This is a genomic window from Limnothrix sp. CMB-01, assembly GCF_055193175.1.
The window spans coordinates 805668-863338 of the sequence record NZ_CM143720.1 but is presented as its reverse complement, the minus strand read 5'-3'; the positions used below and the strand labels follow the sequence as shown (position 1 = coordinate 863338).

The window sequence follows — 57671 nt, the reverse complement described above, 5'->3', positions numbered from 1 at the left end:
AGTTTTTGGCCTTGCGGGCGGCCGTCCGTTGGGCAATTAAGGCCTCAATTTCCGCATCACTGGGGCCGGCCGGGGTTTCCGTTGGAGTTTCCGCTGTGGCCACCAGGCCCAACACATCCGCCAAATGCACCAAGGTTCGCCACTGCTGGGCGATCGCGGCGGCATCTTGGGAAAATTGCCCCTCATGGACGCGCAGATTCTTTTCTCGGCGCAACTCCTTCGCCAGCTCAAACAGCAAGGCCAAGGCTTCCGGTGTGTTCAGATCGTCATCCATGGCCGCCCGGAATCGATCGAGCGCCGTGGGGTCATAGGTGGACGCACCGTTGAAATCCCCTAGCCCCTCGAACAACAGCCCCTCTTTGAGCGTGTTCCAAGCATTTTTGGCCGCCTCGATCGCCTCCCCCGTAAAGTCCATGGGCTTGCGGTAGTGACCTTGCAGCACAAACAACCGCAGGGCCATCGGGTGAGGCCCCTCCGGTGCATCCAACAGGGCGCGGATGGTTGTGAAGTTGCCCAAGGATTTCGACATCTTCTCGCCGCCCACGTTCACCATGCCGTTGTGCAACCAGAACCGGGCTAGGGAATGGCCCGTGGCCGCTTCCGATTGGGCAATTTCGTTTTCGTGATGCGGAAAAATTAAGTCACCGCCCCCCACGTGGATATCAATGCTTTCGCCCAACTCTTGGCGCACCATGGCGGAGCACTCAATGTGCCAGCCTGGCCGGCCGGGCCCCCAAGGGGACTCCCAGGCCGGTTCGTCGGGTTTGGCTCCTTTCCAAAGGGCAAAGTCGAAGGGATCTTGCTTTTTGGTGGCTTCGTCGTCCGTGCGGCCGCTGGCTCCGGCTTGCAGGTCGTCTAATTTGCGGCCGGAGAGCTTGCCGTAGTCCGCAAATTTACGCACTGCAAAATACACATCGCCCCCGGCCGCATAGGCCACGCCCTTGGCTTCCAATTCGGCAATCAAGCGCTGAATGCCGTTCAGGGTGTGGGTGGCGCGGGGATAGGCATCGGCTTCCCGAATGTTGAGCCGGGCCATGTCTTCAAAGTAGGTTTCGGTGTAGCGATCGGCGATCGCCTCCATGGAAACCCCTTCGTTTCTGGCGCGATTAAGAATTTTGTCGTCAATGTCGGTGAAGTTTTGCACATAGCGCACGTCATAGCCCCGCCATTGCAAAAAGCGCCGCAGGGTGTCCCAAACGATGTATGACCGGGCATGGCCCAAATGGCAGTGGTCATAGACTGTTACGCCACAGCAATACATCCGCACCCGACCCGGCTCGATCGGCTCGAAGGGTTCTTTGCGACGGGTGAGGGTGTTGTAAAGCTGGAGCGACATGGGGAATTGGAGGGGCGGTCTGACGGTCTAAGTGATCTAAACCAATGCTCGATCTCAAGGCTCAACCTCAAGGCTCGACCTCAAGGCTCGACCTCAAGGCTCGATCGGATGCCAATGTCGGGGATCGACCATGAATCAATCATGGTATCGATGTGGAGCAAGAGGGGCGATCGCGCTTATCCTATCCCAATCCTGAGGGCCCTAGCGCTTGTCGTTGGGGCGATCGATGCTGATTCAATTTTATGGGATTGCTTTCAAGGGATCCCTCATTTTCTCGCCTCGCCCGCCTTGGACTTTGCTCGCTAGTCTGCAACTTCAATGATTTTCTGGCGACCCGCTTGGCCAACTTTGATCGTGATTGCTGATTTGCTAACGCCTAAGTGGGTCGCGAGGAGTTGAATTAACTCGCGATTAGCCTTGCCATCGATCGGGGGAGATTTTAAGAAAATGGTTAGCCCCCCATCGGCTTCTTCAACAATTTTCTGTTGTTTGCTGTTGGGTTTGACTTTTACGGCCAGTTTCATCATTAATTTGAAGTCTAATTGTTCGCTTGAGGGCCATCAAAGCGCCAAAGCAGATCGGTGAATGAACCGTGAATTAGCCCTTGAGGCTGGGTTGATAGCTGCTGTGGATGCGACCGGCTCCTTTGTATTGGGAAAAATAAGCTTGGGCCACCCGATCGCCTTGATCAGACAAAAAATCAACGGCAATTCTTCCCCGCCCCTGTTCATAGCCGGAACTGTGAAGATAGCAATGTTGTCCGATGGTTTTGCCTAAATACAGCGCCACATGGTTGGTTTTGGTGGGCATTCCAAAAAAGAGCAAGTCGCCGGGTTGCAGGTTTTCTAGTTCAACCGGTTCGGTGAATTCCTGTTGTTGATATGAATTACGCGGCAACCAAACGCCCACACTCATAAAGGCCGCTTGAATGAGGCCAGAGCAGTCATAATCAGGGGCGATCGTGCCGCCCCAAAGGTAGCAATGGGGAACGGCCATAGCCGCTTGGGCAAAGGCGATCGCCTGGGGAATTCGATCGACAATGGCCGATCGCGACACGATCGGGGCCCGATAGGGGCCAATGGCCGGGGCCAGGTGAGCCAAAGCGGCCAGGGGCAACCAAGCGGCATAGTCATCCTCGCAAAGCACCACCTCGATCGCCCCTTGATTGAAATCCCCGTTGGCTCCTGAATTGGCTTCTAGATTGGCTCCCGAATTGGCTTCTGCACCAGTGTCCAAACCTGCTGCCAAATCCGCCGATAGTTGCCGAAACCACAGTTGTCGCCCGGGAGCCACCTGGGTGCTCAGTTCTTCCCCGTCGGGCCGGGTGAAGAGGTCTAGGGGTTCGGTGCAGCGATACTCCGGGCGATCGGGAATCGGTTGGCCCAAGTCAGCCAGCACGCGATCGAGGGCGATCGAGGTCATGGAAGGTCTCCGGTGCAAACAAGGACGATCGCCCCAAGCATAGGCGAGAATCGTTGGGTTCACGCCAAACACCGTAGGCATGATTTTTTACCAACAGGATGGGGAACTGGAGCGGTTGGGAAAACAACTGCTTGATCGGCTATGGATCCAATATCCGCTGTTAGCCCGCAACCAATTGGCCCTGACCTGGTGGGTTTACGATCCGCCCTACATGGTGAACACGGGTGGGGCCCTGGCTCCGGCGGATTTTTGGGCCCATCCGGTACGTGGGTTCAGCTATCGAGGTGTGGAGCGCATTTATCCGGCCAGCGTGGTCAAGCTGTTTTATGCGGTGGCCGTGCAGGAATGGTTGGAAAAGGGCATGATTTCGCCCACGGAAGAGGTCGATCGGGCCCTGCATGATGCGATCGTCAATTCCAGCAACGATGCCACGAGCTATTTGGTGGATGTGTTGTCGGGAACCACCAGCGGCCCGGAGTTGCCAGCGGGCCCCTTTGAAACCTGGCAACAGCAACGACAAATCGTGAATCGCTATTTGCAATCGTTTGGTTGGGAAGAGTTCCAAACCATTAATGTTTGCCAAAAAACTTGGGGTGATGGGCCCTATGGCCGCGAGCGAGTCTTTTTGGCGGCAGACTACAGCAATCGCAATTATTTAACGACGGATGCGGTGGCGCGGCTGCTCCACGCGATCGCGGGTGGGGTGGCGGTTTCGGCGGCGCGATCGCAAATGTTGATGAACCTCCTGGCGCGATCGCTCGATCCGGCCACCGTGGCCAGCTTGGATCCGGATTACAACCAAGTCACCGGTTTTTTGGGGGAAGGATTGCCCCCCACCACGCGCCTGTGGTCTAAGGCGGGGTGGATGAGCCGGGTGCGGTGGGATTGTGCCTATGTGGAGCCGGTGGATGGGCGGCCCTTTGGGCTGGTGGTGGCGATCGATGCGCCTTTGGGCGATCGCGATCGCAGTATTCTGCCCCAAATTGCTCACGGGGCCCTCGAAGCGGTGCGATCGCTCGGAAACCCGGAGCCATCGCGTTAGAATCCAAACTGCCCCTTTGAATCTGGCTGCGTTCCATCCCTTGAATCGTCCTGATCACGACCCTGCACAACCTGATAATCACCCTCACCCTTCCGCCGATTCCGACCAGTCCCATCAGCCCGCCCCCAGCTCTGCCCAGCACCTCGACTCCAATCCCGCTCCCAGCCCTGCTCACGGCCATAGTCATGGCCCGTCCCATAGCCACAGCCACGCCCACAACCCGGAAGCGATTCGCAAAATTGTGAATCGTCTGTCGCGAATTGAAGGCCATGTGCGCGGCATCAAGGCCATGGTGCAGGATGGGCGAGATTGTCCCGATGTGTTGATTCAGTTGGCGGCGGTGCGCGGTGCGATCGATCGGGTGGCGCGGGCCATTTTGGATGAGCACCTGAATGAGTGCATTGTGCGAGCAGCACGCGAGGGCAACATTGACGCGGAATTGGCGGAACTGAAAGCGGCGCTCGATCGCTTTTTAATCTAGGGGGAGGTTCGGCAGATGACGGCAACGCCTTCCCCAGCGCCGACCACCGTGGGCGAAGTCACAACAGTGCAGCCGGGAACCCTGTATTTGGTAGCCACCCCGATCGGGAATTTGGAAGATATCAGCTACCGAGCTTTGCGAATTTTGCAGGCCGTGGATGCGATCGCGGCGGAAGACACCCGGCACACGGGCAAGCTGCTGGCTCACTTCCAAATCAGCAAGCCCCAACTGAGCTATCACGAACACAACCAGACCAAACGGATTCCCGAAATTCTCGATCGACTGCGGGCGGGCCAGGCGATCGCCCTAGTCAGCGATGCAGGTACGCCGGGCATTTCCGATCCGGGCGTGCCATTGGTGGCGGCTTGCGGGGCGGCGGGGTTGTCCGTTGTGCCAGTGCCGGGAGCCTGCGCGGCGATCGCGGGGCTAATTGGCTCCGGCTTACCCACCGATCGCTTTTGTTTTGAAGGATTTTTACCCACCAAGGGCAAAGAACGGCGCGATCGACTGGCTCAACTGGCCCAAGAGGCCCGCACCGTGATTCTTTACGAAGCGCCCCACCGCCTGCGGGAAACCCTGCAAGACCTGGCCAACCATGGTGGCGACCAACGACCGATCGCAATCGCCCGGGAACTGACCAAGCGCTACGAACAGTTTTGGCGCGGTTCCCTCTCGGAGGCGATCGCCACTTGGATTCCCGAGAATCCCGCCTGTCCCATTAAGGGGGAATTTGTGCTCATTTTGGGTGGAGTCCTCCCGGTGGCCCACCAACCCACGGAAGCGGAGATTATCGCCGCTCTGGCCGATCGCATGACTCAAGGGATGAGCCGATCGGCCGCCAGCCGCGAGATTGCCGGCCAACTGAACCTGCCCAAGCGATCGGTCTACGAGCTGTCCCTCAAAATTCCCGATTAGGGCCCGGTCAAAGTTGCCCGATCGCCTTGTGGGTTTGTGGAATCACAATCACCTGCGGTAACCACTGTTTCAGGTGTTGTTGCCAGGCCAACACTTGTTCGGGCTGGGGTGGTTGCGGTGGTTGGCGATCGGGCTTAATCGGCGCGGGCAAGGGCGAAACGGGTTGCATCACGTAAACCAAATGGGGATCGATCGCCGCCACCAACTCAGCCGATCGAGTCAGATCCGCCAGCGTGGTTGCTTCAGAAACAATCGCTTTCACAAACACCCACTTCTGCGCTGCCACCGCCAACCGCAAAAACTCCCCATGGGCCTCCCAGTGGGTTTCGCCGCTGACACTGGGCAACTTCAAATCCATGCCAACCCAATCCAGCCAAGGCAACAGGGGTTCCAACTGTTGTGGCCGATGGCCTCCGGTTTCCAAATAAACCGGCAGGCTGGAAACGGTCTTCAAGGCTGGTAAGAAATCTTGCAAAAAACGACTGTGCAACAGGGGTTCACCCCCCGTGATGCTGATGCTGTCGTGTAGATGGGGGCGATCGAGCTGTTGCACCCAGTCCAGGAGCTGCGATTGGCTCACGGGGTTGGCAACAGTCACAAAATCCCGTAGGCCAGGGGTTTGCTCAATGTCGCAATGATCGGGAGCCACCCAGGTGCGATCGCTATCGCAATAGTCACAGCGCAAATCGCATTGGGCAAACCGGATGAACAGTTGCCGCGTGCCCACGATCGGCCCTTCACCCTGGATTGCTGAAAAAACTTCAATTAACCGTGCCGTCGCCACCCGATCGCTCATGATCTTCAGGCGCTGTTCGCCCGCAAAAAACCGCTAACTATCTTAGACAGCCAGCGGTCTGGATTTAATCAACTCGATTCAAGGAGAAGGCAAACTGCAATCTCCCCAGTCATTGCCCTCGCTGTGATTCAGGGCCGTGATCGGGGAATTTGGCAGGCTACGCACAGCTTCGCTTGCGATTTTTTGTTAAGCGTCGCTTTCGATATACAGGAACAGCAGGGCCATTGTTACAGCAGGAAATACCCAGCCAACAATCGGCACGAAAATCGAAGGAAGAAAAGAGGCTGCCATGGGAAAAGATCCTTATTCTTAATCGAATTCAGAGGATTTCCCATTAACTGTACGAGCTGGCCTCCGGTGTGGCGTGGGGTTGCTAAAGATTTTTAACAAACAAGCAAATCAACGCTTGAACCAACGCTTGAATCAACGCGGGGAGCCGATCGCCCCCAACATGCCCTGTGATTGGGTTTTGGATCCTTGACCGGAGGCTCAATTCCGCCCTAATCCCAACGGGAGGGCGACAGGGCCTCAAACAGGTTGTTGATCGCCAGTGGATCCAATGTGGGGCGATCGGGATGGGCCTCGGGGGGCAACACGGGGGCAACAATCACCGCCTTGCGGCTTTCGCGGTGGGTTGCCAACTCCATCACCACCGCCTCAATGCTCAGTTCCGCCACCAGGGCCGGCACGGTCAAGGTGACACGGGTTTCCAATTCCCCCAGGCCATTGGGGGGCAACTCCAACAGCCAGCGCGGTGGTTCCAAGATTTGGCGCGTCTGTCGATCGCTCGTCCAAACCTTAATGCAGAGTCGTGAGGGCACCTCCGTCACTCGCAACCGCAAGGTGGCCGTGGTTTCCGCCACCAGGGGATGGGTCAACAGCTCGATCGTGGGCTGTGGAATCGGCATCGTGGGCGGCAAGGTGGCATCGGCGGGCGGCGGCGGTGGTGGGCTAGTTTGGGCAGACCAACCATTGGATTCGTTTTGCAGCGGCAACAGGTCATCCACCAGCACTTCACCGGCCGTCCAGTCCGCATCGGGATCCGGTGGCTCCGGGGCGGGCGCAACTCCCTCTCCTCGGGCCCGCATCCAGGCCCGTAAATCTTGGTCATCGGCCAAGGCCGTGAGCCTTGACCAGAACCGGTGACCCTTGGGCAGCGCATCAAAGGGTGAAGGCTCACTGGGTAAGGGGTCGATCGCCCAAGGGGCCGGGCCGTTGGCGCTGGGAATTGGCGCAGCGGGTGGCAACCCTTGCAAAATGGCAGCTTCCGGCAACTCAACACCGGCAATCGGGGCGGGGGCAACCTCGGGCATCGACGGCGCGGAGTCCATGGACGGCGACATCGATGGCAACATGGGCGCTTTCGCCGGTTGCACAAAGTTCAGCAGCTTCAGATCCAAGCTCTTTTTGGCTGGGGCTTGGGCATTGGGCCGAAACGGCAGGGATTCGTGCGGCAACGCGGCCGGGGCCCGATCGTCCTCTGTGCAATCCTCTGGGCGAAAATCCGGCTCGATCGCCCGCAACAGGGCATCGGCATCGGCGGCCACCGCGAAGGCCTGGCTGGTAAGGGGTTCGGCGCTGGGCAAACTGTGGGGATACAAAGCCAGCTCGCCCAACATCAAAAAGGTGCTGGCTTCTAGGGGCAATTCCACGGTGCAGGTGAACTGACCCGGTAAGGGGCGATCGCTTGGCCGGCTCCAGCGCGACCCGGCGATCGGCTGGCGCAACCGCACCAACACCCGCTGACTGTTGGGATCGCGCAGGGTTACCCGCCATTCCAAGGTGGGCGGCAGTTGAGCCAGCATGGGGGCCTTGGTTGGTTCGGCCCAATCCAAGCTGCCTTGCAACACCAACTGATCGCCCCAAGCGGTGATGTAGGTGGTGCGATCGAGCCGTAAGTGCAAGGGAGGAAGCTGGCTGGCGGCCACCAGCGGGTCGATCGCTTCCATGGGATCCGGTTCCGCCGGTTCCACCATTTGCTGCAACAGGCGATCGGCGATGCGCAACAGGCGATCGTCTTCCACCTGAATCAACCGCTCGATCGGGGGCGTGAAGGGTTCCGTGGGCGGTAAGGCTGGCAGAGGAATCGATGGGGGCTTGGCCGAGGCTGGCTCTGGGGTAATTTCTGGAGTGTTTTTCGGGGTGCTCTCTGGGGTAATTTCTGGAGCAACTTCTGAAGCGATTTCTGAAGTAATAGGCTCCGGCTCCGTGGCCTGGGGAATTTTCGGGGCGATCGCATCGGCCAGCCCGTTCGCCGCGTTCGCTTCCGCTACTAGCTCCGGCATGACCTCTTCAACGGCCCCCTCAGCACCATTCGCGCCATGGGACGGGGAGAAGTCATCGGGCGATCGACTCGCCACTTCCGACCCGTTGGATTCCTGGGCCAGCGCATCAGCCGCCGGTTGCGGTTCCACATCCACCCAATCTTCCGCCTCCACGGCCAACACTTGCAGCGTCACCGCATAGCGCCAGGCGGGCCCCGTGGTTGTTGGATCCGCCTCCTCGCCCACCGATTGCCGACAGCTAAATTCCCAAAGCCCCGGCCGCAACACCGTGAACGGAATCACCACCACCAGCCCATTGACATTGGTTTGGGCCGATCGGGACTGGGTGCGTTGGCTAGTGCCCCCGATCGCCCCATCCGGCTGGTAGCCCACACGAATTTCCACTGCCGCATCGGGATAGCTCGATCGGGCAATCAGGCGATAGCGTCCTTCCAAAACTTCGACGCTGGGCGACTCCAGTGGCAACCAAGCCCGATCGCCCTCCTTTTGCAGCAAAAACTCGCAATACTCCATCGACAACGTGCCCCGCAGGGTGAAGATTTAGCGGCGCGCGCAACGCCCAAAGCCAGCACCGTTGACTGGAATTCCTGAATTCAACCCCAAGGTTAAATCCCCGGCCCATCCACAACGGCGCTCAGCGGAAAAAGTGCCCCTATCCTACTCCATTAACCAGGGAACCCTGGGCCACTCCGGGGCATTCTGTCCGTATGGCAATTGACGGAGCGGAGGGGCCTAACTCTCTACAATTCAAAGCTTCTTAGCCGGTGATCCGGGTTCAGGTGTTTTGCCAATAATCTAAGCTCCTTTTCAGACATTCTCTGAAATTTCTGTTGAGATTTCCCTGCGATTCCTATGACATTTATCGATAAATTACACCGGGCGACCCAATCGCGCGGGAGTTTGCTATGCCTCAGTTTGGATCCGAGTTCTGACTTTTTGGAAGCGGCTGTGGCCGACATTGCGGCCGGAGTCGATCGCCCCCTGACGGCCCTGGGAGACTGGCTGCGAACGATGGTGGCCCAAACGGCGGATTTGGTTTGTGCCTATAAGGTGGCGATCGATCCCTATTTGCTATTTGGGGCGGCGGGCTTGGCCCTATTAGAAGACCTGTTGCGGCACACGATTCCGGCAGAATTGCCCGTCATTTTGGATGCCAAACATGCGGACTGGATCAACAGCGGCCTGTTTGCCCGCACAGCGTTCGATCGCTGGCAGGTGGATGCCGTGACGATCGTGCCCTTTTCGGGCCAAGACCATGCCGCGCCCTTTTTGCTCCAAGCCGATCGCGCCCTGTTTGCCCTGTGTTACACCGAAAATCCCTCCGCCCGCGTTTTGCAAGACCCGGCCCCCGAGGCCGAACCCCGCTACCTCAGCTTGGCCCGCGAGGTGCAAACCTGGGGCATTCCCAGCCAAATGGGCTTGGAACTGGAAGCGGCGGATCCGGAAATCTTGCGGCGACTGCGGGCGGTGGCTCCAGAAGCGCCCATTTTGTTGCGGGGGGCTTGGTCAGGGGCGGGGCTGGCAACGGTGGACTATGGCCAAGACCTGGACGCGGCCACGGGCGATCGGCTGGATGCCAATCTGCGCCAAACCCTGCAAGCGGGCCTGGCGGCCGATGGTGATGGATTGATTGTGCTGGTGCCTCGGGCGGCCCTCAGCCACCCGGAACCCCGTCGCCAAATTACGCAACTGCGCGATCGACTCACCCAAGCTCAGACGGCCGTTTGCGGGCCGATCGCGGAAGCCTGCCCCCTTTGGTTGCCCGCTCCCGCCAGCACCAACACCAGCGCCCATCCCCACGCGGAATTGATTGTGCAGCTCTTCGACTTGGGTTGCATTTTGTTTGGTGATTATGTGCAGGCCTCCGGGGCCACCTTTCCCTATTACGTGGACTTGCGGCAAATCATCTCGAATCCCCAAGTCTTTCACAAAATTCTGTTGGCCTATGCCGATCGGGTGGCTCCCCTAACGTTCGATCGCCTGGCCGGCATTCCCTACGGTTCCTTGCCCACGGCCACCGGCTTGGCCTTGCACCTGAACCGCCCCATGATTTTTCCGCGCAAGGAAGTGAAGGCCCACGGCACTCAGCGGGTGGTGGAAGGAAATTTCACCCCTGGCGAAACGGCGGTGGTGGTGGATGACATTTTGATTTCCGGTAAAAGCGCGATCGAGGGAATTGGCAAGTTGGAATCGGTGGGGCTGCGGGTCACTGATTTGGTGGTGTTCATTGACCACAACACGGGAGCTAAGGAACGCTTGGCCGCCAAAGGCTATCGATCGCACGCGGTGCTCACCCTTGGCGAAATTGCCGACACCCTATTTGCAGCAAACAAAATTGCTGAACCCCAATACACCGCCCTCAAGGCGATCGACCATGCTTAGCGCAGGGGATGCGGGTTGGCATTCGACCAGGCTGAAATTGCATAAACTGGCGCAAGTTTACCGACGGATGATGAGTCGATTGATTCTGAGATTTTTGAGCGATGGCCGACTTTACTGCTCTGCCGGAATTTCCTGCTCGATCACCCGCGCCGCCGTCGGGTGCTGCCTTTGGCACAGCCCAGGTCTATCAAACCCAAGCCCGATCGCTGCTGATGCCCGCATCTGGCTTCATCGGAGCCTACGACTTTACGCTCAATCCCTACCAAGGCTGTCAGTACGCTTGTACCTACTGCTATGCGGCAGCTTTTAGCCCCACGGCTCGGTGGCGGGATGATTGGGGCAATTGGGTGGTGGTTAAAACCAACGCCGTGGCAGTGCTGGAAAAAGAGCTAGAACGCTGGTTTCGGCATCACGACCAACCGCCCAGCATCTATATGAGTACTAGCACTGATCCCTACCAGCCGATCGAGGCAAAAACCCAACTCACACGGGCCCTATTAGCAACCCTGCTTCCCTATCAACCGACACTCGTGATCCAAACTCGCAGCCCGGCGATCGTGCGTGATCTCGATCTGTTGCAGCGGTTCCAGCGGTTGCGAATCAACATGAGTATTCCCACCGGTTCCGAGACCGTGCGGCGGGTGTTTGAGGAGCGATCGCCCAGCATTAATTCTCGGTTTCAGGCGTTGCAGCGTTTTCGCTATGGCATTGCCCTATCACCTGATCACGACGTTTATATTCCCAAACTATCCGTCACCCTCACACCGCTGTTGCCCACGGAGCCGGCCGATTTGCCCAGATTGGTGCAGCGGTTGGCCATTGCCGATCGGGTGGTGTTGCAACCCTTCCATCCCGATCGGGGCAATCGGATGCGCCAGGCTTCTACCCGCCCCATCGCTACAGCCCTAAAACAGCGCTTTGCTTGGTGGTACGACTGTGAAGAAAAACATTATGAGCTGCTTAAAAATGATATTTTACGCTTAATTGCTGAAGGGCAATATGATCTAGAGCTTTGTGAACGTCAAGCGGGATTTGGCTATGATTGAAGTCCTGCGGCAATGGTGGAGCGATCGTCAATTGGCGGCGGCCCTCCAGCGGCGAGATTTTCGCCAGGTGCGACTGCTAATTGCACAACGGCAACAGCGCGGTTCAGTTCAGTCACCTTTGGCGCAGCTTTGTGTAGACTTTCTGCAACAGGAGCAGGATTTACGCGAAACGCGATCGCAGCTCAAAACCCTACAACAGGCCCAACGCGCCGCCGCCCAAACTTCCCCCTATTGCGAGCCAAATCCCGATTGCTGCCAAGACCTAAAACAACAACTGAAGCTACGGGCGATCGACCAGGGATTGTGGCAAACCACCGGGCTGCCGGAGGCGGTGTTTCACCCTCTGGAGATCATCCTAACGAAACACCTTGAGCAACGACTTCCTTCCCGGAAGACATCGGCTCAAAAGCAGGCTCTCAGGGATGCTTTAGGAGATTTACGATTGCTAAAAGGTGGAGCAAGTCCCACGTACTGCTTCCAATATTCTGCGGAAGCTTATTTATTAGAATATTTTCTAGAAAATACCCTCTGTCTCTTTATTAGTTGGCTACTGATTTATGAACGTCGACAATTACCAAGACAACCTCGAATTCTGGACTTAGCGGCGGGGCCAGGAACAACGCTGTTTGGGCTGTTGTTGTTGCGGGAATTGCTTGATCCAGAGGTACGATCGCCCGATCAGGTCTTGAACTATTGCTCTGTTGACTGTCAATCTGCCTTTCAAGATATTGGGCATCAACTGCTGAGGCAATGGTCTCTGGCAATGGGAATGAGTGACCAAAGTTATATCCAATTCAAAACGCTCAACCTTCAGGAAGATTCCCGATCACAGTTGCCACAGAAATTTTTTGATTGGATCACAATCGCCCATTGCTTCCCCTGGGATTCCGTGGAGCGTGTAATTTTTCTACAACAATATCAGCGCATCATTAGCCATGGCTTGAGCGATGCGGGCTATGTGTTATTCGTGATTCAAGATAAAAAGTTTCGATCCTTTCAAGGACTCAATAATCGATCGCTGACGGATACCCAAGAAAAAGCTGCCGTCATCACGTTTTTGCGAATGCTGAATCTTGATTTGGAGTGGTATTGCTATCTCAATTCCACCGGTCAGCGATCTCCCTTAGGCAAACAAGAGTTCAAACAATTTGCGATTAAAAATTTGCCTCCGCAGTCTAGGATTAGTCGTCTACGGCGGGATTATGCTGGTGCAACCTTTGATCTGAATTACGGTCTGGATGATTATGTGATTGTGGCGCGGCCGGTGCGGAACCGGTGACGGCTTCCCCAACTGGCATGAAATGACGATTGCCGAAGTGGGGGGATTTTGCTATGATATTTGGGCTTAAGCGGATATGGCGGAATTGGTAGACGCGCTAGATTTAGGTTCTAGTGCCGCAAGGCGTGTAGGTTCAAGTCCTATTATCCGCATGGGTTCAGCGCAGCATGTTGCGAATTGAACGGTTAACTAAATCCTATGACGATCGCCCGGTATTGCGAGGACTGAGTTTGTCCTTGCGACCGGGCGAAATTTATGGGCTGCTGGGCCCCAACGGTGCGGGCAAAAGCACGACGATTAATATCCTGGGTCGCCTGTTGGTGGCTGATGGGGGTGAGTTGTGGTTGGGCGATCGCCCCTTGGCCCAGGCTCCCCGCCACTGGTTGGGAATTGCCCCCCAGGACAACTTGCTCTACAAAAGCCTGACCTGTGCTGAGAATTTAGATTTTTTTGCCAGTTTGTATGGTTTGCGGCAATCGGAACGGCGATCGCGTTTGGCTCAGTGCTTGGCTTGGGTGGGCTTAACCGATCGCGCCGATAGTCCCGTGGAAACCCTCAGCGGCGGGATGCAGCGGCGGTTGAATGTGGCGATCGCCCTGGTGCATCGGCCCAAGTTGGTGATTTTGGATGAACCCACAGCGGGTTTGGATTTGGAAGCCCGTTATGACCTGTGGGCCATGATTCGGGATCTGAAAAAGCAGGGTTTGACGGTGCTGCTGACCACCCATTTGCTGGAGGAGGCGGAGCGCCTGTGCGATCGAATTGGAATTTTGAGCCAGGGGGCGATCGCGCTGGAGGGAACTTTGGCGGAACTGCGATCGACCATTCCCGCCGCTGAGTTGGTGCGGGTAACGACGGCCGATCGTGCCGGGACGATTGAACGGGTGGAGCAACTGGGCTGGCCTTGGCGGGAAGCTGGGGGGGAACTGGTGTTGTGGTTGCCGGAGTCCCTCAGTTTGCCGGAGTTGCTGGAGCGGCTGGCGGGCCTGCCGATCGATGGCTTGGCCCGTCAGCCCGTGGGTCTGGAGGCGGTGTATTTGGAAATCACGCGCCGTAGCCTGGCGGTTGGGGCGCGATCCAACTCGGCTTGATTAATCTGCCTGATCAACCTGCCCGATCTCGATCAGTTGACTGACTCACCATAACCGGCTCACCCGCCCGATCGATGGGTTTGATCCACTTGCAGGCCGATTAACCTTGGGTGAGCCGCTCCAGGGTGGGCACAAAGTCCGGATAGGAAATGGCCGCCGCCTCTGCCCGATCGATGGTGGTTGTTCCTTGGGCCACCAACGCCGCGATCGCCAGGCTCATGGCAATTCGGTGATCCGTGTGGCTGTCCACATCGGCCCCCCGCAATTGCACCGGGCCGGCAATTTCCAGCCCATCCGGCTGTTCCGTCACCTGGGCCCCCATTTTTTGCAGGGCCGCCGCCATCACCGCCAGGCGATCGCTCTCCTTCACGCGCAACTCTTCCGCATCGCGAATTACGGTTTTGCCTTGGGCCACGGTTGCCGCCACGGCCAAAATGGGGATTTCATCGACCAACCGAGGAATCAGGGCCCCGCTAATTTCGCAACCGTTGAGGGGCCCATAGCGCACCCGCAAATCTGCCACTGGTTCGCCCGCCGCGTCGCGCTCGTTTTCGAGGGTGATGTTGGCTCCCATCTGGTGCAGCACGTCGAGGATACCGGTGCGGGTGGGGTTAATGCCCACGTTCTCGATCGTCAGGTCAGAGCCGGGCACGATCGCCGCCGCCACCAGCCAAAAGGCCGCTGAACTGATATCCCCGGGCACGATTACCCGCTGGCCATGGAGCTTGGCCGGGCCGACCACCGTGGCGCTGATGGTGTCCGGATCCACGATCACTTCCGCCCCAAACGCCCGCAACATTCGCTCGCTGTGGTCGCGCGACAGGGCCGGTTCACTGACGGTGGTTTGTCCTTCGGTCATCAACCCTGCCAGCAAAATGCAGGATTTGACTTGGGCTGAGGCGATCGGGGATTGGTAATGAATGGGCTGGAGGGCCTGACCCCGCACAGCCAGGGGCGCGAGGGTGTTGTCACGGCGGCCCCAAATTTGTGCCCCCATCAGGGTCAGGGGCTTCACGACCCGACCCATGGGCCGCGATCGCAGGGAGTCATCGCCCGTAATTGTAAAGAAGCGATCGGGATGGGAAGCCAAAATGCCCAACATTAGCCGCAGGGTTGTGCCCGAGTTGCCCGCATCCAACACCCCGATCGGCTCCTGCAGATTGCCGATGCCAATGCCGCGCACGGTTACCCGATCGGTGTTCAGCTCGCTGATTTCGGCTCCCAAGGCTCGGAAGCAAGCGGCGGTACTGCGGGGATCTTCGCCTAACAGCAGGCCCTCAATGGTTGTTTCCCCTTCCGCCAAGGCCCCGAGCATCAGGGCCCGGTGGGAAATGGACTTGTCGCCGGGGATCCGCACGCGACCCACGAGGGGGCAGCCCTCGGCAGTGGGAGAAAGGATCAGCCGTTGGCGGGCGTTTACAAATTCGGATGTTACGATCGGGTGGAGCATCGGAAGATCGACAGGGTTCGGACTCGCGATCGCGCCGGGAGAATTGCCACAGGCAGAATTGCCCTAGGCAGTGATTGGCTTACCGGGCCCTAAAGGCTTGGCAAACCCATCGCCCAGGCTCGCCCGACAATCCTATCGCTTTCCGGGTTTTGCGCGTGATGCTTCTCCTGAGCCAACAAGGCCGCAACCTATGTCGCCGATTCGTCACCGCCGTCCGATTAGCCTGTCGCTGTTGTCGTTAGATTTACCAACGGCCGCCTCGATCGAAACTTCCGCCACGATTTACGAAAATGAGCGCGATCGCTTCCATATTCTGCTGGCGGAACCGGCAGTGAAGGCGATCGAACCGGTGCTGATGCCCGGTTATGCGGCCAATGCGGAACCCCAGGGAGATCGCAGCTTGTGGCTGGAACTTTCCCCCCAGCGGGCTGTGTTAACCATGCAAAGCGCCAGCGGTTTCCACTACCGCCACCTTTGGGAACGGGGGGTCTATGGCATCAGTCGCTATTGGCTCCAGGAAGCCACAGACCAGGGCTACGAACAAATTCGCCTCCGCAACTTCACCCGCAGCCTCACTCTGTCGGGCCGGCCGGTTCCCGATTGGGTGCGTTTGGAATATGAGCTTTGGGCCCAGAATTTGCCTTTAGGTCGCTATGTGTTGAACCTAGAGGTGTTTTAGGCATCTCAATTTGGGGCCTCAAACCCCCAGAAACCGTGCCAAATCTCAGCGGACAGGGGGCTTGAGGGTCTGTCGTCAAATCACCTGAAACCCTGATTCCACCGTTGGCAGATCGTGGGAGGCAAGAGGCTTAAGCCCCTTGTCCTGACATCTGGGATATGGGAAATCAATGTGCCCGCGACCTTTGAGGTTTAAGCGGCTTTAGCGGCTTCGTAGCGCTGGTTAATTACCGGCCAGTTCACCACATTCCACCACTGCTGGAGATACTGATCGCGTCGGTTGCGATAGTTCAAGTAGTAGGCATGTTCCCAAACGTCGTTGCCGAGCAGGGGAATTTGACCCTCCATTCGCGGGCTGTCTTGGTTGGCGGTGCTGGTGACGGTGAGTTTTCCTTGGCGATCGAGCACTAGCCAAGCCCAGCCACTGCCAAAGCGCTTGGCTCCCGCTTGGTTGAACGCGGTTTGCAGGGCTTCAAAGCTGCCAAAGGTGTCTGTAATTGCCCGGGCGATCGCCCCAGTGGGTTGGCCGCCCGCGTTGGGGCCCATGCTTTCCCAAAACAGGCTGTGGTTGTCGTGGCCGCCGCCATTGTTGCGAACGGCGGCGCGAATGTCGGCGGGCAGCGCGTCGAGATTGCTGATCAGATCTTCGATCGAGCGCTTGTGCAGTTCGGGGTAAGGCGCGATCGCGGTATTCAGGTTTTTGACGTAAGCGGCGTGGTGCTTGTCGTGGTGAAACTCCATGGTTTCCCGATCGATCGTCGGTTGCAGTGCGTCGTAGGCGTAGGGTAAGGGCGGTACTTTGAAAATTTCGGGTACGGTCGGGGTGGTTTGGGCGATTGGAGCGGCGATCGCCCCATCTTGTCCCCACAGCAACCAGTCCGCCAGGGTGAAGCCCGCAGCTGCAGCCAAGGATTGCCGAATTAGCGCACGACGAGAGAGAGCCATAGGTAAAACCCTCGAATTGTTTTTTCTGATTTTTTGAGGCCGGTTTGAATTTGGTCGCCTGCCCTAGTAGCGTGGCTGCCTTAATTTGCTGGGTTAAATTACATGGCTGTTATCGCCACCAAATCGTTAGGCAGCAAGGGGCTTAAGCCCCTTGTTACCACGACTGACTCCGCAACTTGACCCAACGAATTAAGGCTGTCGTGCGACTAAGCCGGGAAGATCCGCAGGCGGCGGTTGGGTTCCTCGCCAAAGCTAGTGGAGGTGAGTTTGTAATGCTCGATTAGCTCGTGCTGCATTTTGCGCACATGGGCCGATCGCGGCAACAACTCCACCGGTTGCCCCTTGGGAATCACGATGTTTTCCACCGCCAGCCGCGCTTCTTCGAGGGCTTCCAGCTCGTCATCGCTGGCATTGTCCGCAAACAACCGCAGATCCACCGGTTCCACCTCGCCGCCCTCGTCGTCCAGCTTCAGAATCCGGCGCAGGGTGCGGGCAATGTGGGCCGTGCTGTTGGACTTCAGGATATAGATCGGCAGTTGGCGGGTTTTGGCCAGGTGGCGCAACTTGGTGTGATTTTTCAAGTGGGTGCGCAACGCCAGCACCGCATCGGCCGTGTCCAGCTCCTTGGTCAAAACCACCGGCAAATTCAGCAACCGAATCGCCTGCTCGAGCTGGTGGCGGCTGACGGCGTAGGGGTAGACGTAGAGATAGCCGTTTTGCTTCAGGTCGTCCGTTTCATCGATCGCCCGGGGGCTGTAGTCGGTGCGATCGAGCAGTTGGGCGAATTCCTCGTGGGGCGTGGCGGCTCCCAAGGGCACGACGGCCCGGCGACTGGGCGGCACTGGGGTCATTTGCCCGCTCGATCGCCAGCCACGATCGCCCTTGCTGGGGCCGCCGTTGCGGCCCGCTGGGGCCAGGGAGCGATCGGTGCCCGCCGTCTCGGCTTCCGGCAGCTCGTGGGTAATCGTCACCTGGCCCGTGTCGCTGATGGTGCGCACCTGCCGCTCAGGGATCCGCCCACGCAACAGGGAATCCACCGTGGTCGCCACATCCTCATGCACCACCCAGCGGCTGCGTTCCTGCATTTCCACCGCCACCTCAAAGGTCGGCGGGGCCTTGCGTTCCAGGACGGTTTTTTGGGAGCCGCGCCGCCGGGCCTCTTCGTCGCCCAAGGTGACGGATTGGATGCCGCCGACCAAATCCGAGAGGGTCGGGTTTTTGATCAAGTTCGCCAACTGGTTGCCGTGGGCCGTACCCACCAGTTGCACGCCCCGCTCGGCGATCGTCCGAGCTGCCAAGGCTTCTAGCTCCGTGCCGATTTCGTCGATCACGATCACCTGCGGCATGTGGTTTTCCACCGCTTCGATCATCACCTTGTGTTGCAATTCCGGTTCGGCCACCTGCATTCGTCGGGCCCGCCCGATCGCCGGGTGCGGCACATCCCCATCGCCCGCAATTTCGTTGGAGGTGTCGATGATCACCACCCGCTTCTGGAGTTCATCGGCCAGCACGCGGGCAATTTCCCGCAGGGCCGTGGTTTTGCCCACGCCGGGCCGCCCCAACATCAAAATCGACTTGCCACTTTCCACCAGGTCGCGAATCGTGGCGATCGTTCCGAACACGGCCCGCCCCACGCGACAGGTGAGGCCAATCACGTCGCCCCGGCGGTTGCGGATGGCGCTGATCCGGTGCAGGGTTTGTTCGATGCCGGCGCGGTTGTCGCCGCCAAAATGCCCAACCCGAGCGGTGGCATAGTCCAAATCGTCGCGGGTGACGGGTTTGTCGCTGAGGCTTTCGGTGCGGGCACCGGGGAACCGGGCCTCGGGCAACCGCCCAAAGTCCATCACCACCTCCACCAACTGATTCAAATCCGTATGATTTTCTAAAACTTTCCGCAGGTGAGGCGGCAAAATACCCAGAAGTTGGCTCAGGTCATCGGTGCTGCGAGTGCGACCCAGATCGATCGCTTCGCTACCCACAGCCGGTGCGCCAGCGGAATCAGCCATTGCTGCCAAGTCAGTTCCTTCCTTAACTTGTTGGGCGGTTTGCAAAGTCACGGGACGATCGCCAGTATCGGGAAACATCACCATAAGAGCTAATTAACAGCAAGAGGGCGCGGCAAGTTGGACTCGGAGCAAAGCAACGCTACAAACCTAGCCACAGGCTAAGGCGGCAGCGCTGCCAGCGGAATCGGAGCGTGGGGAGCTTTCAGCGGAGCGAACAACGGTTGCGCCAAGGTCAGCGCCTCGGCCAGTAATTCCGGTTGGGTTTCGATCGGCACGGCTTGGCCCGCTGCCAGTTCCAGGGCCTCGAGCCGATCGGTCACGGGTTTCAGGTGCGATCGGGCATAGCTGCCATAGGCCACGCCGGCCAGGCGATCGGGCCCCAACAGATCTAAATCTCGCAGCTTGGGCACGGTGCGATCGTTCGTGCCCCCGGCCAACTGCACAAAACCGGGTAAGCCCAATTGCAAAACTTTTTGGCCCAGGGCGATCGCCGCGCGCGTGGCCCCTGCGCCAATGTCGCCACTCATGGGCCGCCCGTCCGTTTGCCAAATCAGGGCGCAACCGGCCGCTCGCAAGCCGGGTGCCATCAAGTCGTAGAGCGATCGCAAGTAATCTGCCAAATTCGGGCCATCGGGACAACTGACCGCCACCAACTGCAACCGATCGAGGTGGGGTTCCACCGATCGCCACAGCCGCGCAAAATCATCATAGCGACCCGGAACCGTGTGGATCTCGATCGCCTCCACGCCCAAGGGCAACACCACCGAGGCGATCGCGCTGGGGGTGGACACATACGATCGCGCCCCAATCAAATCCAGCGGGCAAATATGCAAACAGCGGCCACAGCCGTAGCAAAGGCTTTCGGTTACGCCGCCCGGGTCGATCGCCCCCGTTGGACAAACCCGCTCGCAGGGCCGAGAACAATCACTAGAGCACTGAGTTGGGTTAAACTGGGCTTTGCGAAAGTGGGGGTCTTCACCATCGTTCAGGCTAACCATTAGCCAGGGCGATCGACCCGATCGGGACTGGGCAACCTCCAAGCCCGATCGTGCTGCCGCAATCACCGCCGGATCAGCAGCCACATCCACACAGTCAGCCCCAGCTAGCCCATAGACCAGGGCCAGAGTCCGGATGGCCGGCAAATGCTGGAAACTCGCGCCACAAATCAGCTTGAACCAGCACCCCGACTTCAATGAAACCAGCGGCGAAGGAAAAACACTCACCCTTCCATGCTACGCCCCCCCGCCAACTTTGCGATCAGATTGACCTTGTCCTGATCCCATGAATGTAAGAGGAGGTTCCTTTGTCTAGCCTAAATCAACTTACCTATCGCTTAATCAATAAGCAGGCTTCCATCGCAGCAATTGGACTAGGATATGCAGGATTACCTTTGGCTTTAAGGCTTTCAGTTATTGGATACTCGGTGACTGGAATTGATGTTGATGCCGAAAAGGTAGCAAGTCTAAATGCTGGGGTAAGCTACATCAAGCATATTCTAGACAAGGATATTCAGCTTTCCTTGTCTCAAGGGTTTAAGGCAACCACGGATTTTGCAACGGTTTTGGACTCTGATGCAATCATTATCTGTGTCCCTACCCCTCTAGGCAGATATCGGGAACCCGACTTAAGCTACATCAGTGCAACAATTAACTCTGTATCCCCCTTTTTAAAGGCGGGTCAACTCATTTGCTTAGAGAGCACAACCTATCCAGGCACGACAGAAGATATTATTCAACCTGTCCTTGAACAAAAAGGCTTTGTAATTGGACAAAATATTTTTCTAGTGTACTCTCCTGAACGAGAGGATCCTGGTAATTTTATATTTGAAACTCAGACTATTCCCAAAGTTGTAGGTGGAGTAACACCTAACTGCCTCAAAGCAGGACTTGCCCTATATGAATCTGCGGTTGATCGCACCGTTCCCGTAAGTAGCGCGAAGACTGCAGAGATGACTAAGCTCCTAGAAAATATTCACCGTGCGGTGAATATTGGCTTGGTGAATGAAATGAAAATTGTTGCCGACAAAATGGGCATCGATATCTATGAGGTTATTCGCGCAGCCGCAACCAAGCCTTTTGGGTTTACGCCATACTACCCAGGTCCAGGACTGGGGGGGCATTGCATTCCGATTGACCCGTTCTACTTAACTTGGAAAGCACGGGAATATGGCTTAAATACTCGTTTTATTGAACTGGCTGGCGAGGTTAATCGCTCGATGCCAGAGTGGGTTGTTAGTAAAATTGCTGAAGCCCTGAATGATCGTGGTAAAGCCATCCGCAATAGCCGTATTCTTATCCTAGGCATTGCTTACAAAAAAGATATCGATGATGTGCGTGAGTCGGCCTCTATTCAAATCATGGAGCTGCTGCGAAACCGTCATGCCAATATTTGTTATAGCGATCCATACGTGCCAGCTTTCCCTAAAATGCGCGAACATCAGTTCGACTTGACAAGCGTTGATTTAGAAATGATCGACTGGTCAACTGTTGACTGCACAGTGATTGCAACCAACCACACAGTCTTTGATTATGCGACAATTGCTCGATTAGCTCCCTTGATTGTCGATACGCGCGGCGTTTACCTCGAACCTTCGGATCGGATTGTTCGAGCTTAAGTTGATGGGTGATGGACTCAATCCGGCTCGTAAAACGTGCGTTGTCACATACTAAATCTAAGCTATGGGTAAACAGGCTGGTTGCTCGGTGCGAGTCTTCATTCAGGCCCGTATGAGTTCCCAACGCTTTCCGGGCAAAGTGCTCGCGCCATTCCGTCAAGAGCCAATTGTGCGACAGGTTGTGCGGGCCGCCACCGCAGCAGCTGGGTCAGAGTCTGCCGTTGTGCTGACCAGTGATGAACCCAGTGACGACCCATTGGCAGCTTACTTGACCACAATCGGCACGCCGGTTTTTCGTGGATCTTTAAATAATGTGTTTGATCGGTTTCGGCAAGCCCTCGCCCACTGGCCCTGTGATCGCTTTGTGCGGATCTGCGCTGACAGTCCATTGCTGAGTGCTGACTTACTGCGGTCGGCGATCGCCCTGGCCCAAGACTGGCCAGTTGATTTAGTCAGTAACGTGTTCCCGCGTAGTTTTCCCAAGGGGCAGAGCCTAGAAATTGCCAACGCTGTTACCTTTCTGACGATCAACCCACAGGAGCTGACCGACCATGATCGCGAACATGTGATGCCGGTCTTTTACCGCAACCCCGATCGCTACAGTATTGTCAATTTATTTTCAGCCGACGCAGGATTGGCCGAGCAATCCATGACCATCGACACCCTTGATGACCTGTACCGTCTAGAACCCGATCAATCATTGGCAGCCCTGGACTTGCGAATTGATCGCGCTGAACCCGTCCTTCGCCCTTGCTCCTAGCGTCTTATGTCACAGCCATTGGTTGCTGCCACGATTGGGTTAGGAGTGGGCGAACAGCATGCCCGCACCTATGCTCGATTGCCTAATAGTCGTCTTAAGTGGGTCTTTGACCACGATCATGCCAAAGCGGCTGCGATCGCCACGGCGATCGGGCAGGGTCGTGTTGCCGATAGCTATGAGCAAATATTGGCTGATCCAGAGGTCAACGTCGTTTCGATCGCCACCTACGACGATGACCATGCTGACCAAACGATCGCTGCCCTCAAGGCCGGTAAGCACGTCTTTGTTGAAAAGCCCCTATGCCGAACCCTGGAGGAACTACAGGCAATCCATCGCACCTGGCAGCAGCACCCTGATTTGGCGATCGAGTCTAATTTAGTGCTGCGATCGGCTCCGCTCTATCGCTGGCTCTCAGATACAGTCCGTTTGGGACGCTTAGGACAAATCTATGCCATTGATGGGGACTATCTCTACGGTCGCCTGCACAAGATTACGGAGGGCTGGCGCAAGGATGTTAGCGACTACTCGGTTCTGGAAGGGGGCGGCATCCATCTCCTCGATTTGGCAATTGGGTTGTTAGGCGAGCGGCCGATCGCAGTCTCAAGCTGGGGCAATCGCATTTGTACCCAAGGAACGGCATTTGCCTACAATGATTTTGCCTGTGCGATGTTAACGTTTCCTTCTGGAGCGATCGGGCGAATCACCGCTAATTTTGGCTGTGTTCATCGACATCAACATGTTTTGCGTGTTTTCGGTACTGAAGGCACGGTGATCTATGACGATTGCGGGCCGCGTCTCCACGTCACGCGCGATCCGGCAGTGATGGCGGCTCCAATCGCCCTTAACCCGCTACCAGCCTCCAAAGGCGATTTACTGCCCCCCTGGCTGGATGCGATCGCGAAAGGCGATAGGATAGCTACTCAGCAAATCACGCGAAACAACCTTGACCTCATCAGCGTCTGCATAGCAGCGGAACAATCGCTGATTGAAGGCGCTACTGTCACGATCAATTACCTATGAATCCGCCCCCGTCGATCCCCTTTGGTCGTCCGTGGATTACCGCCGACGAGCGGCAAGCCGTGCTGGACGTTCTAGATAGCCCCATCCTGACCCACGGCCCCCAATGCAAGGCCTTTGAGGAGGAATTCGCGGCTTTTTTGGGAGAAGGGGCTTACTGCGTTAGTGTCAGTTCTTGCACCGCTGCCCTACACCTCGCTTATTTTTACTTTGGGTTGGGTGCAGGCGATGAAGTAATTGTGCCAGCCCAAACCCACACCGCCACAGCCCATGCCGTCGAACTGGTTGGTGCAAAAGCCGTTTTTGTCGATTGCATTCTAGAAACAGGCAACGTTGATCCAGCCGCGATTGAAGCAGCAATTACCGAACGAACCAAAGCAATTTCAATCGTTCATTTTCTAGGGATTGCCTGCCCGATGGATGAGATCGTCGCGATCGCCAATCGTCACAATCTCAAAGTGATTGAAGACTCAGCTCTCGCAGTCGGAACTTACTTTGACGGAAAGCATGCGGGTCTGCATGGCGATGTGGGGGCTTTCTCGTTCTACCCGGTCAAACACATTACAACGGCCGAAGGTGGGATGTTCGTAACGCGCCATCGTGAAATCGCGGATGCTGTGCGAAAACTCCGTGGATTTGGGGTTGATCGCACATTTTCTGAGCGCAAAGTGCCCGGCATGTACGACGTGTTGACCCTGGGCTTTAACTACCGCATGAGCGATGTTCAAGCGGCGATCGGTCGTCAACAAATCCATAAAATTCCCGACATTTTGGAACGTCGTGCTGCAAACTTCTGTCGTCTTCAGTCGCACCTAGCTGCTATTCCCAACACGCTGGTTATTGATAGTCAGAGTCCGCGCAGCACCAACAGCTTCTATTGTCTAACCCTCGTGCTTCGTGGTTCGATCGCCGATAGCCGCGATGCCGTTGTTGAGCAGTTAAATGCGCGTGGCATTGGTACTAGTATCTACTACCCACAGCCCGTGCCACGCATGACCTACTACCGCGAAAAGTACGGCTACGATGCCAGCCGCTACCCGAATGCCACGGCAATTAGTGATTGCTCGATCGCCCTTCCCGTCGGCCCACACATCGGCCTCGATGCAATGGACTATATCGGCAAAACTGTCCAACAAGTGATTCAGGAGATGACCCCATGAGCCAATCTTTTAGTCTCGATCGCTCCCTTGTAAATCGCCGTATCGCATTGATTGGTGGTGCAGGCTTTATTGGCCATAATCTAGCGCTGACCCTCAAGCAACTTGGGGCCCATGTCGAAATTATTGACAGTTTGCAGGTCAATAATTTGCTGGCCTATGCCCAGAAAATGCCTGATTTGTATCAGCGGGATCTTTACCTGAAGATTCTGCACCAGCGCCTCGATTTATTACACGAGGCTGGCATTCCCCTCCATATTCAGGATGCACGCGACTACCATGCAGTCGGTCACTTGATCGCAGAAATCAAGCCGCAAGTCGTGATTCACTTGGCAGCCGTTGCCCATGCCAATCGCTCCAATAAAGATCCCTACAGCACCTTTGACCACAGCTTGCGGACGCTCGAGAATGCCTTGGATGCTTCGCGGGTGAGCGTGGAGCAATTCATTTTCTTCTCCTCCAGCATGGTCTATGGCAACTTCCTCACGCCGGAAGTCACCGAAGAGTCACCGCTGAACCCACTCGGGATTTATGGGGCACTCAAGCTCTCTGGCGAAAAGATTGTGATTGCCTACAATCAAGTATTCGATTTGCCCTACACCATTATTCGGCCTTCAGCGCTCTATGGCCCTCGCTGTGTTAGTCGCCGCGTTGGTCAAATCTTTATCGAAAATGCCTTGAATGGGGCTAAGTTGCGCATTGATGGTGATGGTCAAGAGCGAATTGATTTCACATTCATTGATGATTTAGTGCAGGGCGTTTGTCGTACTATCGATCATCCCCAAGCAATCAACGAGACCTTCAATTTGACCTACGGTAGTTCGCGATCAATCCAAGACTTGGTGGAAATTGTGCGTCAGCATTTCCCGCAAGTGGATGTGGAAAGTGTTACCCGCGACAAATTGATTCCATTCCGGGGCACACTGAATATCGATAAGGCTAAAGATCTTTTGGGCTATGCACCAGCCAACCCGATTGAAATCGGCTTCCCGAAATATATCGATTGGTACAAGAGCCTGATGACCACCGAGCGTGAACCAGCGCTCTCGAGGGCTTAGCCTCTTGTGATCAGCTTGGACATTGCAGCCATGGATCTTGGTTGGACGATGACCCCTGACCAATGGTTAGGGGAGCGGCTGAGAAAACCCGCATTTCGCTTATCAGTTGCTGATGGGTGGGATGTAGACGCCCTGCGATCGCATCTTGTCCAGCCAGGGTTCTATGAGCTACGAGTACCTTGCGATCGAATTGACTGGATTCAAGATCTGGCTCGACTGGGTTTTGGAGTGGTTGACACCCACCTCCTATTGGAGTTGCCCGCATTGAAAGCCGGTCTTATGCCTCCAACTCAGCCTATTGACATGGCGATCGCGGCTGATCACCCTGGCATTATTGAGTTGGCGAAACAGGCCTTTCGCTATTCACGCTTTCATCTCGATCCGCAGGTGAGCAACACCATAGCAGGGCAGATCAAAGGCGATTGGATAGCCAATTGCTGTGATGGGCGGCGGGGCGATCGGGTACTTGTGGCTCGCAAAGCTAACCAGCCCATCGGTTTTTTGGCAGCCCTTCTAACCCAAGAACCTGAGTACTCAGTGGCGACGATTGATTTGATTGCGGTGGACGACCAAGCACGCGGCCAAGGTATTGGACAATCTCTGACCTGTGCTTTTATGCAAACTTACCGCGATCGGTGTAGCCTATTCCGAGTGGGTACGCAGGTTGCGAACTTGCCTGCCCTGCGCCTGTATCAATCCTTGGGCTTCTCAATTGTTCGTAGCCAATATCTGTTGCACTACCACGCTTAGCCATGAAAATTGGAACGCTAGACCTAACTGAGCGCGTCGCGATCGTGGCAGAAATTGGCAACAACCACGAAGGCAGCTTTGAGGTGGCTTGCGAGCTAGTCCGAGAAGCGGCTAAGTGCGGCGTTGATGCTGTCAAGTTCCAAACGTTTAAAACTGAGCAATTTATTAGTCCAACTGACGCAGCTCGCTTTGCTCGGCTACAGTCATTTGAATTAACCATTGAGCAGTTTGCTGAGCTAGCAAAACTAGCGCGTTCATTGGGTTTATTATTTCTGTCCACACCGCTCGACTTGGATAGCGCCGCAGGACTTAAACCCCTAGTTGATGCCTATAAAATTGCCTCCTGTGACGATACATTTTATCCATTACTAGAGCAAGTTGTCGCATTCGGAAAGCCCATCATTATCTCAACGGGAATTAGTGATTGGGAACAAGTTCAAAAAACCACCGATTATCTTTATCAATGCTGGCAACTTCAAGCAATTAAAGATCCACAATTAGCAGTCTTACATTGTGTAAGCAGTTACCCTGTGCCTCCCGAAGAAGCCAATTTAAATTCAATTACTTTCTTGTCGAATCACCTTAATTGTCCTATTGGCTATTCAGACCACACAATTGGGATTGAGGCAGCTGTCTTATCTGTAGCCATGGGTGCAAGGATCGTTGAAAAGCACTTCACCCTTGATAAACATTACTCCGACTTTCGAGACCATCAATTGTCAGCAGATCCAAAAGACCTAAAGCAGTTAGTGGAACGCATCCGACAGGCGGAGCTGCTACTAGGGACACTCAACAAGCAATTACAGCCCTGCGCAGCTATTTCAGCAACAGCAATTCGCCGATCCATCGCCGCAAAACATAATCTGAATCCTGGTCATCGGCTCGAAGCAACTGATCTAGTTTGGACTCGCCCTGGCTCCGGAATTGTACCGGGTCTGGAACCATCTTTGCTGGGCAAAACCCTACGGCGATCCGTTGCCTCAGGACAACAATTTGCTCTGGAAGACTTTCACGACTAGATCAAGCGACGATCAAGACATCTAGAGATATCTATGTGTGGTATTGCAGGCTATATCGGTACTCAGCTCCTTGAGCGAGATCGCATTGATCGTTGTCTACAGCGCATGGGACGGCGCGGCCCGGATGCCACAGGCGATCGCCACTGGACTCATCACGCCACAGGTCGCCACACGTACCTCCTGCACTCCCGCCTAAGCATCATTGATCTCGATCCTCGATCGAACCAGCCACTACAAGTAGGTTCCCAATGGATTGCCTTTAATGGTGAGCTTTATAACTACTTAGAAGTCAAGTCTGAGTTGCAGTCGCGTGGACGGAACTTTTCGACAACATCCGATACCGAAGTGTTGTTAACTGCGATCAATGAATTAGGGTGGAACGTACTCGATCGCTGCGAGGGAATGTGGGCTTTTGCGGTTTACCACGAAGCTGATGGCACTTTGGTGTTATGCCGCGATCGCTTTGGTGAAAAACCTCTCTATCTATATCAAGATGCCACTGGCCTTTACTTCGGTTCAGAAATTAAATTTCTCCAAGCCCTAGTCGGTCAAAGGTTTGAAATTAATGATGATCACCTCTGCCGCTATGTAATCAACGGCTACAAGGCGCTCTACAAACAATCCCACAGCTTTTTCAAAGGAGTTTCCGAAGTCCCAAGCGCCTCATGGTGTCGCGTCGATCAAGCTGGCAATCTCGAAACGGTTCGCTATTGGCAGCCCCAATTTACGCCTATCGAGACCATGACCTATGAAGAAGCAGTCGAAAGTGCGCGTGCGGCATTAATTGAAGCGGTCAAAATTCGCTTACGCGCTGATGTACCGATCGCATTTTGTATGAGTGGGGGTGTTGACTCTAATGCACTAATTTCGATCGCCAAGCGTATTTTCGATTATGACGTGCAAGGATTTACGATCGTTAACACCGATGCTCGTTATGAAGAGCAGGATTTGGTGGACTACGCCGTTGAAGAGTTGGGCTTACGGCACACGGCTATTCCTGTCAATCCTCAAGATTTTTTACCAAAGCTGCGATCACTGGTTCATTACCATGATGCGCCAGTGTATACAATTACCTATTACGCTCATTGGCTGTTGATGGAGAGTGTTGCAGCCCAAGGCTATCGAATTTCTGTCAGTGGCACGGCTGCTGATGAAATGTTTACAGGTTACTACGATCATCACTTGGCTTACCTGTATGAAGTTCGGCAGTATCCTGAACTTCATGCTCAATCGCTAAAGAATTGGTACACCCACATTTCACCAATCGTTCGTAATCGCTATCTCAAGAATCCCAATTTATTTATTGAAGATCCTAGTTTCCGCGGTCATATCTTTCTGGATGCCGATGAATTTGCAGACTATTTCATCAATCCCTGGCGAGAAGACTTTGCAGAAACCATATTCACCGACAGTCTACTGCGAAATCGCACGATGAATGAGCTGTTCCATGAAGCCACACCGGTAATTGTGCATGAGGATGACTTGAATGCCATGTATTTCTCGATCGAAAATCGATCTCCCTTCCTCGATCGCAACCTATTCGATATTTGCCATCGCATCCCCTGCCGTCACTTAATCCGTGATGGTAAAGCAAAGTCTGTGCTGCGGGATGCCATGCGCGGTATTGTGCCCGATCGCATCCTAGATAGCCGACGCAAGGTTGGCTTTAACGCGCCCATTTTTGATTTTTTGGATGTTCATGATCCAGAAGTCAAGGCTTACTTACTCGATGACAGTCCGATTTTTGATCGCATTCAGAAAGCGAAAATTGAACAATTACTAGCTAAGCCTGACTTGCCTAATAGTGAAAGTAAATTTCTGTTCTATTTCCTCAATAGCAAAATCTTTTTAGAGGAATTTGCCGCATGAAATACTGTCAGTCCTGTGTCTTACCAGACACCCGTCCCAACTTGAGATTGGGCAGTGATGGAATTTGCAATGCATGCCAATCCCACGATACCAAGCAAGTGATTGATTGGGAGGCAAGGGAGAAGGCTTTTCGAGCTGTGGTCGATCGCGCTAAGCGACATAGTAATGGCTATGATTGCCTGATTCCTGTCAGTGGGGGAAAGGACAGTACCTGGCAAACGGTTAAGTGCCTGGAATACGGACTCAACCCCTTAGCTGTCACCTGGAAAACACCAGCTCGCACACCCATTGGTCAGCAAAATCTAGATAACTTAGTCTCCCTAGGAGTTGACCATATTGACTATCAAGTAAATCCACAGGTTGAGCGCAAATTTCTCTATGAAAGCTTTAAGCGATGTGGGTCAACAGCCATTCCCATGCACATGGCGCTATTCAATATTCCCTTAAAAATCGCCGCCAAATTTGAAATTCCCTTAGTGGTTTGGGGTGAAAATTCCGCATTTGAATATGGCAGTCGTGATGAAGAGCACTTAGGGTTTCAGCTCGATGAACGTTGGCTCAAAACCTATGGGGTAACCCATGGCACAACAGCATCTGATTGGGTTAGTGATCGTCTTTCACGAGCAGAGCTAACACCCTACTTTGGCCCAACAGCCCAAGAGCTAGCTGACAAGAATGTGCTAGCTATTTTTCTGGGTTATTACTTTCCCTGGGATGTCGAAACCAGTCTACAGGTTGCCCTCGATCATGGTTTCCATCGCGGCAAAGCGTCTCGCACAGGCTACTATGATTACGCTGACATTGATGATGACTTTATCTCAATTCATCACTGGCTCAAGTGGTATAAGTTTGGATTTACACGAACGTTTGATAATTTGTCGCTGGAAATCCGGAATGGTCGCATGACTCGTGAGGCCGCTGTGCAATTCTTGCACGATCGCGGTGATGAAACTCCTCATGAAGACATTGAAGAATTTTGTCGGTTTTTAGATATTACTCCCCAGCATTTTTTCGAGATTGCTGAAACTTTTCGCAATCACAATATTTGGGCACAGATAGGTGATCGCTGGGAAATCCGTGATTTCTTGATTTCCGATTGGCAATGGTAATACCAATTGTGCTGGCTAGTGCTACAGATGCCAGCCTGGAACTCTTAGCTGGTCTGGATTGTTAGTACTGTTACTAGATGAAATAGGCATAAGCCGGCTAAGATCAATCCACCCAAGCAGTTCCTAATTAGGAGAGAAGCTATGCAATTTACGCCAATCGATCCGCCCAGAACCTACGATGTGGGGTTTGGTGAAACGGTCACCATTGCCGACTGTGGTCGCATCGCATTGGCTCCTGATGAGCAGGTCACCTTCACCACTGAGTCCGGCGCGGAATATGACATTACCCGAAAAGATTGGGGATTTTATGCAACGCCATCCCTCAATAACCGCTTGGCTGGGTTTGGATTGCGAGCAGTACTGGTGCGTAACCGGATTGATCGTTACTTTGTGCTGTTAATAGAGAAAGGTCAAGAAGCAGTGTTTGAGCGCTACCTAGCGGTAGAGTCTTTGGTTGTTATAGCATGGCTAGACAGCAGTGCTGAACTTGAGACTCTTGCAAGATCTTTAGATGACAAGGTATCAAGCAATGACTGAGCAAGTTACAACATGGTCACCTGAAACTTGCCCAATATGCGGCCATGAACTTCGCTGTGTTTGGGTTTACACAACACCACCAAACGGGGAAACACCATTCAATTTAGGTAGCGAGACTTACCATAGAGAAATTCATCAATGTCAGGCTTGTAGTCACTTTGTATCAATATGTGACTTCGATCTGTCGCGACTATACGAAGGGGCATATGTAGATGCAACTTATGGACTTAAAGGAATGCAACAGACTTTTGAACGCATTATTGCACTTTCTCCCGAAAAGTCGGATAATGCAGGGCGTGTAAAGCGAATTCTCGAGTTTGCAGATCAATCTTTGAAGTTACCTCGACTGGAAGGGCGCCCGCCTCGGCTCCTAGATGTTGGCTCAGGATTAGGGGTGTTTCCTTATCGAATGCGTCAAGAAGGCTGGCATGTGACAGCACTTGATCCTGATCCAAACGCTGCTGAACATATCCGAGCAGTCGGTCAACAAGTCGGCGGTATTGAGGTGGTCTGTGATGACTTCATGCAGACCGGACAACTGGGTAGGTATGACCTCATTACCTTTAACAAGGTGCTTGAGCATGTCATTAATCCTGTGGAAATGTTATCCAAGGGTGTTGACCATCTAGACCCTATGGGATACATATATGTTGAGCTTCCAGATGGTGAAATGGCATCAGAATTTCCAGAGTTTAGTCGAGAAGAATTCTTTGTTGAGCACCACCATGTATTCTCAACTCTATCTACAGCACTGCTGTCAAGGGCTGTACTCAGAAAGCCACTAGTGATTGCAAGGGTGCAAGAACCAAGTTCAAAATACACGCTTTTCGCGTATCTGTAAGATAGCGACAGGCAGTAAATTGTAAAGACCGGGCTTTTCCATTGCTATCAAAATCATTGAGGTTGAGAAAGTGGATCTAAAGCGTGTTGGCAGGGACATATCCTCGGCTGATTACTGGGAGCAGCATAGTCAAGCAGGCATTGACTTGATTGATGGCATATACCACACAGCACGTTTCAATACAGTCTTGTCAATGTTGAACGTAGTCGACTTATGTGGAACGGTCTGTGTGGGTTTTGGCTGTGGCGAGGGAATCCTGATTCAAAAACTTAATGAATCATACAAAGACATCTACTGGACTGGCACTGACATCAACCTTAGAATGTTAAAGAAGCCAGTAGCCGCCTTCAGCATGGATCAGATAAAATTTCCTTGCTCCAAGGTTCAATAGATCAGCTCCGCTCGATTCGATCTGATTCCATTGACTACTTATTTGCCCTTAACGTTCTTGCTTACTTTACTGATGCAGAAGAAGAGCAGTTTTATGGCAAAGTTCAGCGAATTTTAAAGAAAGGAGGGCACTTCATTGTAACCCATTCAAATGAGTTGTTTGGCCTATATAAATTGAACTCATGCATCACTAACTTCTTCAAAAAACATTTTGAATCCGAGGTTATTTCACTACTGTCCAATCCAAATTATCTGCAAAAAGTGACATTTAACATTCGAGAAAACCCACTCAGCTACTGCCATAAGCTAAAGTACTACAGACTGGTTGAGAAAAACCAGCAGTTTTCACTTTCACCCTTCTCCACCATTACTAAGTGAGCGCAGAGGTGCTTGAAAACATCGAACTGCAAAGTTACCCAGATTTAGAAAATACTGCGATTGCGCACAAGTGGAAGTTAATGTTCATGTGTAGTGTCTTCGGCTCTATCAGCCAAAAGGGATAACGATATGTCTAAATGGACTCGAACCGCTCCGATGGTTGATAGCTATGCAGGTTTGGGAATTAGTCAAGAACAGTGGTCATATATTCCAGACAATGGAAGTGCGTACAGCTTTGACATACGTGTCAAAACTGGTAAGCCTTTTGACGTTGTTAAACTTAAGGAATCTTCTCTGGAAGAAGTTGTTGAATACTCAAATAGATTGAACGCAATTGCCAGCCAAATCTACACTGATACAGCAACACTTAACCGATTAAAAAGCTGCCCTTGCTGCTTTACAGAAGTAGCAGAAGTAGGTAGCTACATGCAGGTATTTGGTGTCAACTACACTCGTTGTCGCAACTGCGGACACGTATTCGTTGCAGAGCAACCTGACTCCGCAATACTAGAATCCATTTTTCGAAATTCCGAAACTCATTCCTCTACCTATGTTGACAAAGACGCAATTGAAGTACGAATTAGCGAAATTATTCAGCCCAAATTGAGTTGGGTTTTGGGTGAGTATGAAGCTACATACTCCAGAAGTCCTAGATCTATTTTAGATGTTGGTGCTGGTGGTGGTCATTTTGTCGAAGGCGCACGCAGGCGAGGCATTTCAGCAGAAGGAATTGAACTGAGTTTAGAGTCGCGTAATTTTGCAAAAGAAGCATTTCAAATCAATTTATGGGACCAGGATTTTCTGGACTTAGCCCTAGAAAATGAGCTGCCAGATGTCATCACTTTTTGGGGATTACTGGAATATATTCCAAATCCTATAAGTTTTTTGAAGGCAGCGCATGACCAATTGAGTAATCAGACAGGGATGTTGATAGTTGAGGTGCCACGTGCTGATGCATTTGGTACTGCATCCCAGCAAATTTCCAAAAGCTGCGTGTCACGTCATATGGATCCGACAAGTCACGTTAATGCGTTTAGTGATGCCTCTTTAGCTACCGTATTGGTGGAAAGCGGCTTCAGACCAGTGGCTGCTTGGTACTTCGGGATGGATGCATACGAGGCCCTCATTCAACTCGGTATCAGACTGGGTATAGAAAATATATTGGACAAAACTGCTGATATTATTCCTGTGTGGCAAAAAAGCTTGGATTTTGGTCGACAGTGCGATGATGTTGTAATTGCTGCTATTCCTGTTTAAATTTTTCATGCCCATTTTTATGAAAACCCATTGCTAGTGTAAGCGAAGGTTGACTTTATGCTACATGAAGAAAGTGGTTTCCTTTTTGTGACTGGCATGATCCGATCTGGCACAACACTCCTAGGATTCATGCTAGATGCTCACCCTGAGGTAACAATAGCTCAGGATCCTTACATGCCGTTTTATAAATCTCTACGTAATGCGGCTGTTCAGAGCTATGGAAATCAAGCTTTACGACAATCTTTTGATCAAAATCAACCTTTTTCTGATGGTTATTTTTCTCATCAAGAAATTCAAATTTTAGATATCCTGCACAACCTTGATCTTGATATTCCCTTTGACTACAGCGAAAGATGTGTATTGCACGAGCAACTAGCAAGTAGGATGAGTCATGAAAGCCCTGATTTAATCAAATATCTACCAAATATACATGGAAATACTTATAAGGAATGGCTACTATCTGGTTTTAACGCAATTGCGGACTCGCGAGGAACGAGTACCTGGATAGGAACTAAGGAAGTATGGTCAATCGATTTTGTCACTTCTATTGCAAGATCTTTTCCACGATCAAAATTTATTCTCATAATTCGGGATCCAAGGGCAATTATTGCTTCCATTGTTGCCTCTAAAACTAAGTACCCTGATCAAGTCGCCCATACTCTTTCAGTAATCAGGCATTGGCGTAAGCAAGTTGCTAGTGCTATCTTGGTTAAGAAGCACTTAAAAGATCATTTCTGGATACTTCGTTATGAAGATCTGATCAGCCAGCCCGAGAATCACGCAAGACTGATATGTGATTTTCTGCAATTGAACTTTTCTGAGGATATGATTAATCCATCCATGTTTCGATGTGCCCACAACAACCAACCCTGGACAGGAAATAGTAGCTTTCTAGAAGATCAATCTTTCTTTGACCAGTGCTCATCCACGCGATGGAGATATCATCTCCCGAAAGAGGTTTGGCAGTCCATTGAATTTTTATCTCAGCATGACATGAGAATCTGCGATTATACTTGTGACTTTACTAATTCAATTGACCAAATGGATCCGGAAACCTTGTTTTATCTGTACAATGAATCGCTGGCAGATTTTAACTGGCGCAGTGACTTCAGGGATATTCAACAAGATATTGGATACGAGCTTTTTAGGCAGTTTCTATGCAACAACGATTGTCATTATCTTGATCATGAAACATTGAGAAAATCTTTCCTTTATCTTGATGTCTATGATGTAATTTTGCGTGATCAGAGAGTTGAATACGCCATGAGCGAAATAGCGCCACATGTAAAGAAAGGTGATCATTAAAATGGACAACTGTGATTATCTTAAGAAATTGACTTATGATTTGTGCACTTTCTCGACAGGTGTTGTCGCGAGTGGCAACAATGCACTGTTTGATTATCTCCGGAAAGAATTGCCCTTCAAGGTCTACCGATATGCATCTGATGAAACCTTTAACGGGTGGATAGTGCCCAAACTTTGGTCAGTACAGAAAGCACTTCTGTATCGAAATGGTGAGTTGATTTTTGATGGACGATCTCATGATTTGGGAGTTGGGTACTATTCCAAATCTTTCGCGGGAGATCTTGATTGGGAAACACTTCGGTCACATTTAGTAACCAATCCCAAACTGCCAGAGGCTCACATGTTTCACTGCATGTGGCAATATCGTCCTTGGGCAGCAGATTGGGCTTTCTGCATTCCCTATCAGATCTATAAAAATCTAGGCCCAGGCAATTACCGTGTTGAACTAGAAACAACCTATGAACCTGGGGAGATGTTGGTTGGCGAGTATACCCATAAAGGGAGGTCACCCGCCACGATCATTTTTCAAAACAATACCTGTCATCCACACCAAGCCAATGATGGTTTTGCAGCCACCGCTATCTTAGTTCGTTTGTTCCAGTTGCTCCAAGGACGAGATACCTACTACACTTACAAGCTATTACTTAACCCAGAGCATTTAGGAACCGTCTTTTATCTGCGTGACTACTCACCCACCGAACTAGATAACCTGATCGCTGGGATTTTCATGGAGATGCCAGGTACTTCTGGCGCAATCAAAACAACATCAACCTTTTTGGGTAACCTTCCTTTCGATCAAGTTGTGGCTCATGCTCTCAGGCATTATAGCAAAGCGTATGAGTGCGTTCCTTGGCGCAAGGGAGCCGGTAACGATGAAACAGTCTGGGAATCACCCGGCTACGAAATTCCTTTTGTTGAAATAACCCGTTGTCTTGACCAGTTCGATCCCTACCCTGAGTATCATTCAAGCCTAGATACCCCTGACCGTATTGACTGGGAGCAAAGTCTAGAGGTTTTTAACGTTTTTCAGAAAATTATCAATATTTTTGAGAATAATCAGCGCTTGTATCGTCAGTTTGATGGGCTGCTCTGCTTGTCCAATCCTGAATACGATCTCTATCTCGAACGCCCTGACCCATCAGTTGTGAAGGACTTAGATGCTGATTCTGAAAAGTGGGGGCACCTTCTGGATTGCTTGTTGCGTTACTTTGACGGCTCCATAACCATTTTGGATATTGCTGACCGTCACGACCTTCCCTTTGATCGCCTTCACCAATATTTGCTAAGGTTCCACAAGAAGTCTCTCGTTCGCATGGAGTTCGCCCCCTTATCCCGTCCTCCTCGTTCTTCCCGAGCCTAAAGCTACATTGCCTGGAGTTCGCGCATGACTGCTGTGTTAATCGATCTTGATTTAGGGAACCTTCGCTCCGTATGGCGAGCTTTTCGCTATATTGGCGCTGATCTGGAAGTTGTTGATCATCCCGATGCAATTAGGGACGCTAGTGCCGTAATTTTGCCTGGAGTTGGGGCCTTTCGCGATGGGATGGCTGCCATGCAGCGCAAAAGATTAGTCGCGCCCCTGCAAAACTATGCTCGCACTGCTCAAAGGCCCCTACTTGGCATTTGTCTAGGCATGCAACTTCTTGCGAACTCTAGTGAGGAATTTGGCTGCCATGAAGGACTAGGTTTAGTGCCGGGTCGTGTGGTACGCCTAGACCCTCAAAAGACACGAAGTCGAGTCCCTAATATAGGCTGGTGCGATGTCCAGTCTGTAGTCACACAGAAGCATGCTCAATATTTTTCCTTTGAAGCAAGCCTGTTCGAGCATACTTTCTACTTTGCTCATAGCTATCATTTGCAGTGTGATTGTTCCGACTCAGTGATTGCAACACTTGACTTTGGCGGGCAACCTATAGCTGCGGCAATCGCCCAAGACAACTTATTGGGAGTCCAGTTTCATCCTGAGAAGAGTCAAGATGCAGGTCTTGATCTCCTCGAAGCCTTTTGGCAAATCATCCGCGATCACGTGCGCTAAACTCATACTTCGCATATTAAGTGCTGTAATACTTAAATCAGTGACTGGTAAAACTATGCTGCGCCCTCGTCTCATCCCTTGCCTACTCCTGAAAAATGGACTGTTGGTGCGCAGTCAGCTTTTTAAAGTTCATCAAGCCATTGGCAATCCAATTAGTACGATTCAGCGCTTCTCCGATTGGAATGCAGACGAGTTAATCCTTCTGGATATCAGTACAGAAGACTTTCACGATCTGCGGCGAGACGACCTGCACATTCGCTACCGTGATTCCTCTATCCTAGGACTAATTGAATCGATTTCTGAAATCTGCTTTATGCCGCTAGCAGTCGGTGGACGAATCCGCACTGTCGACGACATACGCCTACGCCTGCTTTCAGGGGCAGACAAGTGTATCATCAATACCCAGGCAATTATGCAGCCAAGCTTCATTACCGAAGCAGCGCAGCGTTTTGGTTCCCAGTGTGTCGTTATCAGCATCGATGCCCAGCGCCACCCAGACGGCCGCTACGAGGTTTATAGCCATGGTGGTAGACAACCGACTGGGCTAGATCCCCAGGCTTGGGCCAAGCGAGTAGCGGATCTAGGGGCAGGTGAAATTTTTCTGAACTCCATTGATCGCGATGGTTCTGGAGCTGGGTATGACCTAGAGTTAATCCGTCGAGTTGTCAGTGCAGTCGACATTCCTGTCATTGCTTGCGGTGGCGTAGGTCGCTATGAGCATTTTTCAGCAGGAATTTTGGAAGGAGGAGCCAGTGCTGTTGCAGCAGCCAATATTTTCCACTTCTTTGAACTCAGTTACCCTTGGTCTAAGCAGACTTGTTTAGAGTCAGGCATTCCAATGCGTCCGATTGACCTATCAGGGCGTTGGTTGCAACGAGAACCTAAATACACACAAGAAGAAAAGGCGAAAGCTCTGAGTCGTTTACATGCAGTAGTTGATCTCCAGAAATACCAAGCCAGTCAGCAAGGTTCAGTTCGCTGGTGTACCCGCTGCGTATACCCATCTCTCAGTGCTGCCCCCATGGAGTTTGACGACCAAGGAGTATGCATGGGCTGTCGCATGGCTGAGGTAAAGGCAGCAATTACTTCCCAGGAGTGGCAGCGCCGTCGTGAGTTACTAGGTGATTTACTTGATCGCTATCGTTGTCGTGACGGGAGCCGGTACGATTGCGTCATTGCAGTCAGCGGAGGCAAGGATAGCTATTTTCAGGTTCATGTTATCAAGCATGAGTTTGGACTGAATCCATTACTGGTAACCTACAACGGCAATAACTATACAGAAGTGGGGTGGCGTAACCTACAGCGAATGCGAGATGTCTTTGGGGTCGATCACATTATTTATAGTCCTAGCACTGATCTCTTGAAAAAGCTCAACCGCCTCGCTTTTATCATTATGGGTGACATGAACTGGCACGCTCATGTGGGTATTACAACCGTCCCAGTTCGCATTGCGGTTCAGAACCGCATTCCCCTAGTTATTTGGGGTGAACATGGTTATCTCGATCTGTGCGGTCAATTTTCAATGGACGACTTCCCAGAAATGGGTTACCGTGATCGGTTAGAGCACTTTGCTCGAGGCTATGAATGGAATTATTTTGTTGGACTAGAGGATATTACCTCTCAATCCATGTTGCCTTACCAATATCCTAGCGATCAAGACCTGTTTAGTTTGGATGTACGAGGTATCTACCTAGGCAATTACCTGTTCTGGGAAGCCAACGAACATGGAAAATTAATCGTCGAGAAATATGGGTTTGAAGTTAGTGACGTGGCTTTTGAACGAACCTATCGACTCATGTCTAACCTAGATGACATGCATGAAAACGGAATACATGATTATTTAAAGTATATTAAGTTTGGCTATGGCCGTTGCACTGATCATGTTTGCAAGGATATTCGCGCAGGACTGATGACCCGTGAACAGGGTCTAAAGCTGGTCCGCCAGATGGATCCGATCAAGTCGTCTGATCTAGCTCGCTGGTTAGATTACGTTGGGATAAATGAATCAGACTTTGACCGAATTGCCGACACATTCCGAGATCCCCGTGTTTGGCGTATTGAAAACAATCAATGGATCAAGGATAATATTTGGGATTAAACAATGACAGGTACTACAGGTACTTTACAACCGCAAATGGGTGAGAAATTATCCTCAATCAATCAGCCGGACTTGGAGATTGGCGATCGCCTCAGCGAAAGCGAATTATGCCCTGATGATCTATTGGAAGGTCAAGAAGCCGCCTTTGAACGGGATATTCATCGCTTACAAGCAAGACGTAGCGAATTTGTCACAATCGCATGTCCAGCCTGCGGTTCAGTAGACCACGATTTTGCGTTCGCCAAACACACTTTTGATTACCTTAATTGCTCCCATTGTCACACCATTTACATGAGTCCTCGTCCTTCACCAGAAGTAATGGACTCCTACTACAGTCACTCAGAAAACTATCAATATTGGGCAAAGTATATCTTCCCAGCTTCTGAGGCTTCAAGGCGCGAGAAAATTCATCGACCTTGGCTGCAGCGTGTGATCGATTATTGCGATCGCTTTGGAGTTCCGCGCGGAACACTCTTAGAAATCGGACCTGGCTTTGGCACATTTGCTGCACTAGCAGCTTCATCAAAGCGATTTGATGAGGTAATTGTCGTAGAACCAACACCGGAATTGGCCCAAGCTTGTCGAGATCGAGGTGTCAAGACCATCGAAAAACGAGTCGAGGATATAGATAGAGAAATTGGTGAAGTCGAAATAGTAGTTTCCTTCGAGGTAATCGAGCACCTATTCAATCCATCCCTTTTCCTACAACAGTGTTCTCGGCGAGTAAAAGAGGGAGGACTGTTAGTTCTTTCCTGCCCCAATGGACGCGGGTTTGACATTTCCGTTTTGGGTGCTAAGTCCTTGGCCGTCGATCCGGAACATGTTAATTTGTTTAACCCACATTCACTAACCCATTTAGTTGAACAACATGGCTTCCAAGTACGAGAGGTGAGTACACCTGGGCGATTAGATGCTGAATTGGTGCGAACTGCCGCCCGTAATGGGCAAATTGATTTGTCTGATAACCCATTTTTACATCGAGTTCTCATCGAGGAATGGGATCAGATTGGTTGGCCATTCCAAAAATTTTTAGCAGAAAACGGGTTGTCTTCTCACTTGTGGTTGGTCGCCAAAAAAAATCGCGATAACCACCGCTCTTAAACCAATTATCTAAACATAATGAGTCAGTTTGTTGATCCAGAAGCATCCATTAAAGCTTGTTACTCAACCTGGGGTGAGACTTACTACGATGAGTACTACGGTTCCAAGGCAGCCTATCCGCCTGTCCATCGCGACTTGATTAAGCAGTTGCTGTACAAATCAGGGGCGAAAACTATCTTGGATGCAGGCTGTGGTTCAGCATCATTTCTGCGAGACCTGGATCCTATTAGATTTGATCTGTATGGTTTCGATCTTACCCCTGAGATGATTGCAGAGGGAAAGCGTGTATTTGAAGCAAAAGGGTTGGCAGCTGATCGCCTTTGGGAAGGTAGCGTATTATCAGCATCCTCGTTTAAATCTCCGATTGTCGATCACCCAAATGTTTTTGATGCAGCTCTTTGCATTGGAGTGCTCCCGCATGTCCCACCCAACTCTGATGTAGAGGTTTTTCAAAATCTCCACGCAGCTGTGAAACCAGGGGGAACAGTTATTGTTGAAGCACGGAACCAATTATTCGCCCTGTTTACGCTCAATCGCTATTCTTACCAATTCTTGATTGAAACGCTGATTCAGCCACAGACAATTGCGCCTGATGGTCGACTCGATAAGGTTCTTAGCAGTCTACAGCAGCAGTTTCGTATGGATTTACCGCCGGTTCGTGAAGGTAAATCCGACGAACCAGGTTATGATCGTATCCTGTCTAGAACTCATAATCCACTTGTTCTCAAGGAACAATTTGCGGCAACTGGTTTTACTGAAGTTAAAGTTCTGTTCTACCATTTCCACTGTCTTCCTCCTATGCTGGAAGATGCCATGCCAATCTTTTTCCGAGAACAGAGTCTAGCCATGGAAGACCCAACCAATTGGCGGGGTTACTTTATGGCATCCGCGTTTTTGTTAGTGGGGCAGAGACAGTGATCGAAGCTTACTCAGACTGGCCCGATGATTTTCCCGTTCGTCCAGATGGCTGGAATCATTACTGCATTTGGGAACACAGTGCGATTGTACACGATCTGTATGCGCGGCGCTGTCGCCTAGAAGTTGAAGAAATGACTTGCCATGCTCAAGCTGTCGATCTATTGGCTGCCCACGTTACACCAGGGGATACACTACTAGATGTGGGGTGTGGTGGCGGCTATTTTTTTCACGCGCTAGAAAGGCAACAAATTCCAGTGGACTACTATGGTATCGACGCTTCACCTTCCTTAATTCGCATCGGTCGGCAGACTATGACAGCCTATGGGCTACGGCCAGAGCGTCTCCAGGTTCTCCGAATCGAAGACTTAATTGCAAAAGGTAAACACAGAAGTGTTGATCATATCGTTTGCATCAATGTGTTGTCGAATATTGAAAATTTTCATCGCCCTCTAGAACGCCTTCTCCAATGCGCTCGTAAGACGGTTATTCTTCGAGAATCAATGCGAGAAGCGCCAAGTCAATATCTTTATGTAAAAGACAAATATCTGGACAAAGAGTTCGATTTGAATGTTTATGTCAATACCTATAACCAGGAAGAGCTAATAAGATTTATTGAAGCTTATGGTTTTAGAGCTACTATTGAAGTTGATCGCCGCACACAGGGGAGTCCAGAGCTTGTTATTGATTATGCTCATCATTGGAAATTCATACTAGCTCTAGGATCGTAGGCAATCCAAAGGCTGGAGCGGCTCTATTTGATAACCCCTAACAAGTACATTACCATCTTTTCAGAGGATAGGATCATGAATGATAAATTTTCGTATGAAGACTACGTATCAGATGATTCTTTTCAGGGCAAGTATGCTGACTATCAAGAACGTTACTCAAACACGATCCCAGAGCGCGACAAGGTGACTATCAGCTTAGTAGAAGAATTGTTGTCTATCGAAAGCGCTGACAGCTCTCAAAAACTTCTTGACATTGGTTGCTCTACTGGCAATTTTTTGTTTCATTTGAGCCAAGCGATTCCAACGTTGGAACTAGTAGGCGGTGATGCTGCGCCCTTCATCATTGAAAAGTGCAAAACCGATCAAAAACTAAAGCACATTACTTTTTCGGTAATGGACATTCTGGAACTTGATGATAGATGTAAATTCGATTTTGTGGTTGTCAACGCTGTTCTGTACATGATGTCAGAAAACGAGTATGATCAGGCATTATTAAGTGTTTCAAAAGTCTTGAAGCCGGGAGGTTGGTTAATTGGTTTTGACTTTTGCCATCCCTATCCTCAAAGTTTGAGGATCAATGAAGTTTCGGACTCTCATCCAGCTGGACTTGATCTGCATTTTCGCCCGTTTTCAAGAGTTCAAGTTGCCATGGAGAGTTCAGGTTTTGGGAATTTAGAATTCAAACCTTTTTCAATTCCTATTGACTTAGAAAAAGGTAGACCGAAGACGTCTGATGGAAATGACTTCGAGTCGCTGAATAGTTATACTATTACAACACAAGATGGCGAGCGACTACTTTTTCGCGGTACACTTTTCCAGCCTTGGTGTCACTTCAAAGCTCGTAAATTCGCCTAGTTTAATTTCTGAATTATGTCGCGTGTTGTCGGTCTAGCTGCACCCAAGTCTCAGTTTGAATCCGGACAAATTGCACACAAGCTCCAGCTCATGCTTGATGGAGCCGTCTTTGGTTATTCCGAACATCGAGATCCTTGGCGTGTTGAGTCCTTGCAGGCTGAAATGATCGCCCTAGGCTGGACAGGCAGCACCAACGGAAAGGTGGCTAATAGAGACCGTGTATCGGTTGTCTTAGATGGCCATATTTATAACCATGACGACTGGGCTGGCAACCGAAGTGATGCTGAATTGATCGCAGATCTATATGCCAAGTACGGTTTTGTAGAAACAGTTCAACGTCTCAATGGAGACTTTGCAATTGCTTTGCATGACCACGCCACAAATGAGCTGTGGCTTGGGCGGGATCGTTTAGGCGTTCGACCGCTGTATTACTGGCACCAGTTCGATCAATTCGCTTTTGCTTCCAGACCACGTTCTCTCTTGGCTTTGCCATGCGTTGATTCTGGTGTCAATCGGCGCTTTGTTGCCCTATTCGCTGCCTCCCATTATCGAACTTTTGACAACGATCCTCATTCCTCCCCTTATGATCAAATTAGCCAGTTACCCGCTGCTCATGTGCTTCGGTATCACCGGGGACAAGTCCATCTAGACCAGTATTGGAAACTCGAAAATTTACCCGACTGGGATGAAGCAGCTTCTGTACTAGCAGAGCGTTACCGTGAACTATTAATGAACTCGGTACAACTACGCCTAAGCGTTGCACATCAGCCTGCATTTACGCTCTCCGGCGGGCTGGACTCTTCGTCGGTGCTAGCCTGCGCTGTCCGATCAACTGGTCAGCGTCAACACGCCTTTTCGACGGTCTATCGCGACAAAACTTACGATGAGTCCGATGAAATTCGCTCCATGCTCGACACCTGCGTTGAACAGTGGTACCCGGTCGAAATAGATGTGCCTGATGTGTTCGAGCTAGTGGCGCAAATGATTGCGGTTCATGATGAGCCAGTTGCCACTGCCACTTGGCTATCGCACTTTTTGTTGTGTAGGGAGGTTCAACAACAGGGATTCCAAAACCTGTTTGGGGGATTAGGAGGCGATGAACTTAATGCAGGCGAGTACGAATACTTCCCTTACCATTTCGCGGACTTAGCTCTAACCAATCGGCAAGCGGATCTTGATCACGAACTGGCAAAGTGGTCGGAGTATCACAACCATCCCATTTTTCAAAAAACGCCTGAAATTGGACGCGCAGCCATCTTGAGATTGACTGATCCAACTGTTGCGGGTCGCTGCTTGCCTGATCATGATCGTCTGCAAAAGTACATTTCCGCCCTGAATCCGGATTACTTTGCGATTACAGACTTTGAGCCGGTAATGGATCAACCCTTTAGCAGCTATCTAAAAAATCGCACCTATCAAGACTTAATTCGCGAGACTGCGCCTTGTTGCTTACGGGCAGAAGACAGGCAAACCACGGCTTTTGGTTTAGGTCATTTTCTGCCGTTTTTGGACTACCGTCTTGTGGAGTTTATGTATCGTGTCTCCGGTTCCCTCAAAATTGAGAATGGCGTAACAAAGCGGCTCTTGCGATTGGCCATGCAGGGCACTCTTCCCGAAGAAACCCGTCTCCGCGTTAAGAAAACGGGGTGGAATGCCCCTGCTCATATCTGGTTTACGGGCATCGGGCGTGATTACATCTTGGATTGGATTCATTCATCAGCATTCCGAGCACGTGAAATTTATAACCCCTTAATGGTTGAAAAACTCCTCAATGAGCATCAGTCAGCTGTTGAGTTTGGCAATCTAAGCAAAAATCATATGATGTTCTTGTGGCAGTTGGTTAACTTGGAAACCTGGATCAAGTCTTGGTAGTGCCTGTGAAGTAATGATGGACTATGAAGCGACTGGCAATGAGGCATTGTAGTGGTGAATAAATCGCCAAATCGCTGCTTCGTGATTGACCAAGGATTTGGAAAAAGACAGGGTGCGCCGCACTAAACGACTAATCCGCTGACGCAAGGTGTTATTCAATCGCTCCACGTAATTCGTTAATCCGGTTTCTTTGCCCACAGGCCGATGTCGTTTTCTGGGAATCACGCTGCGATAGGCTTCCCAAAAATCGGTGTAGCAGACTGCACATTGGCGATAGACACCCGGCAAGCTCTCCCATAGCTTTTGGGCTAACTGGGCTGAAGATTCCCCATGACCATCCCAACAACCTCGCGAGTCACGGCATCCAGTGCTAGCCAGATTCAGACTTTTTGCTTCTTGGAACCCACAAAAGACCAAAGCTCGTCTAGTTGCAGGATTAAACGGCTTTTTTTTAGGGCGCACTTGCGCCTGGCGAGGGATGCGACCGGCTTCGACTGCCACATAGGATTCAATCCAGGATTCAGAGACCTGTGCGACCCGCGCAATCGCGGCTTGGGAAAGGCGCTCTAGGAGCAGACGATCAATGAGCGCAATCTGCTCGGGTGTGACTCGTTTCTGAGTGGGGTGCTCAATGAACTGTCGGCCACAGGCTTTGCATTTAAAGCGTTCCTTGCCGTTGTGGATGCGGCCATTTTTGACCGTGTGGCTGGATTGGCATTGAGGACAAGCAGGCATGAACTGGAGCGATGAATGACTACTTCTAGACTGGCATCATTACTTCACAGGAGCTACCTAAATTAGATACAGGCCTTGTCGCAATCACTGGGTACGGTGGTAGCGCTGTGATTCAGTAATGATGAGTTAGTGAAAGCCTTGCGATGCAAGTGGTCAGTCGCCAAAAATCATCACATCACAGGCACTGCCCACAACTCAATAGGTACTACTAAATTTTCTCTTTCTCAAGGTAGTACATATGCCGATTGGTGATAGACTGGGCTGGATAAACGCTGCTAGCACCTCCGTTTTAATTCTCCGGGGCGATAAATCGTAAATGTCGACCTCGTCAAAAATTTGGCAAGATTTGAGACTAATTCACTAGGCTCCTCATGCCACCACCATCTCTACTTGTGGCTGAGGTAATCAATTCAAGGCTGTTGAGACCCGGCCCAGCTTGGAAGAGAGCCTACGAATACATCACCTGTGTCAAATCGCCTGTTGTATGATTGATTCTAAGTTTCTTTTGAATCCAAAGCTATTCACATGCATACTCTTGAGCAAACTCTTGCCGATCAATGGAACCTGGACAAGTTATGTAACTATGATCCTTTGCAATCAAGTGAATATAGAGAGGCATTTGTGCCGAACTCCTTCTATGGCAATGATTTGATATACAAAGTATATGCAGGAATTCCAGACAATCACAATTTAAAGATTGTCATACCTCATGGGCCAACAACAATCAACAATAAGGTTTGGAATAAAGAACTAGAAGTTTCCTTGCCGAGCATTGCTTGTTTTTCTTTAGAAGATTTAATACGCTACAAGAAAGCTATTCACATTGCTCATGCCCAGTCTGTCAAAAACCTAGAAAGCTTCGCATCACCTTTTTTATATGTCAGAGAGATACTGAAGAAGCTAATAAAGCGGAAACCCAAAAAAAATGGAACAATATTTTTTCCATCACATTCAACGCCTGAAGTCACTGACCTGAGTGACTTTTCCGAAATAGCTCATCAACTAGATCAAATGAGAGCATACTATGATATTGATCCAATCAGAGTATGCATATATTGGCAAGACTTCTTCAATGGGCATCACATACCATTCTTAGAACGCGGAATGCAAATTATTTCAGCAGGACATGCCATGAACCCTTTGTTTCTGTTCAGATTATTTCATTTATGTTCAATGCATAAATATGCTTGCTCAAATCAGCTAGGAACTTCTGTGCCTTATGCAGTCATTGCAGGATGTACACATTTTGGCATTCCAGGCATAGATTTTCTGAAACCAGTTCCAGTGAAAGGAAGTGACCACACTTCATATGTAGATGTGAGTGAAAATTTGAATTTAGGCTCAAAAACTAGGATGCTATGGGAGTGCTGTTTTCAAGCGCCAGATCAAGTGAAATCAGATGATCAGCAAGCTTTGGCACGAAATTGCCTGGGCGAGTCTTTTGTCAAATCTCCGCGCGACCTAAGGATGCAAATCATGTCAATTGAAGAACGCTTCTACAATTCATGTTCACAAGCATCTGCTCCTGGAGACATACTTGACAACTACTTGTACGATCTCAGTGTCAACATAATCAGAGATAAAATTAAGAATGATCCAAGGGGTTACCAAGCATACCTAAGATTAGGTTTCATCTTTGATTCTTTGGGAATGGCTCAATTCGCTCGACGGGCTTGGAAACTCGCTAAAGATTACTCTTGAGCGAAAACTTTTCAGTTCAGTCCTTTACTTAAAGCACTATAGAGCAACACTATGAACCCTAAATGTTGGTTGTAAATATTGGTTGTCGACAGTTTTGTAATATGGTGAAGGTAAGCTGTTAGAAGCTTTGCTGAGTAGGTGCTTCTGCTGCATCGAAATATAGACCTCGCACAAACCCTCAATAGCTCTGTCGTTCTGTTTGTTTTCAATTCGGTATATCAAATTCAGTAAAATTCTCATATGTTGGAAAAGAACAATCTTCCAGTGGTCACTATATGCATTCCTATTTTTAATGGAGAAAAATACATATCACGTGCTGTTGTCAGCGCATTGCAACAGACTTATCCAGAATTAGAGATACTGATCGTAGATGATGGCTCAACAGATTCTAGTCTAAAGCTCGTATCATCCTTTCAGTCTAATTATTCAAACAAAATCAAGGTTGTTAAGCACGCTAGAACTGGTATGGTGAATAATTGGAATATATGCATTAAGGAGTCTAAAGGTGAATATATAAAATTCCTTCATCAAGATGATCAACTCACGCCTAATTGCGTAGAAAAGCTTATGGAAGTTGCTATGGAAGATGAAGCCATAGGATTGGTTTTCTCTAAACGCGGTCTAATCATGGAATCGCAGCATTGTTTGACGGATGCCGCGCTCTTGGAGGCTCAAAATATTCACAAAAATTGGTCTAACCTGAAAAGAATAAATGAAGGAGTATCATTACTGACTGATCCTTTGTTACTTTTAAATCCAATTAGTCAAAGAATTGGAGAGCCAACGACTGTTCTGATAAAAAAATCAGTCTTTGATAGAGTAGGGTATTTTGACTCTCTACTACAGCAAGCCGTAGACATAGAAATGTGGCTAAGAATTGCATCTTGCTATAAAATTGGCTATGTTGACTTATGTCTATCATACTGGCGAATTCACTCAGGTCAAGCAACTCATGCAAATGTTCAAAACCTTTCGCTAATGCTGAATGAACAACTTAGAATTTACGACTCTATTGTATTTAACCCAGATTATCCTCATGAACTTCGCCTGGTCGCAAAATCTAAATTAAGGGATATCATCCGAATTTACAAAGAAAATTCGTATCTTTATTACTTTCAAATTAAAGGAACTATCTGTCATTGACTAAGTTTCAATAAAATTTGAATCTCCAAAAACTATGAAGCCCGATTCACACCCAAAATGCAGCCCTAGCATTTCTATTATCACCTCTCTCTATCGCGCTGCTACTTTCTTAGGGGGGTTTCTGGAGTCAATTAAGCAGCAGACAATTTTAAAGTATTCTGAAGTTGTCTTAATTGATAGTAGCTCACCCGATGAGGAAAAGCAGGTTCTGAACCGATTCCTGTCAGAAAATCCTATATTACTCGATAATTTAATTTATGTGCGCACAAAAAAACGTGAAACAATCTATCGTGCTTGGAATCGTGCTGTAACAATTTCTAGGGGAAAATACCTGATTAATGCAAATGTTGACGATCGGCTCCGACCAGATGCGATCGAGGTAATGGCCCGCTATCTTGATGAGCATCCTGATGTCGCAATGGTTTATCCCTATCAGTTGATTACGGATATTCCTAACGAAACCTTTGAAACAACACAAGCCAATCGCGTCTTTAACTGGACAACTTTTAATCCTGAATGGTTAGCCCAGGGCTATAACCTTGGATCTCACCTGATGTGGCGAGCGTCTCTACACCAAAAGTATGGTTACTTCCGGCCAGATTTGAAGTCGGCTGGTGACTACGAGTTCGTTTTGCGAATTGCCAAAACCGAGAAGATTGTATGTATTCCTGAAGTTTTAGGACTGTACTACAACAATCAGCAGGGCTTGTCCATGAATATCGCGGCTGCTCTACCCGAAACGCGCCGTGTACAAGCAGAGTATGGCTTCCACTATAACGACGTACCCCTATATCAGACTCAGCTATCTAGTCATTGCCGTGCTCTTGTCATTACCAATCTCTATCCACCCCAAGAACTGGGGGGGTATGGTCGCTCGCTCGCGGATTTTGCTGCTGGGTTGCAATCCCGTGGTCACCACATATATGTTCTAACCAGCGATGCACCTTACCTGGGTTGCACACCAGATCGAGAAGATGGCATTGATCGCCGCTTGCAACTGTGGGGAACCTACGAAGGTCAAACCCAAGAGTTGCAGGATCCTAACCAAATCAATGCGATCGTGGCCCATAACGATCGCGTCCTGCGCGGGGTTTTGGCGCAAGTTCAACCCGATCTTTGCCTGGTTGGTAATATCTCATTCCTCGGCCCGGCGATTTTTGGGCCTTTGCTAGAACAACAAATTCCGACAATTCATCACCTGGGTTTTGCCCAGGTTCCTTACCCACCAACCCTTGCTCCCCAGCACCCGCTCTATCACTTGGCCACCGCTAGCGAGGCCGTGGCTCAGGCGGTGCGAGATTCAGGGTTAACGCAACTGGAAACGTCAACGATTTATCCCGGCGCTCTGGTACGGCAATTTAGCCGTCCCACGCTGCCCCAGCGGGACAAACTCCGGATTTTGTACGCTGGGTTAGTGATTCAAACCAAGGGGCCCCACACCCTGCTGGAAGCCCTGACCGTACTGCAACAGCAGCAGATGGACTTTGAATGCACGATCGCAGGTAATGCAATTCATGCGGATTATTTGGCGGCCCTGCGACAGTACCTGCAACAAACAGGGTTAGTCCATCGGGTGCGCCTGGTTGGCCATTTGGATCGATCGCAACTGGCTGACTGTTTTGCTCAGCACAATGTCTTTGTGTTCCCTTCGATTCAGCCGGAAGCTTTCGGGATTGTACAGGTTGAAGCAATGGCGGCCGGGCTAACGGTCTTGAGCACAGGGGTGGGCGGGGCTTCAGAGGTGATTGAATCCGGCGTGAGTGGCTTGTTATTCCCGGCTGGTGATGCGATCTCCCTGGCTCAGGCTCTGATCAGTTTGCCGCAGGATGCAGAACGTTGGGCGCGCCTGGCCGCCACAGGACAAGCAGCAGCCTTTGCCAAATTTGACATTGAGCGATCGATTGACCAACTCGAACTAAAATTCGAGGAGCTATTGCGCCGAAAAGCCGAACTCAGCAGCCCTATGGCCCTTTCCATTCCCACCTCCCCTGCCACCGATCCCTACACCCAGTGGCTGTGCGATCGCATCACAAACGTTGCGCGGGTGTATGGACTTGACCCCAACGATCAAAGCACGATTAACCTCCTGCGGGAGCTGCGCCGCCAGACTGCCGAGCTTTGGAAGGCTGCGCCAGCGGAGCAACTCCCAGATCTTTACCAAGGCTCTGTGGGCCAAGCCTATCGCGCCTTGCTGCACAGCGGCTTCCAATCCCAGCCCCTCACGGGTGAAGAAGCCAACTACCTTCAAGCTCTCACTAATCAAGTGAGTCAGTATACCGTTCAACATCCGGTTGGCTTGCAGGCGTTCTTGGGGGTGATGCTGTATCTCCCCGCTGGCAAGATGAAGGTTGATCAGGCCCCAGTGAAGCTTCCGGCTTGGCTGCTGTCGGATTATCAATCGGTTTTTGAGCCGCCTGGAACTGTAGAGCCGACCAGTGCTCCACAGCCGATCGCCCCGCCAACCTCAGCAACCGCGCCCCTTCATCAGGACATGACCTTCCTGAATCGGTTGTTAGGCTGTGCCAATCTTTACTACATCGACCCCGAAGAAACCTCGATCGCGGAAGAACTGCGGCTCATCCGTCAGCAGGTGGGGCAAATCTGGGCCCAAACGCCCCTTGAGCAACTGGAGTCTCTTTACAAGAGTGAATTTGGTCGCCGCTATTTGGCCCTGCTTGATAGTGGCTATCAAAACTATCCCTTGCGCCCCGAAGAGGAGTCCGTTGTTCAGGAGTTGACGGGGTTGATCAGTCAGGGAATCGATCGCTACCCGGGGCTGAATGCGCTGTTGGCCATCATGATGTATCTGCCACCGGGCAAAATGCAGGTACGGGACGCAGCTAATCGCTTACCGGCTTGGTTGCTGCCGGACTATCAGCGGATTTTTGAAGCGGATCAAGCGACAACTGCTCCCTTAGTGCCGTCCCCGCAACCAACCGTCCCCACGGCCGCCCCGACTGCTGCTGCTCCACCCGCCGTGAGCCAGCCCCCCAATTTGGCGGAGGACATGGTGTTTCTGAACCGCTTCTTGGGCTGCTCCAATCTCTACGAAATCGACCCGGAAGATGGGGAAACGGTGGCGGAACTGCGCCAATTGCGACAACGGGTGGCTGAGTTTTGGCTGACGGTTCCCCCATCTCAACTGGAGGCTGTGTTCAACAGTGAACTGGGCCGCCGTTATGGCATGTACCTGAAATCAGGATTCCAACGGGAGCCGTTGACGGATGGGGAGCGGGAACTGCTGGTGAAGCTGGCAGAAACAGCAGCGCGCGGTTTTGAGCAGCCCGGTGGTTTGAATGCGTTCTTGGGCGCAATGATGTACTACGCGCCGGGACAAATGCAGGTGAAGGATGCGGCAACCCGTTTGCCCGGTTGGCTGTTCCCGCTGTACGCGGCGGTGTTTGAGTCCGAGGCTCAAAAAAAAATGACTTCCTAGGGAACGCTGAGGCTGGCAGTCCTCAATTGCCTGAGTTAACGGAGGTAGCTGGCTCCGAATCGGGGGCCAACGATCGGGCAGAGTCTGCTACACCGTCAGCCCCAGACCCCAATGCTGGGCTAATGAATGCTGAGGGTCGGTTTTGCCACTGGCGCGATCGCCCCTGGGACTCAGTGCGCCCCATCCAAACCTCCTTCCTGACGGGTAGCGACGCGGTGGCGATCGAGATGGCCGCTCGCAGCTACAGCTATCGGGGCATTCAGACCATCAAAAATCCTTTTGATTGGGCGCTCTATTCCCTGCTGCTCTGGGAACTGAAGCCGCGCACCATTTTTGAAATTGGCTCCTTTGCCGGGGGAAGCGCTCTCTGGTTGGGAGATCACCTGAATAATTTTGGAATTGATGGGCATATCTACTCGATCGACATCAACCCGGTGACCGATGTGAGCCATCCAAAGGTGACCTTTTTGGCAGGGGATGGTCGAGACTTGGGGCAAACCCTTTCGCCAGACTGGTTGGCCAGCCTACCGCGCCCTTGGTTAGTGATTGAGGATGCGGATCACTCCTACGGAACAACTATTGCGGTGTTGGAGTTTTTCCACGGCTGGCTGGAGCAGGGTGATTATGTGATTGTGGAAGATAGCCTCAGTGCCGGGAAACCACTGCAAGCCTTGGAAGAATTCTTGATGGTTTGCGGGGATGAATATGAGATTGACACCTATTTCTGTGACTTCTATGAACGGAATATGACCTGGTGTCTCAACGGTTTCCTCCGCAAACGGACGACCGCTGGGGCGATCGCCCCTTCATTCCCGTCGCGCGAACTGGGAGAGCCGGGATTGCCAGAATGGGACGAGTTTTGGTTGAACTGGATAGATAGCTGCTTGGATCTTTACGAGCGATCGCCTGAACATTGGGGGGCCTTGGCAGAACTCAGTAATGCTCGCTCTCGCTATGCCCATTACTGGAAGGAAGCGCCGATCGAAGACTTGCCGGTGATCTGGCAAAGCACCAGCGGACAAATTTATCAGCGGCTGGTGGCGAGTCGGTTTGGACAGCGGCCCATCCTGCCAACCGATCTCGATTTTCTGCTGACTTTTGTGGAATATTGCAGTGGTTTGCCGGAACCCGAATCGGCCATCCGGACGGCATTGGTGGCCATCGCCTATCCAATTCCAGCGGTTGATCGCTCAGTTTGGGAGCGAATCTATCCTCAGTTACCTGATTGGTTGGCTCCAGCGGTAACCGCCGCTTTGGAAGCATGGCAGCGGCGTTAACGGCTGGATGAATGGCCGTTGATTCGCCCGCATGGTGGTGAACCCTGAAGATCTTTGGGTGCAGGTGGAAGCGGTGATTCGACTGCTAGATCAATTGCTAGATCAATTCGGGGCCCTGCTCCGTTGATCTGGGTTGGAACCGCTCCAGAAAACCGTTATTCTCGACTCGATCGCCCCCCAAACCCTCAACCAGCCCGCAACTCCGATGGCCGACAATTCCCCGCCGCGTACCTACCACCAATGGTCGATCGCGAACCGGCCCACCGCCGCCGACCTCGATCGCATGGCCACCACGGCGCGGCAAGGATTCCGCTACCGGCCGACCATCAGCATTGTGATGCCCACCTACAACACACCGGAGCAACTGCTGATTGAGGCGATCAAGTCGGTGTTGGCCCAGGTCTATCCCGATTGGGAATTGTGTATTGCGGACGATTGCTCCACCGCGCCCCACATACGGCCGCTGCTTGAGCAATATCAACAGCGCGATCCGCGAATTAAAGTCGCCTTCCGCCCTGAAAACGGTCATATTTCCCGTGCTTCCAACTCCGCCCTGGAGATTGCAACGGGTGAATATGTTGCCCTGCTGGATCATGACGATCTGCTTACGCCGGATGCCCTGTTTGAAGTGGCCTCGCTGCTGCAACTGCATCCCGATGCGGACATGATCTACACCGACGAAGACAAAATCGATGAAAAGGGGATTTTGTCGGAACCGACCTGTAAGCCAGCCTGGTGTCCCGACTCGTTTTTGACGCGGATGTATATCTGCCACTTGACCGTTTACCGGCGATCGATTTTGACCCAGGTGAGTGGATTTCGGGCAGGGTTTGAGGGCAGCCAAGACTATGACTTAGCCCTGCGCTTTACGGAGCAGACCGATCGGGTCTATCACATTCCCCGGGTGCTCTATCACTGGCGGATTCACTCCGGATCGGCGGCGGGTTCCACCGAAGCCAAGCCCTATGCCTATGAGGCGGCGAAAAAGGCCTTGCGGGAGGCGATCGAGCGGCGCGGGGAACCGGGGCAAGTGGAAACCATCGCCAAACGACCGGGCCACTACCGAATGCGCTACCAAATCGCCGAGCGCAAATTGGTTTCCCTGCTGATTTTTGTGGGCGATCGCCCCGCCGACCTCGATCGCTGCCTGAACGGAATTGTTCGCCACACGGACTATGGCCCCTATGAGGTGCTGGCCGTGTTGGGAACCACCCAACCGGAGCCGGGCCTTTTGCAGGTGTTGCAACGGTGGCAAACCCAGTTGGGAACCGATCGACTGCGGGTTGTGCTCTGTGAGGATTTCAATTGGGCTGCTGCTGCCAATCACGCGGCGCAACAGGCCCGGGGCGATTATCTGGTGTTTTGGGAAGATGGCATGGAGCCGATGGGAACCGCTTGGTTAACTCGTCTGGTGGAACAGGTTCAGCGATCGCGCATTGGTGTAGCTGGCCCCATGGTGCTGGATCCAGAGCAGCAAATTGAACAGGCGGGCCTGACCTTGGGCCTCAATCCCGAGGGGCTTTGTCTCTATCAGGGTTTGGATACCAAGGTCTCTAACTACGCCAACTTAGCCCATACGGACTTGGCCAATAATGTTTCGGCCTTGCGCTGGACGGGGATGTGTTGCCGCCGATCAACCTGGGCGCGGGTGGGTGGTGTGGATCCGCGTTTGGGCATTTTTGCGGCGGATTTGGATTTCTGTTTGAAGTTGCGATCGGCCGGCTATCGCCATATCTTTGTGCCCGAATCGCGCCTGCGCCAGCACCACCCCCTAGCTTGGCAACATCAGCTCACGGATCCGGAAACCCAGCGCCAGGATGCATTGCGGGTTTTGGAAACCAAGTGGGATCTCCAGTTGCGCTATGACCTTTGCTATAGTCCCGCCCTGGCCGGGTTGCTCGATCGCCCGGGATTTCGCCGGGACTACGAACGGTTGCAAGCCCAAACCATCCATAGCCAACAGCCCCTCGTCACGATCGCCATTCCCACCTATAACGGACGGCACTATGTTGATGAAGCCCTGGCCAGTGCGCTCCAGCAGAGCTATCCCCACTTGGAAGTGTTTGTCAGTGACGATGGTTCTACCGATGGGACGATCGAGCAACTTCAAGCCGCAGCGGCTCAGGATCCCCAACGAATTCAACTGGTGGCGGGGCCGCAGGCGGGCATGGTGGCCAACTGGAACCACTGTGCGGAATTTGCGCGGGGCAAATATCTGAAGTTTTTGCACCAGGATGATTTGCTCGATCGCGACTGTCTGAAGGCCATGGTGGCCTTGGCGGAAAGCGATCCGGAAATTGCCCTGGTGTTTGCCCCCCGGCGCTTGTTGCTGGATCCGTCGGCGGCCCAGGATCCCGCTTCCCAACGGTTGGCGGCCGGCAGTGAAAACTTGCACCATGGTTGGTCGCACTTGCAGGCGGTGCAACCGGGGGTAGACCTACTGCGAGATCCGCGCTTGCTGCTGGCTCCCACGGATCCGACCAAGCTGGACAAGCTGAAAAAGCTGTTTCAGGATCCGGTGGATCCCGTGGAAAAGGTGGGGCAAATCAACAAAATTGGCGAACCGAGCGCGGTGTTGGTGCGTACCGATGCCCTGTTGGCCGTGGGTGGTTTTGATCCGGCCCTGAAGCAATTGGTGGATTTGGATCTTTGGTTGCGGCTGTTGGCCAAGTACAAGGTGGGCTTTATTGCGCGTCCCCTGTCCAGTCGGCGGATCCATGCCCAGCAGGTGACCCAGCTCAATTCGGCGGAGAAAGAGTTGGAAACCGATGCTCGCCGGTTTTATCACAAACTGGTGGCGGCTCCCTGGTTTGATCAGCTCCATTCCCGATCGCAACAAATTGCTCAGGCAATGACCAAGCATATGGATCGGCTGCTGAAATCCGAGCGGCCGCGCCTGGCTCCAGTTCCGGCGGGAACGGAGCGGCCCCTGTGGTCGGTGATGTTGCCGGTTTATAACCCCGATCCGCAGCAATTGGCCTTGGCGCTGCAAAGTGTGTTGGATCAGGCCCTGCCGGCCGATCGAATGCAGATCGAGGTGTTGGATGATGCGTCCGATCGGGTGGATGTGCGGGCGATCGTGCAGCGGGTGGCGGGCGATCGGGTGCTGTATACCCGTCAGCCAAAAAATCGAGGACTGCTAGGCAATTGGCAGGATTGTTTGAGTCGATCGTCTGGCCAGTGGGTGTTGTTGTTGCACCAGGATGATGGGTTGCTGCCGGGATTTGTGGAGCGGATGACCCGGGCGATCGAGCAGGCGGGCGATCGGGTGGGCATGGTGCTCTGTCGGCATCACCACATCGATCACCAGGGGCGAATTGTTTGGACTTCTGAACTGGAGCGGGAAACGGCCGGGCCCGTGAGTGATTGGGTTGATCGGATTGCCCAGCGCCAACGGGTGCAATTTTCCGCCATGGTGGTGCGCCGCGCGGCCTATGAGGAATTGGGAGGGTTTGACCCGGCGGCGGCTTCGGCGGCCGATTGGGAAATGTGGCAGCGCCTAGCCAGTCGCTGGGGTCTGTGGTTTGAGCCAGAACCCTTGGCGGTGTTTCGGCGGCATGACGGTTCCACCACCTCCAAACTCACCCGCACTGGGGCCAACATTGCCGACACTCGCCGCGCCATTGACCTGGCCCGAGCCTATCTCCCCACTGATCGGCGCGATCGCCTGGCTCGCCGTGCCTTGCAGTACTATGCCCAATACGCGATCGGGGTGGCCCAAGACAGCCTGAAGCGGGCCGACTGGGAAACGGCGATCGCGCAACTGCGGGAAGCGCTCCGTTGTGAGGACTCGATCGAAACCCGATCGGCCGTCATTGACTGTCTGTTGCAAACGGCTCCCGCGGCCCCGGACTCAACCGTTTCGGTGGATCCGGCCCCGATCGCCCCCTTGGTCACAACCACCACAACTGCCACAACCGAGGAGACCCAAGCCCTAGTTCGGGACATTACCCCTCTGGCTTCCATGGTGGTGCTGTTTGTGCCCTTGGTGAACGAGGTGAAACAGGCCGTGGCCGCCTATCGTCAGCATTCCACCGATCCCAAGGTGATTGAACGGTTGCGGAATGCCCGTCGCCAATTGGCGGAACAATGGTTGCGAATTCCGTTCGATCGCCTTGATGAGGCCTACCTGGCCCGATTGGGTCAAGCGAACAAGGCCCTGGTGGAAACAGACTTGCGCTACGAACCCTGGACCGCTGACGAGCGATCGTTCATTGAACCCCTGATCAGCAGCCTCCAGGGGGGCATCAAAACCCTGAGCCAGCTTCGCAACTTCATCATCCTGATGATGTATTGCCGGGCTTATCAACTGCCCTTGGAATATGGCGCGATTTACTTGCCCCAATGGTTCCTAGAGGCCTATGCCCTCTACATGCAGGAAGCCCCCCTCTATTTCCAAGAGGTGGGCGATGCCGATCGCTTTGCCCAACACATCACCCGTTGGACTAACCAGGTCTATCGCACCAACGAAACGCGCCCTGAAGATGAGGTTTCCCAAAAACTGGCCCGCTGGCTGGCCTATCGCGGCACTTTCACACCTCTGTATTTCACCGCCGA

45 protein-coding genes, 1 tRNA gene and 1 pseudogene (2 of these 47 cut by a window edge) are annotated in these 57671 nt (G+C 52.1%); 36 read left to right on the top strand and 11 right to left on the bottom strand.

The window, feature by feature from the left end:
* The 3 genes from cysS to ACZA91_RS03640 all read right to left on the bottom strand — a co-directional run.
* Positions 1-1336: the 5' portion of a cysteine--tRNA ligase gene (gene cysS, locus ACZA91_RS03650; RefSeq protein ID WP_190534524.1), read on the bottom strand. It extends 92 nt beyond the left edge of the window; only the first 1336 of its 1428 coding nucleotides appear in the window; the start codon lies at positions 1334-1336; the stop codon falls past the left edge of the window.
* A 302-nt stretch (positions 1337-1638) separates the two neighbouring features.
* The gene (locus tag ACZA91_RS03645) at positions 1639-1860 is read right to left on the bottom strand and encodes a DUF167 domain-containing protein (RefSeq protein ID WP_099534638.1); all 222 of its coding nucleotides are present in this window, start codon (positions 1858-1860) and stop codon (positions 1639-1641) included.
* 73 nt (positions 1861-1933) lie between these two features.
* Positions 1934-2839, bottom strand: a complete 906-nt coding sequence (locus tag ACZA91_RS03640) for a C40 family peptidase (protein WP_463184737.1) — start codon at positions 2837-2839, stop codon at positions 1934-1936.
* Between ACZA91_RS03640 and ACZA91_RS03635 the strand changes: the two genes are divergently transcribed.
* From ACZA91_RS03635 to rsmI, 3 genes are read left to right on the top strand one after another with little or no spacing between them, the layout of a single operon-like run.
* Positions 2838-3800: a serine hydrolase gene (locus tag ACZA91_RS03635; protein WP_099534640.1), complete on the top strand. Its 963-nt coding sequence runs from the start codon at positions 2838-2840 to the stop codon at positions 3798-3800. The genes ACZA91_RS03640 and ACZA91_RS03635 overlap by 2 nt on opposite strands.
* Before the next feature lie 40 nt (positions 3801-3840).
* Entirely contained in the window at positions 3841-4281 is a 441-nt protein-coding gene (locus ACZA91_RS03630; RefSeq protein WP_463184735.1) for a metal-sensing transcriptional repressor, read from the top strand.
* A 15-nt stretch (positions 4282-4296) separates the two neighbouring features.
* Positions 4297-5196, top strand: a complete 900-nt coding sequence (rsmI, locus tag ACZA91_RS03625) for a 16S rRNA (cytidine(1402)-2'-O)-methyltransferase (RefSeq protein ID WP_463184733.1) — start codon at positions 4297-4299, stop codon at positions 5194-5196.
* A gap of 7 nt (positions 5197-5203) precedes the next feature.
* On the opposite strand, the gene ACZA91_RS03620 is transcribed toward rsmI, so the two are convergent.
* From ACZA91_RS03620 to ACZA91_RS03610, 3 genes are all read right to left on the bottom strand, one after another.
* Positions 5204-5992 (bottom strand): 7-carboxy-7-deazaguanine synthase QueE, encoded by a 789-nt coding sequence (locus tag ACZA91_RS03620; protein WP_463184732.1) that lies wholly within the window; start codon positions 5990-5992, stop codon positions 5204-5206.
* Positions 5993-6178: 186 nt separating this feature from the next.
* Positions 6179-6283, bottom strand: a complete 105-nt coding sequence (gene psaI, locus ACZA91_RS03615) for a photosystem I reaction center subunit VIII (RefSeq protein ID WP_099534644.1) — start codon at positions 6281-6283, stop codon at positions 6179-6181.
* A gap of 209 nt (positions 6284-6492) precedes the next feature.
* Entirely contained in the window at positions 6493-8790 is a 2298-nt protein-coding gene (locus ACZA91_RS03610; protein WP_463184729.1) for a hypothetical protein, read from the bottom strand.
* 339 nt (positions 8791-9129) lie between these two features.
* Between ACZA91_RS03610 and ACZA91_RS03605 the strand changes: the two genes are divergently transcribed.
* The 5 genes from ACZA91_RS03605 (at position 9130) to ACZA91_RS03585 (ending at position 14075) form a co-directional block, all read left to right on the top strand.
* Positions 9130-10659: a phosphoribosyltransferase family protein gene (locus ACZA91_RS03605; protein WP_463184727.1), complete on the top strand. Its 1530-nt coding sequence runs from the start codon at positions 9130-9132 to the stop codon at positions 10657-10659.
* Between the two features lie 101 nt (positions 10660-10760).
* Entirely contained in the window at positions 10761-11705 is a 945-nt protein-coding gene (locus ACZA91_RS03600; RefSeq protein WP_199291437.1) for an SPL family radical SAM protein, read from the top strand.
* On the top strand, positions 11698-12984 hold the full coding sequence (locus ACZA91_RS03595; protein ID WP_463184726.1) for a hypothetical protein: 1287 nt from the start codon (positions 11698-11700) through the stop codon (positions 12982-12984). Before ACZA91_RS03600 ends, ACZA91_RS03595 begins: the two co-directional genes overlap by 8 nt.
* A gap of 70 nt (positions 12985-13054) precedes the next feature.
* Positions 13055-13136: transfer RNA gene (locus tag ACZA91_RS03590), tRNA-Leu, on the top strand.
* Positions 13137-13151: 15 nt separating this feature from the next.
* The gene (locus tag ACZA91_RS03585; protein WP_190354165.1) at positions 13152-14075 is read left to right on the top strand and encodes an ABC transporter ATP-binding protein; all 924 of its coding nucleotides are present in this window, start codon (positions 13152-13154) and stop codon (positions 14073-14075) included.
* A 100-nt stretch (positions 14076-14175) separates the two neighbouring features.
* Here the strand turns inward: ACZA91_RS03585 and aroA are convergent, their stop codons facing one another.
* Positions 14176-15525, bottom strand: a complete 1350-nt coding sequence (aroA, locus tag ACZA91_RS03580) for a 3-phosphoshikimate 1-carboxyvinyltransferase (RefSeq protein WP_190534510.1) — start codon at positions 15523-15525, stop codon at positions 14176-14178.
* A 190-nt stretch (positions 15526-15715) separates the two neighbouring features.
* Here aroA and ACZA91_RS03575 point away from each other — a divergent pair, with 190 nt between their 5' ends.
* Positions 15716-16204, top strand: a complete 489-nt coding sequence (locus tag ACZA91_RS03575; RefSeq protein ID WP_190354167.1) for a hypothetical protein — start codon at positions 15716-15718, stop codon at positions 16202-16204.
* A 191-nt stretch (positions 16205-16395) separates the two neighbouring features.
* Here the strand turns inward: ACZA91_RS03575 and ACZA91_RS03570 are convergent, their stop codons facing one another.
* The 3 genes from ACZA91_RS03570 to ldpA form a co-directional block, all read right to left on the bottom strand.
* Positions 16396-17148, bottom strand: a complete 753-nt coding sequence (locus ACZA91_RS03570) for a superoxide dismutase (RefSeq protein WP_099534651.1) — start codon at positions 17146-17148, stop codon at positions 16396-16398.
* Positions 17149-17354: 206 nt separating this feature from the next.
* Positions 17355-19154: a R3H domain-containing nucleic acid-binding protein gene (locus tag ACZA91_RS03565; RefSeq protein WP_099534743.1), complete on the bottom strand. Its 1800-nt coding sequence runs from the start codon at positions 19152-19154 to the stop codon at positions 17355-17357.
* 158 nt (positions 19155-19312) lie between these two features.
* On the bottom strand, positions 19313-20377 hold the full coding sequence (gene ldpA, locus ACZA91_RS03560; RefSeq protein WP_463184724.1) for a circadian clock protein LdpA: 1065 nt from the start codon (positions 20375-20377) through the stop codon (positions 19313-19315).
* 80 nt (positions 20378-20457) lie between these two features.
* Here ldpA and ACZA91_RS03555 point away from each other — a divergent pair, with 80 nt between their 5' ends.
* From ACZA91_RS03555 to ACZA91_RS03450, 22 genes and pseudogenes are all read left to right on the top strand, one after another.
* Positions 20458-21768: a nucleotide sugar dehydrogenase gene (locus ACZA91_RS03555; protein WP_463184722.1), complete on the top strand. Its 1311-nt coding sequence runs from the start codon at positions 20458-20460 to the stop codon at positions 21766-21768.
* A gap of 64 nt (positions 21769-21832) precedes the next feature.
* Complete coding sequence (locus tag ACZA91_RS03550; RefSeq protein WP_463184720.1) at positions 21833-22528, top strand: cytidylyltransferase domain-containing protein; 696 nt, start codon at positions 21833-21835, stop codon at positions 22526-22528.
* A 6-nt stretch (positions 22529-22534) separates the two neighbouring features.
* On the top strand, positions 22535-23548 hold the full coding sequence (locus ACZA91_RS03545) for a Gfo/Idh/MocA family protein (RefSeq protein ID WP_463184718.1): 1014 nt from the start codon (positions 22535-22537) through the stop codon (positions 23546-23548).
* Positions 23545-24705, top strand: coding sequence for a DegT/DnrJ/EryC1/StrS family aminotransferase (locus tag ACZA91_RS03540; protein WP_463184717.1), 1161 nt, complete (start codon positions 23545-23547; stop codon positions 24703-24705). Before ACZA91_RS03545 ends, ACZA91_RS03540 begins: the two co-directional genes overlap by 4 nt.
* Positions 24702-25760, top strand: coding sequence for an NAD-dependent epimerase/dehydratase family protein (locus ACZA91_RS03535; RefSeq protein WP_463184715.1), 1059 nt, complete (start codon positions 24702-24704; stop codon positions 25758-25760). The genes ACZA91_RS03540 and ACZA91_RS03535 overlap by 4 nt, the downstream gene beginning before the upstream one ends.
* Before the next feature lie 279 nt (positions 25761-26039).
* Positions 26040-26510 carry a GNAT family N-acetyltransferase gene (locus ACZA91_RS03530; RefSeq protein WP_463184713.1) on the top strand — a complete coding sequence of 157 codons (471 nt, stop codon included), beginning with the start codon at positions 26040-26042 and terminating at the stop codon, positions 26508-26510.
* Between the two features lie 2 nt (positions 26511-26512).
* Positions 26513-27529, top strand: coding sequence for an N-acetylneuraminate synthase family protein (locus ACZA91_RS03525; protein WP_463184712.1), 1017 nt, complete (start codon positions 26513-26515; stop codon positions 27527-27529).
* Positions 27530-27562: 33 nt separating this feature from the next.
* Positions 27563-29398, top strand: a complete 1836-nt coding sequence (gene asnB, locus ACZA91_RS03520; RefSeq protein ID WP_463184710.1) for an asparagine synthase (glutamine-hydrolyzing) — start codon at positions 27563-27565, stop codon at positions 29396-29398.
* Entirely contained in the window at positions 29395-30507 is a 1113-nt protein-coding gene (locus ACZA91_RS03515) for an N-acetyl sugar amidotransferase (RefSeq protein WP_463184709.1), read from the top strand. Before asnB ends, ACZA91_RS03515 begins: the two co-directional genes overlap by 4 nt.
* A gap of 141 nt (positions 30508-30648) precedes the next feature.
* On the top strand, positions 30649-31044 hold the full coding sequence (locus ACZA91_RS03510) for a hypothetical protein (RefSeq protein WP_463184708.1): 396 nt from the start codon (positions 30649-30651) through the stop codon (positions 31042-31044).
* 235 nt (positions 31045-31279) lie between these two features.
* Complete coding sequence (locus ACZA91_RS03505; protein ID WP_463184706.1) at positions 31280-31885, top strand: class I SAM-dependent methyltransferase; 606 nt, start codon at positions 31280-31282, stop codon at positions 31883-31885.
* A gap of 345 nt (positions 31886-32230) precedes the next feature.
* Positions 32231-32653 (top strand): annotated as a pseudogene (locus ACZA91_RS03500) (class I SAM-dependent methyltransferase); the annotation flags it as partial.
* A 156-nt stretch (positions 32654-32809) separates the two neighbouring features.
* Positions 32810-33910 (top strand): class I SAM-dependent methyltransferase, encoded by a 1101-nt coding sequence (locus tag ACZA91_RS03495; protein WP_463184704.1) that lies wholly within the window; start codon positions 32810-32812, stop codon positions 33908-33910.
* A gap of 57 nt (positions 33911-33967) precedes the next feature.
* A complete protein-coding gene (locus tag ACZA91_RS03490; protein WP_463184703.1) occupies positions 33968-35215 on the top strand; it encodes a sulfotransferase family protein in 1248 nt (415 codons plus the stop codon).
* A 1-nt stretch (position 35216) separates the two neighbouring features.
* On the top strand, positions 35217-36575 hold the full coding sequence (locus tag ACZA91_RS03485; protein WP_463184701.1) for a DUF4910 domain-containing protein: 1359 nt from the start codon (positions 35217-35219) through the stop codon (positions 36573-36575).
* A 24-nt stretch (positions 36576-36599) separates the two neighbouring features.
* On the top strand, positions 36600-37250 hold the full coding sequence (gene hisH / locus ACZA91_RS03480; protein WP_463184700.1) for an imidazole glycerol phosphate synthase subunit HisH: 651 nt from the start codon (positions 36600-36602) through the stop codon (positions 37248-37250).
* Positions 37251-37305: 55 nt separating this feature from the next.
* A complete protein-coding gene (locus tag ACZA91_RS03475) occupies positions 37306-39348 on the top strand; it encodes an N-acetyl sugar amidotransferase (RefSeq protein ID WP_463184698.1) in 2043 nt (680 codons plus the stop codon).
* A gap of 3 nt (positions 39349-39351) precedes the next feature.
* Positions 39352-40449, top strand: a complete 1098-nt coding sequence (locus tag ACZA91_RS03470) for a methyltransferase domain-containing protein (protein ID WP_463184697.1) — start codon at positions 39352-39354, stop codon at positions 40447-40449.
* 18 nt (positions 40450-40467) lie between these two features.
* A complete protein-coding gene (locus ACZA91_RS03465; RefSeq protein ID WP_463184694.1) occupies positions 40468-41367 on the top strand; it encodes a class I SAM-dependent methyltransferase in 900 nt (299 codons plus the stop codon).
* Positions 41364-42095 (top strand): class I SAM-dependent methyltransferase, encoded by a 732-nt coding sequence (locus ACZA91_RS03460; RefSeq protein ID WP_463184693.1) that lies wholly within the window; start codon positions 41364-41366, stop codon positions 42093-42095. The genes ACZA91_RS03465 and ACZA91_RS03460 overlap by 4 nt, the downstream gene beginning before the upstream one ends.
* A gap of 75 nt (positions 42096-42170) precedes the next feature.
* Positions 42171-42950, top strand: coding sequence for a class I SAM-dependent methyltransferase (locus tag ACZA91_RS03455; protein WP_463184691.1), 780 nt, complete (start codon positions 42171-42173; stop codon positions 42948-42950).
* A gap of 15 nt (positions 42951-42965) precedes the next feature.
* On the top strand, positions 42966-44822 hold the full coding sequence (locus ACZA91_RS03450; protein WP_463184690.1) for an asparagine synthetase B family protein: 1857 nt from the start codon (positions 42966-42968) through the stop codon (positions 44820-44822).
* Positions 44823-44843: 21 nt separating this feature from the next.
* Here the strand turns inward: ACZA91_RS03450 and ACZA91_RS03445 are convergent, their stop codons facing one another.
* Entirely contained in the window at positions 44844-45557 is a 714-nt protein-coding gene (locus ACZA91_RS03445; RefSeq protein WP_463184688.1) for an IS1 family transposase, read from the bottom strand.
* Positions 45558-46082: 525 nt separating this feature from the next.
* Between ACZA91_RS03445 and ACZA91_RS03440 the strand changes: the two genes are divergently transcribed.
* The 5 genes from ACZA91_RS03440 to ACZA91_RS03420 all read left to right on the top strand — a co-directional run.
* Positions 46083-47258, top strand: a complete 1176-nt coding sequence (locus tag ACZA91_RS03440; RefSeq protein WP_463184687.1) for a hypothetical protein — start codon at positions 46083-46085, stop codon at positions 47256-47258.
* A gap of 240 nt (positions 47259-47498) precedes the next feature.
* Positions 47499-48401 (top strand): glycosyltransferase family 2 protein, encoded by a 903-nt coding sequence (locus ACZA91_RS03435; RefSeq protein WP_463184686.1) that lies wholly within the window; start codon positions 47499-47501, stop codon positions 48399-48401.
* Between the two features lie 34 nt (positions 48402-48435).
* Positions 48436-51837, top strand: a complete 3402-nt coding sequence (locus ACZA91_RS03430) for a glycosyltransferase (protein ID WP_463184684.1) — start codon at positions 48436-48438, stop codon at positions 51835-51837.
* A gap of 26 nt (positions 51838-51863) precedes the next feature.
* Positions 51864-53114 (top strand): CmcI family methyltransferase, encoded by a 1251-nt coding sequence (locus ACZA91_RS03425; protein WP_463184683.1) that lies wholly within the window; start codon positions 51864-51866, stop codon positions 53112-53114.
* Between the two features lie 133 nt (positions 53115-53247).
* Positions 53248-57671 carry the 5' portion of a glycosyltransferase gene (locus ACZA91_RS03420; RefSeq protein WP_463184681.1) on the top strand. 1252 nt of this gene lie beyond the right edge of the window, so only the first 4424 of its 5676 coding nucleotides appear in the window; it begins with the start codon at positions 53248-53250; its stop codon lies beyond the right edge, outside the window.

Excerpts from the sequence above, each read along its gene's own strand:
- ACZA91_RS03645 (WP_099534638.1), bottom strand. The coding sequence starts at position 1,860 with ATGAAACTGGCCGTAAAAGTCAAACCCAACAGCAAACAACAGAAAATT.
- ACZA91_RS03635 (WP_099534640.1), top strand. The coding sequence starts at position 2,838 with ATGATTTTTTACCAACAGGATGGGGAACTGGAGCGGTTGGGAAAACAA.
- ACZA91_RS03640 (WP_463184737.1), bottom strand. The coding sequence starts at position 2,839 with ATGCCTACGGTGTTTGGCGTGAACCCAACGATTCTCGCCTATGCTTGG.
- rsmI (WP_463184733.1), top strand. The coding sequence starts at position 4,297 with ATGACGGCAACGCCTTCCCCAGCGCCGACCACCGTGGGCGAAGTCACA.
- ACZA91_RS03620 (WP_463184732.1), bottom strand. The coding sequence starts at position 5,992 with ATGAGCGATCGGGTGGCGACGGCACGGTTAATTGAAGTTTTTTCAGCA.
- psaI (WP_099534644.1), bottom strand. The coding sequence starts at position 6,283 with ATGGCAGCCTCTTTTCTTCCTTCGATTTTCGTGCCGATTGTTGGCTGG.
- ACZA91_RS03610 (WP_463184729.1), bottom strand. The coding sequence starts at position 8,790 with ATGGAGTATTGCGAGTTTTTGCTGCAAAAGGAGGGCGATCGGGCTTGG.
- ACZA91_RS03605 (WP_463184727.1), top strand. The coding sequence starts at position 9,130 with ATGACATTTATCGATAAATTACACCGGGCGACCCAATCGCGCGGGAGT.
- ACZA91_RS03600 (WP_199291437.1), top strand. The coding sequence starts at position 10,761 with ATGGCCGACTTTACTGCTCTGCCGGAATTTCCTGCTCGATCACCCGCG.
- ACZA91_RS03595 (WP_463184726.1), top strand. The coding sequence starts at position 11,698 with ATGATTGAAGTCCTGCGGCAATGGTGGAGCGATCGTCAATTGGCGGCG.
- ACZA91_RS03585 (WP_190354165.1), top strand. The coding sequence starts at position 13,152 with ATGTTGCGAATTGAACGGTTAACTAAATCCTATGACGATCGCCCGGTA.
- aroA (WP_190534510.1), bottom strand. The coding sequence starts at position 15,525 with ATGCTCCACCCGATCGTAACATCCGAATTTGTAAACGCCCGCCAACGG.
- ACZA91_RS03575 (WP_190354167.1), top strand. The coding sequence starts at position 15,716 with ATGTCGCCGATTCGTCACCGCCGTCCGATTAGCCTGTCGCTGTTGTCG.
- ACZA91_RS03570 (WP_099534651.1), bottom strand. The coding sequence starts at position 17,148 with ATGGCTCTCTCTCGTCGTGCGCTAATTCGGCAATCCTTGGCTGCAGCT.
- ACZA91_RS03565 (WP_099534743.1), bottom strand. The coding sequence starts at position 19,154 with ATGGCTGATTCCGCTGGCGCACCGGCTGTGGGTAGCGAAGCGATCGAT.
- ACZA91_RS03550 (WP_463184720.1), top strand. The coding sequence starts at position 21,833 with ATGGGTAAACAGGCTGGTTGCTCGGTGCGAGTCTTCATTCAGGCCCGT.
- ACZA91_RS03545 (WP_463184718.1), top strand. The coding sequence starts at position 22,535 with ATGTCACAGCCATTGGTTGCTGCCACGATTGGGTTAGGAGTGGGCGAA.
- ACZA91_RS03540 (WP_463184717.1), top strand. The coding sequence starts at position 23,545 with ATGAATCCGCCCCCGTCGATCCCCTTTGGTCGTCCGTGGATTACCGCC.
- ACZA91_RS03535 (WP_463184715.1), top strand. The coding sequence starts at position 24,702 with ATGAGCCAATCTTTTAGTCTCGATCGCTCCCTTGTAAATCGCCGTATC.
- ACZA91_RS03530 (WP_463184713.1), top strand. The coding sequence starts at position 26,040 with ATGCCTCCAACTCAGCCTATTGACATGGCGATCGCGGCTGATCACCCT.
- ACZA91_RS03525 (WP_463184712.1), top strand. The coding sequence starts at position 26,513 with ATGAAAATTGGAACGCTAGACCTAACTGAGCGCGTCGCGATCGTGGCA.
- asnB (WP_463184710.1), top strand. The coding sequence starts at position 27,563 with ATGTGTGGTATTGCAGGCTATATCGGTACTCAGCTCCTTGAGCGAGAT.
- ACZA91_RS03515 (WP_463184709.1), top strand. The coding sequence starts at position 29,395 with ATGAAATACTGTCAGTCCTGTGTCTTACCAGACACCCGTCCCAACTTG.
- ACZA91_RS03510 (WP_463184708.1), top strand. The coding sequence starts at position 30,649 with ATGCAATTTACGCCAATCGATCCGCCCAGAACCTACGATGTGGGGTTT.
- ACZA91_RS03505 (WP_463184706.1), top strand. The coding sequence starts at position 31,280 with ATGCAACAGACTTTTGAACGCATTATTGCACTTTCTCCCGAAAAGTCG.
- ACZA91_RS03495 (WP_463184704.1), top strand. The coding sequence starts at position 32,810 with ATGGTTGATAGCTATGCAGGTTTGGGAATTAGTCAAGAACAGTGGTCA.
- ACZA91_RS03490 (WP_463184703.1), top strand. The coding sequence starts at position 33,968 with ATGCTACATGAAGAAAGTGGTTTCCTTTTTGTGACTGGCATGATCCGA.
- ACZA91_RS03485 (WP_463184701.1), top strand. The coding sequence starts at position 35,217 with ATGGACAACTGTGATTATCTTAAGAAATTGACTTATGATTTGTGCACT.
- hisH (WP_463184700.1), top strand. The coding sequence starts at position 36,600 with ATGACTGCTGTGTTAATCGATCTTGATTTAGGGAACCTTCGCTCCGTA.
- ACZA91_RS03475 (WP_463184698.1), top strand. The coding sequence starts at position 37,306 with ATGCTGCGCCCTCGTCTCATCCCTTGCCTACTCCTGAAAAATGGACTG.
- ACZA91_RS03470 (WP_463184697.1), top strand. The coding sequence starts at position 39,352 with ATGACAGGTACTACAGGTACTTTACAACCGCAAATGGGTGAGAAATTA.
- ACZA91_RS03465 (WP_463184694.1), top strand. The coding sequence starts at position 40,468 with ATGAGTCAGTTTGTTGATCCAGAAGCATCCATTAAAGCTTGTTACTCA.
- ACZA91_RS03455 (WP_463184691.1), top strand. The coding sequence starts at position 42,171 with ATGAATGATAAATTTTCGTATGAAGACTACGTATCAGATGATTCTTTT.
- ACZA91_RS03450 (WP_463184690.1), top strand. The coding sequence starts at position 42,966 with ATGTCGCGTGTTGTCGGTCTAGCTGCACCCAAGTCTCAGTTTGAATCC.
- ACZA91_RS03445 (WP_463184688.1), bottom strand. The coding sequence starts at position 45,557 with ATGCCTGCTTGTCCTCAATGCCAATCCAGCCACACGGTCAAAAATGGC.
- ACZA91_RS03440 (WP_463184687.1), top strand. The coding sequence starts at position 46,083 with ATGCATACTCTTGAGCAAACTCTTGCCGATCAATGGAACCTGGACAAG.
- ACZA91_RS03435 (WP_463184686.1), top strand. The coding sequence starts at position 47,499 with ATGTTGGAAAAGAACAATCTTCCAGTGGTCACTATATGCATTCCTATT.
- ACZA91_RS03430 (WP_463184684.1), top strand. The coding sequence starts at position 48,436 with ATGAAGCCCGATTCACACCCAAAATGCAGCCCTAGCATTTCTATTATC.